The following is a 56,700-nucleotide window of genomic DNA, read 5'->3' as shown; positions in this document are numbered from 1 at the left end:
TTGCGGGGCGGCGGGAATTGCCGGACCCTGTAGGCTATTGGGATGGTGGGCATGCGAAACGTCGAGGGCGGGTATCACATTTTGCTGGTGGAGGACGATCTGGCCGATGCCGGATTGGTGCGCATCGCCTTGCGCAAAGGCCGTCATGCGGTCACCTTGCACCATGCTCGGGATTCCGCCGAGGCTTTTGGCTTTTTACGTCGGATCGGCGCCAATTTCACCGAATCGCCGCGACCGCATCTGATCTTGCTCGACCTTAATTTGCCCGGCCGTTCCGGGCACGAGATTTTGCAGGAACTCAAGAACGATCCGGCCCTGCGCGGTATTCCGGTGATCGTGCTGTCCACCTCGGAAGCCGAGCGCGATATCGTTCGCAGTTACAATCTTGGCGCCAACAGCTTTATCAGCAAACCCATGGATGCCGACGAATTCGCCCATCATATCCACACGATGGAAACCTATTGGTTCGACATCGTCCGGCTTCCCGCCTGACCATGGACGCCATCCGCGTCTTGCTGTTGGAAGACGATCCCGCCGATGCCCGGCTGGTCGATCTGATGTTGCGCAAGGCGCCGCGGACGGTGTTTTCGGTGGAAATCTGCTCGAAGCTGTCCCAGGCGGTGGAACGTATCGCCCAGGGCGGGTTCAACGTCGTGCTGGCCGATCTGTCGCTGCCCGATTCCTCTGGCCTGGATACCTTGCGGGCGCTGACCGACGCCGCCCCCGACATGGCGGTGGTGGTGCTGACCGGCAACGATGACGATTCCCAGGCGATCGAGGCGTTGAAGCACGGCGCCCAGGATTATCTGGTCAAGGGGCGCGACGACGGTTTCATTCTGTCGCGGGTGGTGCGTTATGCGGTGGAGCGCAAGAACGCCGAGCAGGCCCTGCGCGAGGCCCGTGACAAGGCGGAAGCGGCGGCACAAGCCAAATCCCTGTTCCTGGCTACGGTCGGTCACGAAATTCGGACGCCGTTGAACGGCATCTTGGGCATGGCCCGGCTGTTGCTGGACACCGCCTTGGACCAACGGCAAAAGGTGTTCGCCGAAACCGTGGTGTCGTCGGGTGAATTGCTGCTGGGGCTGGTCAACGACATCTTGGACTTTTCCCGCCTGGAAGCCGATGGCCTGACCCTGGAGACCGCCGCTTTCGATCTGCTGAACATGGTCGAGGATATCCGCCTGCTGATGGCCCCGCGCGCCGCCGACAAAGGGTTGACGCTGGGCTGTCGTTTCCCGCCCGAAGTCCCGCGTGAGGTGTTGGGCGACCCGCTGCGGCTGCGTCAGGTTTTGCTCAATCTTGTCGGCAACGCCATCAAATTCACCGATCATGGTCTGGTGATGATCGCGGTGGCGCCGGTCGAGCCGCAGGGGACCGTGCGCATCACCGTGTCCGATACCGGCATCGGTATCCCCGAGGAAGCCCGCGACATCTTGTTTCAGGAATTCAGCCAGGCCGATTCGTCGGTGGCGCGGCGCTATGGCGGGGCCGGTCTGGGACTGGCCATCTGCAAGCGTCTGGTCACCCTGATGGGCGGTGAAATCGGCTTTGACAGCCACCCCGGCAGCGGCACGCAATTTTGGTTCCAGATTCCCTTCGCCGATCCTCAGGGGCAGTCGATCGCAAAGCCGCCAGTGGAAATTCAGACCATGCTGCCGCAACTGGTGCTGCTGGTCGATGACAATGCCGTCAATTTGCAGGTCGCCTCGGGTTTGCTGGAACGTCACGGTCATCAGGCGGTTACCGCCGCCGATGGCCCCACCGCCCTGGAACTGGCCCGCCATCGCCGTTTCGACCTGATTTTGCTGGATAAGCACATGCCCGACATGGATGGGTTGGAAGTAGCGCGGCGGCTGCGCGCCCTTCCCGGCGCCGATCCGGCGCAGCATATCTGGCTCTTGACCGCCAATCCGGTGGAACAGGACGTGCGCGCCTGGCGCGAAGCCGGCATCGACGGCTGTCTGGCCAAACCGTTCCGGGTCGAAGAGGTCGCCGGCATCATGGCTGGCGGGACCGCGGCAGGCCAACGGCAATCAAGCAGTGGGCCGGCCCTGGTCAATCTGCCCGATTTGCTGGCCGATCTGCGCGACCTTGGCCATGAACGCATGCGCGGGCTGGTCGATCTGTTCGGGCGTTCCTCGGTTCAGGATCTGGAGGCGGCGTTGATCCGGGCCGCCGCCGACGATCTGGAGGGGTTGGCGTCGCCGGTGCATCGGTTGGCCTCGGCTGCCTCGAGCCTGCATCTGTTGGCCTTGGCCGCCCGCTGCCGGGCCATCGAGAACGCGGCCCGCGCCCGCGACGGCAGCGCCTTGGATCTGGCCAAGGATTTGAGCGAATTGTGGGACCGTTCGCTCAAGGCGCTTAACGAAGTGGTGGTTTAGGAGCTAAGCTCCAGCCAAGCGATAGCCGATACCGTGAACGGTGACGATGATCGCCGGGTGCTTGGGGTCGGCTTCGATCTTGCGGCGCAAGCGACCGACCAGCACGTCGATGGTGCGGTCGATCACCGCTTCGCCGTCATGCTGGGTCAGGTCCAACAACTGGTCGCGGGTCAAGGCCCGCCCGGCATTGCGGGCCAGCGCGGCCAGCACGTCGAATTCGCCGCGGGTCAGGCGTACCGCCTCGCCCTGGGCGGAAATCAGCTGGCGGGCGTCGCAATCAAGTTTCCAGCCGGAAAATGTATAGACGCCGCTGGCCTGACGCTCGGCCGCCATGGACGGGGCAACGCGGCGGATCAGGTTACGGACCCGTACCGCCAGTTCCCGCGCGTTGAACGGTTTGGTGATGTAATCATCGGCCCCCAATTCCAGGCCGACGATGCGGTCGGTTTCGTCCTGGCGGGCGGTCACCAAGATGATTCCGACCGATGATTTGGCCCGCAGATCGCGGGCCAGGATCAGGCCGCTTTCATCCGGCAAATTAATATCGAGCAAAACGACGTCGGGAACCGTGCGCGAAACGATGGCGCGCATGTCGCGGGCGTCGGCCGCCTCGCTGACCTGGAAGCCCTCGGAAATGAGGTGAGCGGCCAGCTTCGCACGGGTGACCGGTTCATCCTCGACGATCAGGACATGCGCTTTGGCTGGTCCGTTCACCGTTTTTCTCCCTCTCTACCGGCAGGTGTTTACACCTTGTTCACACCGTGTTTCACACGAATTCAAGCACACCCGATATTCCATTGAAAGGGGCGAGTTATAACTAGCCCCACGAATTGAGGAGGTCCAGCGTGACAATATCCACGCAACACGACCACAGAGCCGTTTCCCGGAACCTCGGGATGGCCGCCGCCGCACAGGGATGGGCGTTGGACTTGGACTTTAGTCCCAAGACCAAGGCGGCGGCCACACATTTGCGGGAAGGACGGCGATGATCGGCGCCGCCCCCGTCGGTGCGGTCAAGTTCCATGGCGCCCGTGCGGTTGCCGTGTTCGGTATCGTGCTGTTGCTGCTGGTCTGGATCGGCATCATCGCCAGCCTGAATTCCGAGCATCAGCGGGTCTTGGCCGATACGCGCGCCGATACCGCCAATCTGGCCCGCGCTTTCGACGAACATATCCAGCGGACCATCGCCGGGCTTGACCAGACGTTGCTTTATTTGCGCGCCGAGTTCCAGCAAGACCCCGTTCACTTCGACCTTAACCGCTCGGTGGCCAACAACGTCATCTTGAAGCGGGTTTCAGTCCAGATCGCCCGCATTGATGCCAAGGGGTGGCTGGCTGACAGCAATGTCCCTGGCTTTAAGCCGGTGGACCTGTCCGACCGTGAACATTTTCGCGTTCACCGCCAGGACAATAGCGATCAATTATTTGTCAGTAAGCCGGTTCTGGGCCGGACTTCGGGCAAATGGTCCATTCAGCTGACCCGTCGTCTGGATGACACCAACGGTAATTTCGCCGGGGTTTTGGTGATCTCCCTCGATCCCAATTATCTGGGCGAGATTTACGGCTCGATTAATGTCGGTGACAACGGCGTTATCGCGGTGATCGGCACCGATGGCGTGGCTCGGGTTGCCTCTAATGGCGGTGGCGCGTTTCTGGGGCGCAATTTGGACGGCGGCGCTGTCCTTGACGCGGTTCAGGCGCGTCAGGCGGTGACGGTGCAGGCTTTGGGGCCGTTGGATCGGACCGAACGTATCGTCAGCCTGCGTCCGTTGCCCAGCCTACCGCTCTCGGTGCTGGTCGGGCGGGCCAAATCCGAGGCTTTGGCCGTGTATGATCGGTCGCGGACGTGGCATCTGCTGATTGGCGGCATTGTCAGCTTCGCCTTGGGGGCGGCGCTGCTGGTGTTGTACCGAATGGTCAAGATGCAAGAATCCATCGCTGCCGATCTGGCGGTGAAAAAATCGGAATTGTTGGCCAGCCGGGTCCGTCTGCGCCGTTATGTGGCTGATCTTGAACGCATCGCCGAAGTGGCCGCGCATGATTTGCAAGAACCGCTGCGCCGGGTCGTCGCTTATGCCCAGCTCTTGTCCAGCCATGTGGCTTCGGCCCTGGATGACGAAGGCAGGGGCTATGTCGCCCATGTGGTCGATGGGGCGCAGCGCATGCGCAAGCTGGTCAAGGATCTTGAGGCGTTTGTCGCCGTCGATCAAATGCCCGAATCCGATGGCGAAGTGGCTGTCGGCGCGGCGATCGGCACCGCCATGGATCGTCTGGGCGAACAAATTCGGGCCGCCGGGGCCAGTATCTTGGTTGATCCCATGCCTTCGGCGGCGATCGACGAGCGGGCGTTGACGGAAATATTCACCCAATTGCTCGACAACGCCATTCGCTATCACGCCCATTCGCGCAAGCCGGTGATCCGGGTAAGCGTTGCCTGCGAAGGCGATCAACTGGTGTTTTCGGTGATCGATAACGGCGCCGGCATCGATCCCTATGATCGGGTCCGCCTGTTCGAGATTTTTCACCGGCTGGAAGGCATTGACGGCCATTCCGGCACCGGGATCGGCTTGGCCATCGTCCGCCGCATGGTCGAGCACATGGGCGGCCGGGTCTGTGTCGAGTCGCAATTGGGCGAAGGCAGTACCTTTAGTTTCTCGCTGCCGCGCCGCAAGCCGGTCCACCTCACTTTGGTTGGTCGCGAGGTGCAAGCCGCCTGACGTTATTCCCCTCGTTTGCTTTCGTCGTCCCCGAACCCTAAAGGCGAAAGCAAGCGTTCGAGAGAGGTTCCGCCCCAACGGAACCTCTCTCACACCTAACCGTAATGGGGTTTTCCGCCTCACGTCCCCGAACCCCAGTGCAGCGGAAAATCCCAGGAGGGAGAACGGCCCCCAAACGTTCTTCCTCCAGTCTTGTCGCCGCCGGAAACGTCCCCGAACCCCAGTGACCGGCGGTAGGCAAAGAAGGGGGGAGTGTCCCCAACACTCCCCCCTTCACCTTATTCATCCCGGTGGTCGGAACTCACCGGGATTTGCTGTCAGGGGCGTCGCGCCGCAACCGGATGTGCCGGATCAGGGCGGCGGCTTCGGCCGGTGGCGGCTGTTCCAGGCGCCGGTATTGCCGGCAATCTGGGGTGCGAGTGACAAGTCCCTGATCGAAAAGCGCGCGGCGCAACAGCGCATGATCGCCGAACAGGTGTTCGGCGGTCAGTCTTTCGTTGATTTGAGCCTCGGTGAGAACTTGAGCCGGTGGCACCACCGACCACAACACCCACAGACAGAGCAATCGTTGGTGCGCCTTTGGCGGCCAGCGGATCAGTTGTCCCGATGGGGTGAAGTGGCGGGCGGTGCGTTCGACCCGGCGGAAATCAACCACGGCCGGGGCGGGCAGGGCCGGTGGGTGATCCAGGCGGTCCTGGGCTTGGGCTTGGGCGCGGAAATGCTGGTAGTTCTGATAGCCGGCGGATCGGGCCAGCATGTTCAGCATTTGCACATGGCTTGGTTTTTGACTGAGCGCTTCAAGTTCGCGGCTCAGGCTGCGCGCCAGGATGGATACATCATGGGCGGCAAAAGGGAAGGTTGTTCTAGGCATCACTCATCCTCGACAATGTGCCGATCGTGAACGGATTGTCGCTGGTCGCTGCCTTACGACTCGGCACAGGATAAGTGTCTGTCGAATTGAATTTGGCAGGTTTAGCTTCCCTTTCGGGACAGCGACGCCTTGGTGAACTGCCGACCGGGGGCGAAACTATACCCTTGGGCCGTGAATTTCAAGTAATCCCGCATTCCGACAAAAATCCGGCGCCCCGGTTGCCCAGGACGCCGGTAGTTTTGGTCCCCCGTCGGCTCATGGGGACCGTCAGCCCATCAAGGACTTGCGGTCTTCCATGATCCGGCGAAGGATCGGGGTAAGGATCAATTCCATGGCCAAGCCCATCTTGCCGCCGGGGACGACGATGGTGTTGCGCCGGCTCATCCACGAATCCTTGATCATTTGCAGCAGGAACGGGAAGTCGACGCGGAAGCGGTCGGGCTTGCGGAAGCGAATGACCACCAAGCTTTCATCCGCCGACGGGATATCGCGGGCGATGATCGGGTCCGAGGTGTCGACGATGGGCACGCGCTGAAAGTTGATATCGGTCAGTTTGAATTGCGGCACGATGAAGTGAACATAATCGTGCATGCGGCGCAGGATGGTTTCCATCACCGCTTCTTCCGAATAGCCGCGCATATGGGTGTCGCGGTGGATTTTTTGAATCCATTCCAGATTGAGCACCGGCACCACGCCGATCTTCAGATCGGCATGCTGGGCGACGTTGTTTTCCTTGGTGACGATGCAGCCGTGCAGTCCTTCATAGAACAGCAAATCGGTGTTGTCGGCCATGTCCTCCCACGGGGTGAACTCGCCCGATTTGACGTTGTGCTGGGCGAAGCGGTGGGCTTCCTCGTCGTTATGGACATAGAAACGGCGGCGGCCGCGCCCGGTTTCGCCATAGCGCTGGAATAATTCCTCTAATTCACCGAACAGATTGGCCTCGGCGCCGAAATGGGAAAAGGTGCGATTGCCGGTTTTCTCGGCTTCGGCCATGGCCTTTTTCATGTCCACGCGGTTGAAGCGATGGAAGCTGTCACCTTCGATGATCGCCGGCTTGATGCCTTCGCGCCGGAACATGTGTTCGAACGATTCCTTGACCGTGGAAGTGCCGGCGCCGGACGAACCGGTGACGGCGATGATGGGATGCTTCCTCGACATGCTGGGCCTTCCTCTCTCTCCGAACCGGAGCAGGGGGCGGGCTTATTGGCCGCCCGCACTTCCCTTACTCCAATTTTTTTGACCACTCCACAAAGCAGTCTGTATTTAGCCCCTCCTTCGTTTGGGCGAAGGAGGGGCTAAACAGGGTCAGCGCACCTTCAACTTGTCGCGCCAGCCGGGATAAATCTTGTCGGCGTCGTCGGGGAAGCTTTCAAAGGCTCCCTTCAGTTCCGGGTGTTCCAGGGCGAAATCGACCAGATTGACGCCTCGGACCCAGGCTTCGTGCGCCAGATGCAGCGACTTGGCCCCCACCGTGCCGCCGTCCTTGTGGCCGAAAGCGCCACCGCCCGAGGTCTGAATGACGTTGGAATGGCCCAGGTTTTCAAAAAATCCAGGCAGCCGCAAGGCGTTCATCCCGCCCGAGATGATCGGCGTCGTCGCCTTCATGCCTTGCCAGTCCTGGCGGTAATACAGGCCATCGGCGAGGTCGCGTTCCAGCATGTAGGCGACCATCTTTTCGTCCTTGTCGCCCTCCATCTTGCCATAGCCCATGGTGCCGGTATGGATGCCCGACGCCCCTTGCAGGCGGGCCATCTTCATATGGGTCAGCACCGAATAGCCGCGCTTGGATTGCTTGGAGGTGACGGCGCCATGGCCGGCGCGATGATAATGCAGGAATTGGCCGGGGAAATAGCGCCGGGCCAAGGTGATGGCGGTCGGGCCGCCGACATAGCCGTCGACGAGAAAGGCCACGTGGTTGGCGTTTTCGCCGAAGGTTTCCAAGATCATTTCGCCGCGCTTGATCATCTCGAACGGATCGTCGGCGGTGATGTTGGCGGAAAACAGCTTGGCCGCACCGGTTGTATCTTGGGCGCGGCGCATGGCGTCGGCGACCAGCGGGATCACCTCGCGCATGGGGGCGAACACCTGATTGCCCTGGGGCTCGTCATTCTTGATGAAATCGCCGCCCAGCCAGAATTGGTGGCAGGCATCGGCGAACGGCTTGGGCCGCAGGCCCAGCTTGGGCTTGATGATGGTGCCGACCACCATGCCGCCGTTCACCTGTGGGCGTCCCAGCACCCGCCACATGTCGCCGATGTTCATGGCCGGGCCATCGAACAATTGCAACATGGCCGGCGGCACCCAGAAATCATGCATCTTGGCGTATTCGACGTCGCTCATGCCCTGATTGTTGCCGATGGACAGCGTCAGGAACGACACGATCATGGCGCGACCGTCGCTGATGTTGCGGTCGAACAAATCATTGGGATAGGCGATCTTCATCAGGAAGTCGCCGTCCGCCTGTTCGGTGACTTCATAGACCAGGGCATCGACGCCACGGGTGAAGTCGTCGGTGGTGCACACTTCCACATTGGTGCCGGTGGAGGATTCGGCGGCGAAATGGGCGGCGGTGGCCACCGGGTCATGGCCCGGCTTGGGCTTCATGATATAAGCGCACAGCACATGACGGCCTTGGGCCATCAACTCGGCTTCTTTCAGGCGCAGGTTACAATAGCGTTTCGACTGGTCCATCTTGTCGATCCCTCGCGTCTTTGTTGCTGGCTTTATTAACCGCAGCATGCCTGGGGACAAGAGCAACCGGAACACCCGGGCGGGGTGGATGGACAAATTACATGGGTGGGGCTTTTACCGCCCCAGTGGGGCGGCGCCGGGTGGGGGGCTACACCGCCTTGGAGTGGCGTTGTTCGCCTTTCTTCAAATATTTGTCGAAAATGGCGGCGGCGGCGCGCACCAAGGTGCGGCCTTCGTCGGTCATGACGATGTGGCGGCCGTTCAATCGGGCCAGGCCGTCTTCCATCATCGGCGCCAGCTTGATCAGATCGTCGTCGAATTGGGCTGGATTGGCGCCATGACGGGCGCAGACCGCGTCGACATCCAGTTCCAGGTCGCACATCAGGCTCATGATCAGGTCACGGCGCAGATGATCATCGGCATCCATGGCGACGCCGCGCGAGGTGGCCAATCGACCGGCGCGCATGGCGTCCAGATAATGATGGGTTTCGCCGACATTGGCGACATAGCCCTGGGGCAACGAGCCGATCCCCGATGAGCCCAGGCCGACCAGGACGTCGGCGCTGTCGGTGGTATAGCCCTGGAAATTGCGGTGCAGGCGCTTTTCCGCCAAGGCGATGGCCAGCGGGTCGTCAGGGGCGGCGAAATGGTCAAGGCCGATCTTGACGTAGCCCAAATCCTCCAATCGCTTGGTTCCCAACTCGTATTGGTCCCAGCGGGTATCGATGTCGGGCAGGGCGGCTTCGGGAATCAGGCGCTGGTGCTTCTTCATCCACGGCACATGGGCATAGCCGAACAGGGCGATGCGGCGCGGGCGGAAGCCATGGGCCTTGTCGATGGTGTCCAGCAGGCCGTCAACGGTCTGATAGGGCAGGCCATAGACCAGATCCATGTTGATTTCCGGCACCCCGTGCTTGCGCAGCCAGGCGATGACGTTGGCGGTGACGTCATAGGGCTGGATGCGGTTGATGGCTTCTTGCACCTTGGGGTCGAAATCCTGCACGCCGATGGAGGCGCGGGTGACGCCGACGCTGGCCATGGCTTGGACATAGGTTTCGTCGGCGGTGCGCGGGTCCAGCTCGACGGCGATTTCGGCGTCGGGCTTCAAGATGAAATGCTGGCGCAAGGTCTCGACGGTGCGGACGAAATCCTCGGGGGTCAGAATGGTCGGGCTGCCGCCGCCGAAATGGACGTGGCGCGCGGTCATCTTGGCCGGCAGATGCTTGGCCACCAGATCGACTTCGGTCAGCAGCGCTTCAAGATAGGTGGCGACCGGGGCGTATTTGCGGGTGATCTTGGTGTGGCAGCCGCAGAACCAGCACATTTCGGCGCAATAGGCGATATGCAGATACAGCGACAATTCGGTGGCCGGGTCCAATTGCCCCAGCCATTGGCCGTATTGGTCGGGGCCGATGCCGGGATGGAAATGCGGCGCCGTCGGGTACGAGGTGTAACGGGGAACACGCAGGTCGTACTTGGCCGAAAGGTCGCGTCGCATCAGGGTTCTTTCCAATAAAACTAAACGAGTGAGACCCTACCTCTCAAGGCAGGGCAATTTCAACAATCCGTCCTGTGGGGTTACTCGGCCGGTTGCGCCGGCAGCAGGCGGCTGGCGGGGAAATGCAAGGTAACGACGGTGCCTTGCCCCGGCGTGCTGGAGATGGCCAAGTGGCCGCCATGCATGTCCATGAAGCGGCGCGCCAGCGGCAATCCCAGACCAGCGCCATCGAAGCGGCGGGACAAACTTGACTCGGCTTGGCCGAAGGGGGCCATGATCTTGGTCATGTCGTCGGCATGAATGCCGATACCGCTGTCGCTGACGATGATATCCAGGCCGTTGTCAGCCGTCTGGACCGATATGGTGACCTTGCCGCCGGCGGCAGTGAACTTGACGGCATTGGCCAAGATATTGGCGATGGTCTGCTTGATGCGGCGTTCATCGCCATGCAGGCCGGGCAGATCGTCGGGGATGTGCTCGACGATGCGCAGGCCGGCGGCCTTGGCCCGCTCGCTGACCAATTGGACGCTGATGCGCACGGTCTGGGCCACGTCCATATCCATTTCCATCAGGGCGAAGCGGCCGACTTCCAGGCGGGCGACGTCCAAGATGTCGTTGATCAGCGTCAGCAAATGACGGCCGGATTCGTTGATGTCGTGGGCGTAATCCCGGTATAGCCTGGTTTCCAGCGGTCCCAGCAATTCGTTTTCGATGATTTCGGAAAAGCCGATGATGGCGTTGAGCGGCGTGCGCAGTTCGTGGCTCATGGTGGCCAGGAACTCGGTCTTGGCCCGGTTGGACAGTTCCGCCGCTTCTCGCGCCTCGGCCATGGCCATTTCGGCCAGCTTGCGGGTGGTGATGTCGTGCAGCGCCAACAAGGCGGAGGGCGCGCCCTGGGCGTTGTCGACCGGGGTTATGGTGATTTCATAGGTCTTGCCGTTGAGATCAGCCACCCATTCGCCTCGGGTCGGGGCGTTGTCATCTTCCAGATTGCCGATGGCGGGTTGGAAATAATCGCGGGCACGCAGGCCGATGACCGGGCCAAAGGTCTGTTCCAGGGCCGGATTGGCGTATTCGAAATGACCTTCGGCGTCGATCAGCGCGATCAGATCCTTGGTCGAGGCGAAGACCCGGCGCAGGTTGGCGTGTTCCAGTTCCAAGGTCAGACGCAAGGTGCGGATTTCGGTGACGTCTTCCTTGAAGGCGATGTAGCTGTCCACATGTCCGTCGCCATCCTTGACCGGGGCGACGGTCATGGATTCCCAATAGACCGAGCCATCCTTGCGCTGGTTGACGATTTCGCCGCGCCAATCCTGGCCGGCCTTGATGGCGGCCCACAATTCGGCGAACACTTCGGCCGGGGTCTGGTCCGAGCGCAGCATGCGCGGCGAATGTCCCAGAACTTCGTCGCGATGATAGCCGGTCATGGTGGTGAAGGCCGGGTTGACGTATTCGATCAGGCCTTGAGCGTCGCTGATCAGCACCGAAACCGGGCTTTGTTCGACGGCGCGGAACAGTTTGCGGGCTTCTTCTTCCCACAAGACGGCGCGCCGTTCCGACCGGCGCAGTGATTCCAAGCTCAGGCCAACCAGGATGATCACCCCCAGCACCACCAGGAAAAAGGTGAAGCGCGTGCTTTTCAGGTTTTCCTGGATCGCCTTTTCCATGTCGCTGGACATGTGGTCTTCGGCCCGGGTGTAAAGCTTGAGCAAGGCGACATGGGCATCGTCCCAGGCCTGGCGGTCCTTGTCGCCCAGCATGCCCGACAAAGCCTGATTGTGCAGTCGTTCGACCATGCCGACGATGGGGCCTTGGACGATGTCGTCGAACGATTTTATCTGTGGGGCCGAAGCATGGGTGCGGAAGGATTCCAGGAAAGCCCGCGCCTCGGCGTTGTTTTCGGCCAGGGATTGGCGGTTGAATTCGCCGTTTTGATTGGGGGTGGACAACAGCACGCGGGCCCGACCGATGCGGTCCTTCAGATTGCCCAGATCCATATAGGCCGAGATGATCCGCGACAGGTCGGCGGGGGCCATGGTGGTGGCCAAGGCGGTCAAGCCGGTGATGGCCCGGCTGTAGCCGGCGCTGGCGGCGCTGGCGGTGGCGTCAAGATCGACCGCCGCACGCAAGGTGCCCAATTGCGCCGGATTAAGGATGTTGGACCGATCGGGAACGCGGGCGGCGATTTCCGGCATCAGCAAGGCGGCCGACAACGTCTTTAGCCGCTCGTCGGTATTAAGGCGCTGTGCTTCCAGTTCATAGCGGGTCTGCAAGTCATCGCGATTGACGCTTCGCGCCGACAACACCCGTTCGCTTTCCAATTCCCGCGTCAGCGATTGCGCGGCGCGGGCGATCTGCGCCGCCACCAGCAAATCGGCGCTGTCGCGATAGGCATCCATCTTTTCTTCCACCACCCAGGCGGAAAATGTCACCAGCGCCAAAATGGGGGCGACGACGGCGATGATCAGTCGATAGCGGCCGAGGAGGGTGGATTGTTCGTAAGGGGTCGGGGGCGCGGTCATGACGGGAGTATCTCCCCAAAATCCGCATCACACAATCACGAGACTTTTTTTACGTCGCGTGGCCGCGGCGATGGATTTAACGTCGCGTGGCCGCGGCGATGGAGTGATACAGCGCCGCCGGCGTCAGCGGTCGCCCCAGCAGGCCCCGGCATCGTTCCAGACGCTCGATCCCAAGGGCCGGATCGGGATAGCCGATCAGCAAAAAGGGCGTGTGGGACAGGTGGGCGGCGTCGGCACAGGTGAAGCCATCGGCGGAAACCACCGCCAGATCAAAGGGGGCCTGGGTCGTGACCGCGCGGTCCGAGGCGGCGCGGGCGGAATCCGCATTGGCGACGCGGACGACGGCGGCGCCTTCTTGCTCGGTCAGGCGGGCGATCTGCGAACGTTCGCCGGTATCGGGCGACAGCACCAGCAAGCGCAATCCCATCAGATCGATGGCCGGCATTTGCCGTGGCGCGACGTCGGCGCTTTGGCGCAACGGCAGATCGACGGTGAAGGTGCTGCCGATGCCGACTTGGCTATGCACGCTCATGTCGCCATCCATCATGCGCACCAGCCGATAGGTGATGGACAACCCCAATCCGGTGCCGCCAAAACGCCGTGGGGTGGAAATGTCCGCTTGGGTGAAGGGCTGGAACAGCTGTTGCCGCGCCTCGTCGGCGATGCCGATGCCGGTATCGGTGACGATCAGGCGAACCCGCTGACACCCCAAGGATGCTTCGACATATTGCAAGAACACGGAAACGTGGCCCGATTGGGTGAATTTCACCGCATTGCCAATCAGGTTGTAAAGAATCTGGCGCAGCCGGGTCGGGTCGCCGCGCAGGCCGATGGGAATGGATGGATCGTGGAAGCCGTATAGCCGCACCCCCTTGTCGCGGGCCTGCGGCGTTTCCGCCATGATCACCCCTTCCAGCAGGTGGGGCAGGTCCAGCGAAACGCTTTCCAGCCGCAGCCGTCCGGCTTCGATGCGGGAAAAATCCAGCACGTCATCGACGATTTTCAGCAATGACAGGCCGGTTTCGCGGATGGTGGCGATCACGTGTTCCTGGTCCGGGGCCAAGGGCGATTGATGCAGGTCGCGCAGCATGTCCATGATGCCGTTCATGGGGGTGCGGATTTCATGGGTCATCGCCGCCAGAAACGACGATTTCGCCTGATTGGCGGTTTCCGCCTGTTCCTTGGCCTGGGTCAACTGATCCATGGCGATGGTTCGTTCGGTCGCGGTCAGTTGGAATTTATCTAGCACGCGGTTGAACACCTGGGCGATTTCCGCCGCCTCGGCACCTTCGGCTTCGGGGACCAGCAGTTTCGAGAAGGGCGCGCCTTGTTCATGCGCTTCCATCTGCTCGAGCAATTCATGCAAGGTGCGGCGTTTGGCTTCTTCGTGGTGGGCGCTGATTTTGGCGCGCTCTTCCTCGAGCCGGGCTTTATCAAGGGCATTGCGGCGAAACACGGCGATGGTTCGGGCCATCGCCGCCAATTCGTCGGGAAGGTTCGGGGCGTCGATATCTTGGGACCAATCGCCACGGGCGCCCGCTTCCATCACCGCGCGCAGACGCAGCAGCGGCTGGCGGATGGATTGACCGATCAGCCAACTGGCGATGACGCCCATGGTCAGCAAGATCACCCCCAGGCCGATGCCGGCCAGGGCGGTGCGTCGGGGCAGGGTGGAGGATTGGCTTTGCAGCGAGGCTTCGCGGTCGTGCCCGCGTGAGATCATGCGGTCGATGGCCGAGGCCATGATCGCTTGGTTGGCGTCGATATCGCGGGCCAAGATCCGGGCACGGTCGTCAAAGGCCCGCGCCATGGCCTCGATACCTTCATCCATGCGCACGGTGCGCCGGCCGATCACCGTCAGGGTCTCGCGCTGTAATTCGCTGGTGGCCCGCTGGGTCAGGTGCGGCACCGATTGAATAACCTGCCCCAGGGATTCGTGCGCGGCATCGGCCTTAAGCGGGGTGCCGCCGAAATAAAAGGTGTTGATGGCGATGATGGCGGCGATGAAGCTTTCGTGCGATTTGGCCAGGGCCGGGGCCAAGGGGGTGGCGCGGTCGTTGCGGATGGACGAGTTCAAGATGGCGTAAAGCCCCGACATTTCGCCGGCGGCCTGGACGATATCGGCCTCGTAGATGCGGGAGACTTCGGCGTTGATGGCCTTTAATTGCTGGAAACCGGTGATGAAACGCCGCGCAGCTTCGTTCAATTGCGAGATTTCCTCGCTTTCGCCGTTTTCGCGGGTGGCGGTGGACAGGGCGGCGAACAGATCCTCGGACCTGCGCGAAATTTCCTTCATCACCTCGTCGGTGGGGGCGTTCAGATATTGGCGGATCAGGCTTTGCAAGCGGTTGGCCTGGGCGTCGATATCCGACAATTGTCGGCCGCGTTCCTGGACCAGCCGCAATTCCTCGATGTCGTGGCTGACCAGCGAGGCGCTTTGCCATCCCAACAGGCCGACGGCCAGGGCGATGGCGGCGTTCATGGCCACGACCAGTGGTATACGCCATGCAATCGGTATGTGCCTGATCCACCGGCTGACGTGGCCGTCGCTCATGGCTGGTGGTATCGATGCCTTATCTGGCCCCACGAACTATCCCCCCCATGGGCTGTACCACCAAGACCATCCCCAATCCTGGCGTCCCGAGACAGCACTAGTTGTATCCGCCGCCGCCGCCGATGGAAAGGCGCTTTGTCCATCATCGCCATCGGCATGGGGGGCATGACGAAGCATGGCTTGACCCTTTATCGCAACCATTAGAAGATGCCACTTAACCTTAAGGATAATACGATCAATGCCATGCGTCTGACACTACACACCGACTATGCCTTGCGGGTTCTGGTTCATGTCGGCCTGCGTGGCGGCGAGCTGGTCACCATCAACGAAATCGCCGAAAGCCATGGCATTTCCAAAAATCACCTGACCAAGGTGGTGCACCAATTGGGCCGCGCCGGTTTCTTGGAAACCGTGCGGGGGAAATACGGCGGTATCCGCCTGCTGGTCGAACCGACGGCCTTGCGGCTGGGGGAATTCGTTCGTCGGGTCGAAGACGATTTCGCCCTGGCCCATTGCATGCGCGACAATGGCGACGATAAATGCCGGGTCAGTGCCAATTGTCTGGCCCGGCAAGCCTTTGGTCAGGGCATTTCGGCGTTTTTCGAGGCGTTGAATGCCCATACCCTGGCCGACATGATCGCGGCTGAACGCAATCTTGCTCCTTTGTCTGCCTGCGGTTGATTGTTGCGGGCTATTCCGTTTGCGCCGGAACTGGTGTATCGGTGAACGCACAATCTTGATAGGGGGAAGGGCATGTCAGCTTTCGATTCGGGCGATAACGAAAACGAACGCCGTGTCATCTCTGAATTCCTTGAGGAATTGCGCGATACCGCCAGTTCCTTGCAGGTTCTGGTTGGCAATATGCGCTCTCATAGCGTTTCGGCCGAAGATGGCTTGGCGACGCTCAAGCGCGAGGCCAGCAACCTGCGCAGCCACGCCCAGGCCTTGAATGTGCCGCTGATCAAGCTGGTGACCCATCGTCTGGACGAATATGTCGGCGAGTTGAAGGTGGCCGAGTCTGCCCAGCTTGATGAAATCCAGGTTTTCGTCGATCGCATCGAAAAGCTGGCCGATGGCGAACAGGTCACCGACAGCGATGTGCCGTCGGTCATGCGTTCGTTACCGGCCAAGCGTGCCGCTGACGTTGATTTCGGTCCGATCGAACAAAAAAACGTCGAAGTGCTGATGGTGGTGCCGGAAAAGGCCATGGCGCGTATCGTCGAACGCGAATTGGCCGCTTGCGGCTATCGCACCTCGGTGGTGCGCAATCCGTTCGAAGCGTTGGAAAACGTTGTTCACACACGCCCGGACATGGTCATCGCCTCGATGGAATTGGGGATCTTGACCGGCGTCGATCTGGGCTGCGCCCTGGCCGCCATGCCGGTGACCCAAGGCATTCCGTTCGCCGTGCTGACCAGCTATTCCTGGGGCCATCCCAAGCTGGCGGGGTTGCCGCCGCGGGCGGCGCTGATCCGCAAGGGGGCTCAGTTCGGCGACGATCTGGCCGAAAGCTTGTCGCGCTTCAACATCACCTGAGATTGCAGCGCCTCGCGGGTCAGCGCTCGCGGAAGGCTTCGTGCTTGAGCTTCATCACCGGCTTGAGCAGATATTGCATCACCGAGCGGTCGCCGGTATGGATTTCGACGCTGGCGACCATGCCCGGGGTGATGGTGCGCTTGTCCGCCTCGTTGCCCAGGTAAGCCTTGTCGGTATGCACCAGCACCCGATAAAACGGCAGATTATCGGGGCCGATGGTGGTGTCGGGGGCGACCAGCGACACGGTGCCGGCCAAGCCGCCATAGATGACGTAATCATAGGCGGAGAGCTTGACGGTGACGGCCTGACCCGGCAGCACATAGCCGCGATCCATGGGCGATAGCTTGGCTTCGATTTGCAGGCGTTCGTGCAGGGGCACGATTTCCATGATCGGGTCGCCGGGGCGGATGACGCCGCCGATGGTGTTGGCCCGCAGGTTCTTGATGATGCCGTCGGTGGGGCTGGTGATCTGGGTTCGTTGCTGCTGGTCCGATGCCTGGGTCAGCAATTCCCGCGTCCGCGCCAGATTCAGCTCGGCATCGCTGAGCTCGGCCTGGGTGGTGCGGACATAATTGGCCTGTTCTTGTTCCAGCCGGCTTTTCGCTTCGGCCTGGGCCGCCTGGGCGCGGGGAATGCTGGCGCGCACGGTGTCGAACTGCCCTTCCAGATCCTCGGTCTGGGCTTGCAGCTGTACATGCTCCATCTTGGCGGTCAGGCCCGATTTGACCAGATCGGTGGACATGGCCAGCCGCTGCCGCGCCAGTTTCAGATTGGCGCCGATGGCCCGGTGACGGGCTTCCAGTTCCTGCACTTCCAAGGCTTTTTGTCGGGCTTGATCGCCAAGAACCGCCATATTGCTTTTGTGCGATTGGCGGCGGGCGTCGAAATTGCGTTGTTCGGCCTGCACCAAAGCGGGCTGCCGGGACGATTCCTCGGCCGGGAACTTCAAGCTGGTGGCGCCAGAAAGTTCCGCTTGCAGCCGGGCGACCTGCAAGCTTAGGCCGTCAAGACGAACCTGCAATTCCTCGCGGTTCATGGACACCGCCGACAGGTCCAGTTGCAACAGCGGCGCCCCTTCCTTGACCTCGTCGCCTTCCGAGACATAAATCTCGCGGATGACGCCGCCTTCCAGGTGCTGGATGACCTTGACCTTGCCTTCCGGCACCACCTCGCCATCGGCGATGGCGACTTCGTCCAGCCGGGCGATGTTGGCCCAGACGATGAACAAGGCGATGGCGATCATCACCAGCCGGCCAACCGGCCGCCATGTGGGCAAGGGATAGGTCTCGACCAGGGTATGCAAGCGTCCGCTGCCGCCTGCTGCCGGGGCCGTGGGCGTGGGCAGGTTGCCGCCAGGCAGCAGGAACCGCCCAAGGCGTTCCAGGCGTTGCCGTGGCGTCAGCACCGGTTGCGCCGGATCAGGGCCAAGCCAGCGCAGCACGGCCACCGCCATTTTCAACGCCGGGGCGAAACGCTTGGGCGCTGGCGGCGGTGTTTGCGTCAATTCGGTCATGGCGCCGCTCCGATAGCAGGAGCAGGAGCAGGGGCCGGGGCCGGGGCCGGAACTGGGGCGGGGCGGGGGGCGAACAGGCGGGGCAGGATATCCGCGGCCAGGCCGCTGGCGGCGACCTTGCCTTTGTCGAGCACCACCACGTCGCGGCAGGCCGGCAACAGCACGGCGGAATGGGTGACGACCACGACCGTGCGGGTGCGGGCCATGGCTTGCAGGGCGGCTCTCAGGTCTTCCTCGGCTTGACGGTCCAGGCTGGCCGAGGGTTCGTCCAGCAACAAGATGGCCGGGTTGCCGGCCAGGGCGCGGGCGATGGCGATGCGCTGGCGTTGCCCCGCCGATAGCCGCGACCCGGCTTCGCCAATGGTGGTGGCATAGCCGTCGGGCATATCGACGATGGCGCTGTGCACGCCGGCGGCATGGGCGGCTTCCAAGATCGCCTGATCGGAACAGCCCGGCGCGCCATAGGCGATGTTGTCGCGGATGGTGGCGTTGAACAACAAGGTCTCTTGCGGCACATAGCCGATCCAGCCGGCCAATTCATGGCGGGTGAACTGAGCCATGTCGCCATCATCCAGCAACACCCGGCCGCTGAAGGGCGGGTAAAGCCCCATCAGCAATTTCAGCAAGGTGGTCTTGCCGCTACCGTTCTTGCCCAAGATGGCGGTCAGGCCGCCAGGACGAAAATCCAGGGCGGCAATGTCGATGGTGGCCGGGGCGTTGGTTTCGCCGCCATAGGTGAAGACGACGTTTTCCACCCGCAATACGCCGGCGGGGCGTTCGCGGGTGATGGTCGTCTCGACCCGGTCTTCGGCCATCTCGAAGGTTTCCCCCAGGCGGGCAACCGCCTGACGAAAGGCGCCAAAACCGCGCCAGGCCCCGACCAATTGGTTGATCGGGCCGTATAACCGCGCCGACAGCATGTTGCAGGCGATCAGCGCCCCCATGGACAGCTGATGGTCGATGATATAGACGGCGCCGACGGCGGTCACCATCACATTGGCCATCAGCGTCAGCATGCCGCCCAAATTGACGTAGCCATCGGCGATGGCGCCGCGCTGGATGGAATGTTCAATGGCGCCGGCCTGACGTTCTTCCCACAGCGGCCGCAGGGCCTTGTCCAGGGCCACCGCCTTGACCGTGCCGCGGCCGGCGATCATTTCCGAAATCAATGCGTCGCGATTGGCGGTGACGTTCTTTTCCGCTTTCGCCGATTGCCCCAGGCGCTGGCCGGATCGCCAGGCCAAGATGATGAAGGCGGCGAAGGTGATGACAAACACCAAGGCCAGCGGTTGGCCGATGACGTAGATGACGCCAAGGAAAATAAAAACGAAAGGCAAGTCGGTCAGCAACAGGGCGGTGCCGCCGGACAAGGTGTTGCGAACGGTATCGACGTCTTGGAACAATTGGCGCCAATGGGCCGCCGGCCTGGTTTCCAAGATCCGCAACGGCAGGCGGTTCATCTTGTCGAACAGACGCGTGCCGATATCAACGTCGATACGCAGCGCCACCATTTGCATGACGCGGCCCCGGGTCTGCTTGAGCACATAATCGAAGGCCAGCACCAAGGCGATGCCGATCAGCAAACCTTTCAGGGTTTCCATGCCGGAATGACCGATGACCCGGTCGTAAACCTGCATGACGAAAATGGGAACCGCCAGGGCCAGCAGGTTGACGAACAACGAGGTGACCAGCATCTCGCGTCCGACCGTCCGCAGCGGCGAGATCAGCTCACTCAACCAATCGGTCTTATCGGCGGAGCCGGAGGGGGGGGAGCCTGTCGGGGGGGGATTACTCATGGGCCTGAACAGGCCTTGATCATCGAGGCAAGGCGCTGAGGGTCGCCGGGCTGGTCAGCTGGTCAGCCGCGCCGGGATGGTTCGCCACCTGGGAAATATTCTCCAATTCCAGCTCGCCCATGGCCGATAGCAGCATATAGCCGGCCAGGATCATGTCGTAATAGGCATTGGCGTGCTTGATGCGGGCATCGTTGATGCGCATTTCTTCGTCCAGAACGTCGCGGACGGTGGCGTTGCCGCCTTCTTGACGTCTGCGGGCGTTATCCCACACCTCTTCCGCCATGATCGCGGCGTTTTCCAGCAAGATGGTCCGCTGGCGGGCGCTGCTGAGGGTGTGCCAGGCGATGCGGGCCATTTCCGAGGCGGCGCGGCCGGCATAATCGCGTCCATCGCGGGCGGCGGCCTGCTGATAACCGGCCTGGGCCACCTGTGCCTGAGTCTTGAAGCCGGAAAAAATTTCCCAAGTGGCCGTCAGCAACAGCGACCAGTCGCGTCGCACGCCCAAAGTGGCGTTTTTGTCGTTTTCGTAATTGGCGCGGCCGATCAAGTCGACATTGGGGTAATAGCCGGCTTCGGCGCCGCGGCGGCGTTCGTCGGCCAAGGCGACGCCCTTGCCCGACATCTCAACCATCGGATTATTGCGCTCGGCTTGGATCACCGCTTCGGTCAGTTCACCCGGCAGCAACGAGGCCGGCAGCGGCGGGTCGGAAAAGCCGCCGACAGTGGGGGCATGGCCGTATAATTGCTGATAGGTGGCGGTCCAGATGGAATATTGCCCTTCGAAATCGACGCGGGCTTCCTTGGCCATCTGCAAGCGCTGCTTGGCCGCCAGCACGTCGCCGGCAACGCCCGAGCCCTTGATGACCCGTTCGTCTTCCAGATGCATTTGGTCTTGCACCTTGCGCTCGTTCTCGCGGGCCAACTGGATCAGCCGATTAAAGCGCAACACGTTCAAATAGGCGCGGATGCCCGAGAGCAAGGTGCTTTGCCGGGTGCTGCGCAAATCAGAGGTGTAATAGGCTTCGGCCAATTTGGCCGATTCCACCGCCGAATCGGTGGCGTAGCCATCGAACAATCGCTGCGTCACCACCAGCCCCACGGTTTCGCGGCCCTTGAAAAAGGCCTCGCCCTCGGTGTTGCGGCGGGTTGGGCTGTTGACGTATTCGGGGCCGGCGTCGCCGGTCAGCTTGACCGTGGGCAGATAGCCGGCGCGGGCGGCGGCGATGGCCTCGGCGCTGCCGGCGACCACGTTGTTCTTGGCCTTGATCATTGGATGTGAATCGAGCAGTAGTTGCAACTCATCCGTCATGGACTGAGCCCTGGCGGCAGACGTCGTGCCAGCAAGCAACAGCAAACCTAATCCAACGGCCAATATTGACGAGTGCGAAACCTGCAACGCCCGTTCCCCCGAAACTTCCTGCGCGTCCCGCCCCCGCGGTCCAGCCTTGACTATTCCGCTCGCTTATACACTGCCTTTTGGGGCCATGTACATGGCTTTGCACGCTTTAAAACATCAATGGAGGTTCGGAATGATCGGACGAAAAGGATGGGTGCGTTCAGATTATTGAACAGGCGGCAGGGTAATTGCATACAATCTGCAATTACCAATTTCACGAAATAAACCCTTAATGTGTGGAGTTTTTAAAAAAACGACTACTCATGAGGGTGCTCTGGTGATAGAAATTCCCCATTCGTAAGGTGTCTAAGGTTTGCTTTCAACGATGATCCCCGCCTCGCCGAGCCCCGTTCATCCCAAGACGACCATGGCCGAAAGGGTGTGGTTGCAACTCGCCGCGGAAATAGTGTGCGGGGGCGTTGCGGGCGGTCGGCGGTTGGACGAAGTGGAACAATCGCAGCGCCTGGGGGTGTCGCGGACGCCGTTGCGCGAATCGCTGCGGCAATTGGCGGCATTGGGTTTGGTGGAAAATCGGCCCCATCGTGGCGTGGTGGTCGCCGATGGCGTCGGTCATTCCTTGTTCCAGGTTCTGGCGGAACTGGAAGCGGCGTGCGCCCGCACCGCCGCTGGCGTTCTTGACCCCGAACAACGGGCATTTCTTGCCCGGATGGACGCGAGCCATGATGTCGTGCTGCCATGGTTGCGGCGGTCGTGCGGCAATTCGGTGCTGCGCGGCCTGCTCAAGACCTTGTGGTTTCCCTTGCACGGCGCCGGGGCGGCCGACCTTGGCGCCGCCGGGAAACTTGCCCTGTCCCGGTTGCGTGACGCGGTGGCGGCCGGCGATGGCGACGGCGCCAGCCAAGCGGCGCGGGATTATGTCATGATGTGGTGCGATCACATGCTGGTTCCGACATCAACGCCGGCGGCGCGGGGCCAGTGACCTCGGCCGACAGGGGGGCGGTTAAATCAGGCCGATGACCTGATGAGAGCCATCCCAGATCATGGTCATGGCCACGTACAAGATGATCAGCAATCCGACATAGGCGATCCAGTGATGGCGCTTAAGCAAGGCGGCGACCGCATTGGCGGCCACCCCCATCAGCGCCACCGACAAGGCCAGGCCGATGATCAGGATGGATTCGTGTTCACGGGCGGCGCCAGCCACGGCCAACACGTTGTCCAGCGACATGGAGACATCGGCGACGACGATCTGAAGAACGGCGGCGGTGAAGCTTTTTTCTTTGACGCAAGAGGTTGGGCCGTCATCGCCCGCGGCTTCGTGGCATTTGATTTCGCGCCACAGCTTCCACGATACCCATAACAGCAACAGGCCGCCGGCCAGCAAAAGCCCGACGACTTTCAGCAATTCCAGCGTGAAAATGGCGAATGCGATGCGCAACAGCGCGGCGGCGGCAATGCCGATGATGATGGCGCGGCGCCGTTGGCTCAGCGGCAGGGCGGCGGCGGCCATGCCGACGACAATGGCGTTGTCGCCGGCCAAGGCCACGTCGATGGCGATGACTTGCAGCAGCGAGGACAGGGAATCAAACGTCAAGATGTCAAGCATGGGTCTGGGTAAATCTTTCCGGTGTCGTCGTCAAGAGATCAACAGCGCGCAGGCGGCGACCGCCGCCAACAAGCCGGCGACATCGGCGATCAGGCCGGCGGCCAGGGCGTGGCGCATGCGGCGAATGCCGACGGCGCCGAAATAGACGGCGATGACGTAAAAGGTCGTTTCGCTGGAACCATAGATGGTGCCGAGCAAGATGCCGGAGGGGGAATCGGGGCCGATGGCCGGATCGTTCATATAAGACGCCAGCAAGCCGAACGACCCCGAGCCTGACAAGGAGCGCATGCCGGCCATGGTCAAGGCTTCGGCGGGAATGCCCCATGGCGCGGTGAACCGGGCCAGCGGCCCCAGGATCAGATCCAAGGCGCCGGACTGGCGCAGCATGGCGATGGCCACCAAGATGGCCACCAGATAGGGAATGATGCGCACGGCGATGCTAAAGCCTTCGCGCGCGCCATCGACGAAGCATTCATAGATCCGTACCTGACGAATGAGGCCATAGCCCAACAGGCCGACCAGCAAGGCCGGCACGATCCAGTGCCCCAAGGCGGCCCCCTGAAACGCCATCACGGGGATGATCGCAACCAGGAAAGCCAAGGCCAGCCACGGCGCCCAGGGCGGCGGCGGCGGCAATGGTTCGCCGCTTTCTTCGTCGTTGTCGTTGGCGGCGGTATCGTCGTTTGCGTCGATGGCGGGCGCGGGGAGCGGAAACAATGGCGCCAGCAGGCGGGCGGCAAGCACCGCCACCACGGCTGAAATCAGGGTGGCGGCCAGGGTCGGGGCGATCACCGCCGATGGGTTGGTCGAGCCGGTGGCGGCGCGAAGGGCGATGACGCTGGTCGGCAAGATGGTGACCGAGGCGGTGTTGAGCGCCAAAAACAACGCCTGGGCATCGCTGGCAAAGCCCTTGTGGCGATTGAGCCGTTCCAGATGCTCCATGGCGCGGATCCCGAACGGGGTCGCGGCGTTGCCCAGGCCCAACAGGTTGGCGGCGACGTTCATGATCATCGCCCCCATGGCCGGATGAGCGGCGGGAACCTGGGGAAACAATCGTCGCATCAGCGGCGCCAGCAACCGGGCGGTGGCGCGCACCAATCCAGCTTCTTCCGCCACCTTCATCAGCCCCAAGAACAGCGCCATCACCCCGATCAGGCCCAAGGCCAGCGGCACCGCCCCTTCGGCGGCTTTCAACGCGGCATTGGACAGGTTTTCCATGGCGTCATGGCCGCCGTTCAACTCGGCCAGGGCGGCGACCAGGGTTGCCGCCGCAATCAGCAGGAAGAAAACCAGATTCACCGAATTTTCCCTTCATGCCGGTCGGCGTTTCGCCGTCATCGCGGCGGCGGTCAAGCTAACAGATCGCGGGGCCTCTTGTCGCCATCGGGGGGCGTTGCTAATGTCACGGTCTCGATAATGCTTTGGGATGAGGGCGATGAGCCTGTCTGGTTTGCGTTTTGCCGCCGCCTTTGCGCTGGTGTTGGTCTGTCCGCTGGTTTCCGCCGCCGCCGCCGATGACGTCCCGGCTCGTCTGGACAATGCCCGTGCCGCCTATCAAAAGGGCGACATCGCCCGCGCCGCCCGCGAGATCGAGGCGGCGCTCACCCAATTGCATGACCGGCTGGGCAAGATTTTTGCCGAGACTCTGCCCAATCTGGGCGGCCAGTGGAAGGCCGAGACGGTGGAAACCGAAAGCCTGGGCGAAATCGGCGGAGGTTTGTCGGTGTCGCGGGCCTTCACCCGCGGCGACGCCTCGCTGAATGTTTCCCTGTTGCTGGACAGCCCCGAAGTCGCCTCGGTTCAGGCCATGCTGAGCGGTAATTCCGCTCAACCCAACCTCAAAAAGGTCAAGGTCGGCGGCGAGGACGCCTTGCTGCGTTTCGACGCCGCCACCGGGACCGGTGAAATCACCATGGTGGTCGGGGGCCGGGTGGTGTTGGAAGTCCAAGGCGACAACATCAATAACACCGATCCGCTGCTGGAGGCGGCGGCGGGCTGGAACGTGGGCAAGATCAAGACCTTGCTGGCGAACTGATCACCCCATCAGCCATTTGACCAGCACCGGCGTCAGCAACGCCGTGGCGATGCCGTTCAAGCCCATGGCCAGACCAGAAAAGGCGCCGGTCACTTCGCCCATCTGCAAGGCCCGCGCGGTGCCGATTCCGTGTGCGGCGGTGCCCATGGCGACGCCGCGCGCCCGGTCGTCGTGAACGTGCAGACGGTCAAGCAGCCAACCGCCGCCAACGGCCCCGGCGATGCCGGTCAGGATGACCAGGACGGCGGTGAGTGACGGCAGGCCCCCGATTTGTTCGGCGATGCCCATGGCGATGGGCGAGGTCACCGATTTCGGCGCCAGCGACATGATGGTCTGGCGCGAGGCGCCCAGTCCCCAGCCCAAGGCCAACGAGGCGAGGATGGCGGCCACCGATCCCGCCAAAAGCCCCGCCGCCAATGCCCAGACCGAGCGCAGCAATTGCCCCAATTGCCGGTAAAGCGGGATGGCGAGCGCCACCGTTGCCGGCCCCAACAGGAAATGAAGCAAATGCGCGCCGGAAAAATAGCGGGCGTAGTCGATGCCGGTCAGGGTCAGGATGGCGGAAATGGTGGCGATGGACAGCAGAACCGGATTAAGCAACGGGTTCATCCGCCCCCGTCGCCACAGCCAGTGGGCGGCCTGATAGACCACCAGCGTCAACGTCAACCACGTCAGGGGATTGGCGGCAAGTTGTGGCCATACCGCGTTCATTGGCGGGACCCTTTCCGCAATTTCAGCAAGGCGGTCATGGTCAATCCGGTGACCGCGATGGTGATGGCGGTTCCCAGCACCAGGGCGGCGGAGATGGGCAGCCATTCCGACGCGATCAGTTTCGCGTGCACGACCACGCCGACCCCGGCGGGAATGAACAGGAGCGACAGCTGCGACAGCAAGAACGTCGCGGTTTTGTCCAGATCCGTCGGTAATCCGCGGCGGATGACCAAGCCGAGAAACAGCAGCACCATGCCGATCACCGGGCCGGGGACGGGCAGGGTGAAGACTTTGGCGATGGTCTCGCCGATAAGCTGGCAGACCAGCAAAACCGTGATAGAACCAAGGACGTTCATGGGGTTATTGTCCATCAAACATAAGGAACCGGCCGATCATGTCCGCGCTTGACGTTATCGGTTCCATTGCCGGCACTTTGACCACACTGGCGTTCGTCCCTCAGGTGGTCAAGACCCTGCGTACCCGCCAGACCCGCGATATTTCCACCGCCATGTGGCTGATGTTTTGCGCCGGCGTCGCGTTGTGGCTGGTTTACGGGCTGCTGTTGGCGGCTTGGCCGATCATCGTCGCCAATGCCCTGACCCTGGTTTTGGCGGGGGTGGTGCTGGGGGTCAAGCTGGCCAATCGCCGTCGCGACAAGGCTCAGGTCTGCGGGACCCGCACCAGCTTGAACCAGTAATTGCCCAGCTGATTGATGGCGTGGATGAATTGTTCCAGATCGACCGGCTTGGTCACATAGCCGGCGGCGCCCAGCTTGTACGAGGCGACGACGTCTTGTTCCACGTCCGAAGGCGTCAGGATCACCACCGGGATATCCGACAGGTTGGGGTCGGATTTCATGGCGGTCAGAAACTCGCGGCCGTTCATGCGCGGCATGTTCAGGTCCAGCAAGATCAAGTCGGGCCGGGGGCCGTCCTGATAGGTTTCGCCTTGCTGACGCAGATAGGCCAAGGCTTCGACGCCATCGGTGACGTGATGCATGGACACGGCAAAGCGGTTTTCTTCCAGGGCGGCACGGGTCAGGTGGGCGTCAACCTGGGAATCCTCGACCAGCAGGATATTGAAATGATTATCGAGCGGGCTGATCACAGGGTTTCTCCAGGTAAATCAATGACAATAAGGACACCACCAGCGGGTGAATCCTCAATCAGGATATGTCCGTCGCAGCTTTCGACGATACGGCGGACGACGGCCAATCCCAAGCCGGTGCCCGGCTGAGAATCGGCCTGGCTATGCAGATGCTCGAACACCTCAAGCACGCGGGTGCGGAATTCAAGCGGGATACCAGGGCCATTATCAGCGATACGCAGGATGGACCGGCCGTTTTGCATTTGGCCACTGATATGAATGCGCACGGGGGTTGCCGGTCTCGCATGGCGCAGACAATTGTCCAGCAATGCGGTCAAAAGGTAGCGCAGGCGCGGTGCGTCGATCAACACCGGAGGCAGCGGATCAATCTGAAAGGCCGTGTCGTGCTCGCTGAAGCGAGCCCGTTGATCGGCGCGAATTTGGTCGATGATGCGGGCGGGATCATTGGCGATCATCGGCCCCAGCGGCGAAGCGGCGGCCAGATAGACCTGAACATCGCGGACCAGGGCGTGCAGATAGCTGGCTTGTTCCTCGATGGTGGCCAAAGAAAACGCGATGTTTTCATTGGGGGGCGATCCCAGCAATTTTGCCAATCGCTGGGAAAACACCATCAATCGCCGCGTTGGTTCCTGCAAATGATGGGCGGCGATTTCGGCGAAGCGTTGCAGATCGGCATTGGCGACAGCCAGTTTTTCCTCGGCCCGGCGCCGGGTATGGGCTTCGTGTTCGACTTCCTTGACGGCGGCGTGGCGGCGGATGACCGCGATCACCAGGGCGACGATCAGGACGGTTTGCAGGGCCAACCCCAACGTCATCCAAAAACGCAGCCGGCTTTGCGCCTCGAGCGCCTCGGAGGTGCGCCGGGTCAGCAATTCCTCGAGGCGGGTGCGATAGGCGGCGAGTTCGCTGTCGGCGACGGTTTTGCCGGTGATGTCGTGGATGATCGACAACAACAGCGTATGGCCGCCGCCATCGTGCAACGGGGCGCTATAAACCTCGACGGTGCGTAATTCGCCACTGGCCAAACGGTGCGGGAAGATGAAGTAATTTCGCTTTTCCGCCTTGGCGCGGCGTCGTTCCGCGCCGACTTCGTCCGGCCCCAAGGTGTTGATGTCTTGGATGCGCATCAGGCGAAGCTGTGGCAGGGAATAGCCGTAAAAATGGCTGGCGGCGTCATTGGCGTCAAGGATGGCGCCGGTTTCCGGTTCGATCAGCAACATGATCGAGCTGTGGTTGTTCAAGGTGGTGGACAAGAGGGCGGTGACGTCGGCATCGGCCTTGGCCGGGGGCGTCATCCACAACAAGGCGGCCATCAGGCAGATCAGCAGGCGGCAAGGCCAAGCCAAGTCTATAACCCCAATCCAAAAAAAAGGCGGCCCGGAACGGGTCGCGTTGAGGTGCGCACCATAGCAGAGCGCAAGGACTTACAAAAGCCCATGGTAAGGAAAAGACCTTATATCAAGAGTGGCTATGCCTTTTGCCCGGTCAAGGTGTTGAGCCAGCGTTCCAGGGTCAGCACATGCTCGGCTTCCTCGCTGGCGAAATCGCGGGCCAGGGCGCGGGCGCCGGCATCGGCGGCGGTAATGGCGACGTGGTTGTAATATTCCCAGCCGCGCCGTTCATTGGCGATGGCATAGCCCAAGGCTTGGCTGACGCTCATGGCCGGGCTGGCCAAGGCGCGATCGCCCACTTCCGGCGGTTCGGGCGTGGTCCATTCGAACTGCCAGGGCTGGAGGACCGGCAGTGGCGCATGGTCTTGGGCGATGGTGTCGATCTCGCCGGCGTGCAGGCGGGAAAACTCGCTCATCTTGCCGAACAGGGCGGCGATTTCGGTGGCGCCGCTGTCGTCCATTTGCCGGGCCAGCTCTGCGTAACGTTCGCCGGCTTGGTTTTCCAAGGCCAAGGCATGAACCAGAAAATGGGCAAGTTCCGACATGGGCGAGGGTCTCCGACAAAGAAATATCAGTACATATGGGGCCAAGTGTGCGGGGTTGCAAATATGCCCCATGTGACGACAATGAGAAAAGATTTCAGGCGCTCCGGGGACCAGCATGGAACATGTGGAATTGTATCAACGCCTTGCCTTGTCCCTGTCCATCGGTTTGCTGATGGGGGTCGAGCGTGGGTGGGACAAACGTGAGGACCCTGATGGTCATCGCGCCGCTGGTATTCGCACTTTTTCCCTGATTGGCTTGTTTGGCGGCGTCGTTGGCTGGTTCACCCAAACGGTGGGGCCGCTGGCGTTGCTGGGGGGCTTTGTCGCCGTTGCCGCCATGGTGGTGTCGGGCTATGTCATGCGGGCGCGGGCCAGGCCGGAAGTGGGTTTCACCACCGAGATCGCCGAACTGACCGCTTTTGCCCTGGCGGCCCTGGCGGCCATGGGCGAAGGCCAGGCGGCGGCGGCCGGCGGCGTCGTCGCCACCGCCTTTCTTGGCGCCAAGGATGTCTTGCATGACTGGGTGCGGCGCTTGGATCGTCTGGAAATGCGGGCCGTCATCAAGCTGCTGCTGATTTCGGTGGTGATGTTGCCGGTGCTGCCCAATCAGGGCTATGGCCCCGGCGAGGTGCTTAATCCCTATAAGCTGTGGCTGCTGGTGGTGATGGTGGCCTTTATTTCGTTCCTGGGCTATTTCGCCATCAAGATCGCCGGACCGCGTATCGGCAGCTTGCTGACCGGGGTGTTTGGCGGCTTGGCGTCAAGTACGGCCCTGACCGTGTCGTTCGCCCGCATGGGCAAGGTCTCGCCCCTCATGCAGCCGGTTTTGGCGGCGGGCGTCACCGTCGCCAACGCCACCATGTATGTGCGCCTATGGGTGATCGTTTTTGTTCTCAATCAGCCGATTGGCCTGCGTTTGGCCTTGCCGTTGGGGGCCATGGCCCTGACCGGGTTCATTGGTTCATGGGTATTGTGGCGGGCGCGCGAAGACGAAACCAAGCCGGGCGCCACTGCGCTTTCCAATCCGTTCGAACTGGGGATGGCGATCAAATTCGCCATATTGCTGGCGGTGGTCATGCTGGCTTCGCAGGCCTTGCAACGGTGGGCCGGGGCGACGGGTCTGTATTTGCTGTCGGCACTGGCCGGTCTGGCCGATGTCGATGCCATCGCCTTGTCCATGGTTCAGATGGGCGGGCGCGAAGTGGCCTTGACGGTGGCGACCACCGGCATCACCATCGCCGCCTTCGTCAATACCGGCGTCAAGGTCGCCCTGGTCGGCGGCTTGTGCGGCGGGATGATGGTGCGGCGGGTCGGATGGGTGATGCTGGCGGTGCTTGTCGGCGGCGGCCTTGGCCTGCTGATCGGCCGCTTCAGTTTTTAGAATCGGACCCATGCAAATTCAGTGCATCAGAGGAAAGAATGAGCATTTTTGAGGTGGCTATGACCAGCTATTGGCGGTCTCCCGATGCGCAGGCCATGGTCGCGCTGTTCGTATCGCCGCAGGTGGGCGGGGATTGGCGGGCCGAAAACGTCCTGACCGTGCCGGTGTTTTTGGCGCATGTGCTGGATGCCGATCCAGAGGTGGCGGTGTTGTTGGTCGACGCGGTGCGCGGGGGCGACGCGGTCAAAGTCGAGATGGTCGCCCAAGCCCTGAATTACAGCCATATTTCGGCACGGGCTCGGTTGATGGAAAAATTGGTGGGGGAAGCGGCGGCTGCCTCCATGGACGAGAATGGCGCTGATTTCGCCACCTTTATCCCGACCCATCCGGTCCATGTGGATATGCTGTGGGCAGCGTTTTTCGCCACCGGCGCCGATGTCTATTTGGATCGCATCACCGCCTTGCTGGATGATTGGCTGGCGGAAACCCCGCTTCAAGTGTTGCTGGCCCGCGCCGCCGCCGAACCGCAGGTTCAGGCCCAAGCCTTGGCGGCGGTGTTGGCCAAGACGGCGCAGACGACCTTGGCGACACATGGCCGCGATTGTCCGCCGGTTCGTGCCGCCCTGGCCCGCCGTGCCGCTGCCATGGATGGTCTGGGCGCGGCGCTGGCGGCGCGGATCGGGGCCGGATTTCAGTCCTGACCGTCGGCGGGGGAGGGCTGGTGGTCCTGGCGCTGATCCAATTCGCCAAGATGCAGGCGCTTGCGTTCGGCGAGGATGCCGGCTTCGGCCCGGATTTCTTCGGTTTCCCCGATCGCTTGCAACATTTCCAGCATGTTCAGCATGGAATATTCCATGTCCAGGGCCAGTTCCAGCACCTGCCAGGATTCCAGGGCCAAGCCGTCGGGGGAGAAGGGCGTGGTCAATTGCGGCGGCGCGGAAGCGGGCAGGGTGCTGCCGGAAAAGGTTTTGGCCCGGCGGCGGGCGGCGGCGGCCAAGCTGCGCAAGGTGGTCGCCGCCTCGGGGGCGGTCATCGCTTCGGCGGCCAGCGCCAATTGCTCATAATGCCGGGCGGCGCCTTCCTCCATGCGGCGGACGGCGTCGTGAACGGCTTCGATCGTATCAATAACCCCTGTAACGGCAATCACCGGATAGCTCGCTCTCTTCCCACTGATTTTCTTTCTAGCCGTCCAGAGCCTTGGGCGCAATTATGGCATGCGTGTGTTGTGTTTAAGAAAGTGCTGAATGTCATTGTCAATGATAGCCTGGAATGGCTATACGCATGGTCAAAGCTTGCCGTCCCCAAGGGGGGATGCCCATGGGCGTCTTGGATGGCCGACAGGGGTTTGAAGGAGAGGAAATTATGTCGCTGAAGATCACCGAAGATTGCACCAGCTGCGATGCTTGTGTTTCGGTCTGTCCCAACACCGCCATTTCCGCCGGTGACGTGATCTATGTCATCGAAGAGGACCGCTGCACCGAGTGCGTCGGCGCCGAGGACAGCCCGCAATGTCAGCTGGTTTGCCCCGCCGATTGCATCGTCATCGGGACCGAGGAAACCCCCGACCAGTTGCAGGCCAAGTACGAAGCCCTGCACGGCTGAGTTTCCACGAGATGGAACGAAAAACCCCGGCGCCACCAGGCACCGGGGTTTTTTATGGCCAAGTCGCCAAAGGGAATTGATCTCGATACGATGTAAGGAGGGAGTCCGGCCCCCCGAGACTCCCTCCTATTCCCGCGCCCAATGGGGGTGTCGATTTATGGGGCGGGAATTCCGTCTGTCACACTCAGGCGGCTTGGCGATGACGGATATCGCCGAATTCGTCCCAATCGGTGCCGCGCAGATGCGACACCAGATGGCAGACCAGATTAAGCAACAAGACGCTGGCGACATCCTGGCCGTCGTTGAACAATTGGCGGATATGGGCCAGGACCGATAAAAAGCGGGCGTGTTCGTCCATGTGCTCGGCCAGATTGGCCGAATTCAACAGGCGCAGCAGGGCTTCTTCCTCGGCGAATTGTTGGCTCAGGCGGTGGTGCAGCACCGGCAGCAGGCCGGCGACCTCGCCGTCGCGATGGGCGCGGCTGGTGGCGACGTTCAATCTGTTGATGGCGTCGATGACCAGGGCGTGACCCTCGTCCACCACCTTGTATCCCAGACCGTAATCGTCATCCCACGTAACCAGCATGATTGTCACCTGATCCATCAATCTGCCCGTTTCCGAACGAAGCGAAGAATGGCTTGGATCACATGAGGTAACAATCAGGTGTGAACCCTAATACATCGAATTTTATTATTGATACTTTCTAAAATGCTAAGGTCTTTCCCCCATATCCAAAAGAGTAGAGGGGCTTTCGCCCCTCTGTTCAACCGGTCAAACGACCCGGAAATTCTTGAACTGCCATGGATCGCCATGGTCCAGATCCTCGGGGAACAATTCTTCTCGTCGTTCCAGCGGGGTCCAATCGGAATAAACCCCGAGTACCGGCCCCAGATAGGGGCGGGCGATTTCCAGGCACCGTTGGAAATCCATTTCGTCGGGTTCGGTCAGGCCGCGTTCGGGGTTTTCCAGCGCCCACACCATGCCGGCCAAAATGGTGGCGGTGACTTGCAAGCTGGTGGCGTTGTTGTGCGGGCACAATTCCCGCGCCTGGGCGATGGACAATTGCGAACCGTACCAATAAGCGCCCTTGGCATGGCCCATCAGCAGAACCCCCAATTCGTCCACGCCGGCGCTGATTTCGTTCATCATCAGCCGCTGCTTGGGCTGCTGCCGCCAGGTTTTGCCGGCCAGCTCGTGCAGGGACAGCACGGCGGCGTCGCACGGGTGATAGGCGTAATGCACGGTCGGGCGATAGCGCAGGGTATCGCCGTCCTTCAAGGTGAAGTAATCGGCGATGGAAATGGATTCGTTGTGGGTGATCAGGAAACCCTGGAACGCCCCCTCGGTCGGCGTCCACGTCCGCACCATGGTGCTGGCGCCGGGCCGCATCAGATAGATGGCGCAATCGCTGCCGAAATCGTGGCGGCGGCCATCGGCGGGGAAGTGGTTTTCATGGCTGCCCCAGCCCAATTCCGACGGCTGGCACCCTTCGCCGACAAAGCCGTCGATGGACCAGGTATTGACGAATTCACCCCTTTGCTTGGGCTGGGTGGCCGATACCTGGGTATCGCGCTCGGCCACATGGATGACCTTGACGCCCAGCTTTTGCGCCAGTTCCGCCCATTGCTGCCGGCTGGCCGGCACGGTGGTTTCCATGCCGGTGTCGCGGGCGATGTCAAGCAGCGCCTGTTTGGTGAAAAAACTGACCAGACCGGGATTGGCGCCATTGGTGATGATGGCGGTGGGTTGCTTGCCGGCCGCCTTCAGTTTCAGCGCCGCTTCGCGCAAGGCGTAATTGGTGCGCTGCGACGGGCTGAGGCCGGGGTCGGTATAGCCGCCGGCCCAAGGTTCGATGCAGGTGTCCAGGTAAAAGGCCCCGACGTCCCAGGCCAGTTCGATCAGCGCCAGCGATGACACGTCAACCGACACGTTGAGCAGGAAATCGCCCTTTTTCAGCAAAGGAATCAGGCGGTCGCGGTAATTTTCCGGGGTCAGCGGGTCGTTGATGAAGGTAACGCCGTATTTGTCGGCGATATCGTGACCCCGTTCCTCGGCGGTGATGATGGTCACCCGTGACGCATCCAGGTTGAAGTGGCGCAACAGCAGCGGCAGAACGCCGGGGCCCAAGCTGCCAAATCCGATGATGACGACGCGGCCGTCGAAGGAAACAAGGTTGCTCATACCAGAATACCTCCCCTGGTAATGTGAAACATCGCCGCCCGATCCATGGGCGGCGGCGGGGTCAGGCGGCGATAGCCATGGGGCCAAAGCCTGGGGTGGACAGCATGGGGGAATCATCGACTTCGACCGTCAATGACTGGTCAAAGCCGTTGAAGCCGGTGCGCAAGCTGGCGCCATAGGCTCCCAATTGTCCGATTTCGATCCAATCGCCCTCCTGGGCATCCGCCGGCAGGACAAAGGGGCCATCCATGCGGTCGGCGGAATCGCAGGTCGGGCCGAAAAAGACGAAAGGCTGGTCGGCGGCAATGGACGTGCCGTCAGCACGGATCAGCCGGCAGGGAAAGCGGAAGGCGGGAATGCCCGCATCCGACAGGCTGCCGTAGATGCCGTCATTGATGAACAGATGATCGCCGCGGCGGCCGTCGATGCGGACCACCAGCGACTGTCCCGGCGCCACCAGGGCGCGACCGGGTTCGCACCACAATTGGGTGGTGGCGGGCAGGCCCAGGCGGGCGAAGCCGGTGGCGATGGCGGCGAAAAACGCCGTTAGCGGCGGCGGGGTGATATCGGGATAGCTGACCGGAAAGCCGCCGCCGACATCAATGATATCCACCGGCTGGCCGAAACCGGCGAGAACATCGGCGGTCAGCGCCAGGGCGCGGCTCCAGGCCGAGGGATCGGCGCACTGGCTGCCGACATGGAAGCTGAGGCCGATGCGGCCGGCGCAGGCGGCGGCCATGCGCAGCAAGCCGATCGCTTCGTCCACGCTGGCGCCGAACTTGCCCGACAGGTCATAGCGGGCGCCGCCCTTGGGCAGGGCCAGACGGACGACGATGCCCAGACGGCCGGGACGGTGGCGGGTTTCCTCGATGATCTTGCTCAGTTCGGCGGCGCTGTCGACGACGAAATCGCGCACGTCGTGCCGTTCCCAGGCTTCGCGGATGGCGCCGCGGGCTTTGATCGGATGCATGAAGTGAATTTGGGCGCGGGGCAGGGTGCGGCGAACCAACGCCACTTCGCCGGCCGAGGCGCAATCGAAATGACGGACGCCGCCATCCCACAAAGCGCGCAAGACCGCCGCGTCAGGGTTGCACTTGACCGCGTACAAGGTGGTGCCGGGAAAGCCGGCGACAAAGGTCCGGGCGGCGGCGCGCAAGGTCGCCGGGCGCAGGCAATGCATCGGCACGTCGGGGCGGCGCGCCCGCACCACGTCATCGACGAAAACGCTGTGGTGGGATTGAAGGCTGCGGCGCAGCGGGGCGATGGTGAAACGGGAACGGATGTGGCTCATAACGCAATCCTCCTCGCGGCAGGGCGAGAAAACGGCGACATCGCGTCGGAATGCTGCCATTCCAACGCGGGTGCGGCGGATGTCACGGCAATGCCAGTTGAAGCGCTAAAACCGCGCTCCGGCACCGCCGTCACATACTGGATTTGCGTGAAAGGATCTGAGGCCTTCCGCAGGTCGGAACAACCATGTCCACCTCCCTTAAGGGGCTGTCGGCCCACAATGACCGACTCTCCGCCAAAAAGGACGCGTCCGTCGTTGCTGACCCAAGCGGATGGGCCGTGTGCACGTGCGTTATGCGTCTAATCCGAGCTTATAACGGTATCGACTATGTCAATCAAGTGACAATTGACAAATAGTGCCAAGCCACCGTCGCCGCCGCCAGGGCGGTGATTTCGGCGACGTCGCAGGCCGGCAGCACCTCGACCACGTCCATGCCGCGCCAATCCAGCCCGTGCAGTCGCTTCAAGATGCCCATGGCCTGCCAACTGGCCAATCCCCCCACTTCCGGGGTGCCGGTGCCGGGGGCGAAGGCCGGGTCCAGCGCATCGATGTCGAAGGACAGATAGGCCGGGTGGTCGCCGATGACGGCGCGGATGCGGTCGGCCACCGCCGCCGGGGTGGATAAATGCACGTCCTCGGCCGAGATCACGGTGATGCCTTGGTCGATGCCCCAATCATAGATGGGGCGGGCAACCGGGGAGCGGATGCCGATCTGCACCATGCGGGTGGGATCGACCAGTCCTTCGACGATGGCGTGATAGAACACCGAGCCATGGGCGATGCTTTGGCCGAAATTGTCCGGCCATGTATCCACATGGGCATCGAAATGGACCAGGGCCAGCGGTCCGCCCAATCGCTTCGACACGGCGCGCAGCAGGGGCAGGGCGATGGTGTGGTCGCCGCCCAGGGAAATCAGGTGTGAACAGGCCGCCGCCTGCGTCTCGATCAAGGCCAGCGAGCCGGCGATGTCGCCCAGCGCCAGGGCGAAATTGCCGATATCGGCGATGCCGGCCAGGGCCGGGTCGCGCCATGTCGCCGGGTTGTCGCCGTCGACCAACATCCGGCTGGCGGCGCGGATCGCCGCCGGTCCCTGGCGGGCGCCGCTGCGGTTGGTCACCCCCAGGTCAAAGGGAATGCCGGCGATCTGGAAGCGCTGGCCGGGATCGGTGCAGTTGGTGCCCAAAAAGGTGGCGGGCAGGGCGAAGGTGGGGGTGATGGCCATAATGTGTCCACGTTGTCCAGAAGCATTGCCATTGTGATCGGCGGTGTTCATATTACGAAGGTTGGACGTCAAAGGACAATGAACCTTGCGGATCTGGCTGTTGGCAATGTTGGTCTTGTTCACCGTGCTGGTCACGGCCGAGACCGCGCGTGCCGATGACGGCGTCCACAATCATCATCACGTCCAACAAAATCAGCCGGCCGATGATTCGGCCGCCGCTGATGCCGGTGATGTGACCATGCCGACGGCTGATGCCGGTGGCGGCTGTCACTGCATGTTCACCGGCTGCGTTCCGGTTTTGCCGTCTGGCGAACTCAGTCTCGGCGTTACCGTCGTTCCGTTCCGTCATCCCGGTTTGCCGGTGTTGTCGGCGTGGTCCGGCCTGGGCTCGCCGCCGCCTTCCGAACCCCCCAGAGCCTGAATCCGTTCATCCCTTGGTCCCCGCCGCCAGTGTTGCCGCGGGGCTGTTCGGCATAACTGATTTCAGGATAATTCCATGTTCCGATCCTTTTTGGCCGGGGCGGCTGTCGCCGCCGTGATCCTGGCCCATGCCCTGCCGGCTTATGCCCATGGCGGCGAAGATCACGGCGCCCCGCCGGCCTTGCCCCCCATTGTGGTTCAGCCCGGCAATGGTGGCGAAACCGACTTGTTCCAGGTGGTGTTGCAGCCGGACGCAAGCGGCGGCACCGTGCTTTATCTGGCGGATAGCCACAGCAACGCCCCCATCGCCAATGCCGACATCACCATCGAGGCCGGCAGCTGGCGGGGGCGGCCGCAACCGACGGCGCAGCCGGGGGTGTATCGCCTGGACTGGCAGCCGCTGACGGCGGTTGACGTCATGGTGACGGTCTCGGCCCAAGGGCGCGACGATTTGCTGCTGCTGAGCGGTATTGGCCCGGCCGCGCCCGCGTCGCCAGTCGCCGCCGCCGCCGCTCCGATCCCGTGGCCGGTTTGGGCCGGCGCTGCCCTGCTGGTATTGGTCTTGGCGGTGATGATCGCAAGGGCGCGACGGCGCCATCTGGGGGCGACCGCCTTGCAGGTGCTGTTGCTGCTGGCCTGGGCGGCGCCGGCCTTGGCCCATTCCGGCCATGACCATGGTGGCGACAATGCCGCTCCGGTGCCGCCAGCGCCGGGGCAAATCATCACCGTGCCCAAGGCGGCGCAATTCCTGATTGGGGTGCTGACCGAACCGGTGGCGGCGCGGCAATCGGCGGACAATGTGCGGGTCCCCGGCCGGGTCATCCCCGATCCCCAGGGCTTCGCCCGCATTCAGCCGTCACAGGCCGGGCGCGTCGTCGGTGATCCGGCCTTTGCGTTACCGGTGCCGGGGCAAAGGGTCAAGCGCGGCGACGTGCTGGTGGTGTTGGAACCGGTGTTGTCCGGGCTGGAACGCAGCGGCCAGCGCGGCGCCTTGTATCGGATGGAAAGCGAGATCGCATTGCAGGAACGCGAACTCGCCCGCCAAGAAGCCCTGGGCGGGGTGGTGACCGCCAAGGCGTTGGAAACCAGCCGCATCCGGCTGGGGCAAATGCGGCGTGAACGGGCGCAGATCGCCGGCACCGCCTTGGGACGGGAATTGGTTACCGCGCCGATGGATGGCGTCATCGCCGATTTGCACGTCATGCCGGGCGAGGTCATCGCCCCCGACAAGGTAATGGTGGAAATCGTTGATCCCGCCCGTCTGCGCATCGAGGCGGTTATCCACGATCTGGCGCTGGCCGATACGGTGACGGCGGCCAGCGCCACCAGTCGGTTGTTGCCCGATATGGTGTATGGCTTGGATTTGTTGGGCATAAGCCCCCGCGTCGATCTGGTCGACCAGGGAATCCACGCTATTTTCGCCCCCAGCGGCGGGCAGGCCCAGGGCCTGCGCATCGGCATGCCGGTGGATGTTCACCTGTCGGTGGGGGCCATGCGGCTGAAGCTGGCGGTACCGCGCCAAGCGGTGGTCGATCATGGCGGGGCCAAGGTGGTGTTCCTCCGCACCGGGCCGGAAAGCTTTGAAATCCGCCCGGTCAAGCTGCTGCGGTCGCTGGGCGCTTGGGCTGAAATCGACGGCGTCGCCGTCGGTGACAAGGTGGTGGTTCAGGGCATGGACCAGCTGCGGGGAGCGCGCTGATCATGTTCGACCACATCATCGCCTTCAGCCTGCGCCAGCGCTTGCTGGTGCTGGCTTTCGCCGTCCTGTTGCTGGGGTGGGGGCTGAACGTCGCCGTCCATCTGCCGGTGGATGTTTTCCCGGATCTCAACCGTCCCACCGTCACCATCATGACCGAGGCCGCGGGCCTGGCCCCCGAGGAAACCGAATCCCTGGTTACCCGGCCGATCGAAACCGCCATGAATGGCGCCCCCGGCGTTGCCCGCGTGCGCTCCAGTTCGGCCGTCGGCCTGTCCATCGTTTATGTGGAATTCCAGTGGGGCAGCGACATCTATCGCAACCGTCAACTGGTGTCCGAGCGTCTGTCCGCCGTGGCCGAACAATTGCCCGCCGGGATCGCCCCGTCCATGGGGCCGATTTCGTCGATCATGGGGGAAATTCTGCTGGTCGGCATGCAGGCCAAGGATGGCGCCGCCACCGCCATGGAGGTGCGCACCATCGCCGATTGGGTGGTGCGTCAGCGCCTGATGTCCATTCCCGGCATCGCCCAAGTCATCCCCATCGGCGGTGCGGTCAAGCAATATCAGGTGCTGGCCTCGCCATCGCGGCTGGCGGCGCTGGGGCTGACCTATCAACAGCTTGAAACCGCCTTGGCCGGTTTTTCCCGCAATACCACCGGCGGCTTTTTGGAACAGCGGCAATCGGAATATCTGATCCGCAATCTCGGCCAGACCACCGACGTGGCCGATCTGGCCGAGACGGTGGTCGCCTGGCAAAATGGCGCCAGCATCACTGTCGGCCAAGTGGCCGAAGTGCGGTTGGGGGCGGCGACCAAGCGCGGCGATGCCTCGGTCGATGGCCGACCGGCGGTGATCTTGGCGGTGCAAAAGCAGCCAGGGGCCGATACGGTGGAACTGACCCGCAAGGTCGAAGCGGCGCTGGCGGAACTGGCGAAATCGCTGCCCCCCGGCATTTCCGCCGACCGCATCTTGTTCCGTCAGGCCGATTTCATCGAGCGCGCCATCGCCAATGTCGAGGAAGCCCTGCGCGATGGCGCCATTTTGGTGACCATCGTGTTGTTCGCCTTCTTGATGAACATGCGCACCACCTTCATCAGCCTGACCGCCATCCCTCTCTCCATGGTGGTGACCATCCTGGTGTTCCATTTCATGGGCTTGTCCATCAACACCATGACCTTGGGCGGTCTGGCGGTGGCCATCGGCGAATTGGTCGATGACGCGGTCGTCGATGTGGAAAACATCTTGCGGCGGTTGCGGGAAAATGCCGGCCTGGCTCAGCCGCGACCGGCCCTTGACGTCGTGTTCCGGGCGTCGTCGGAAGTGCGCAATTCCATCGTCTACGCCACCGTCATCGTCGTCTTGGTGTTTCTGCCGCTGTTTGCCTTGTCGGGCATCGAAGGGCGGCTGTTCGCGCCGTTGGGGATCGCCTATGTGACCTCGATCGCGGCGTCGTTGCTGGTCTCGCTGACCGTGACTCCGGCTTTGGCCTTGACGTTGTTGCCGGCGGCCAAGGTGGTCGGCCATGGTGATTCTTGGCTGGTGCGTCATCTGAAACGCGGGGATCGGCGCGTGTTGCACTGGTCGTTCTCCCATCCGCGCCTTGTTCTGGCGGTGCCGGTGCTGCTGGTGATGGCGGCGGCGGCCTCGGTGCCGTTGATGGGACGGGCCTTCCTGCCGGCTTTCAACGAAGGCACGGTGACCGTCAATGTCTTGCTGGCTCCCGGTGCGTCGCTGTCGGAATCCAATCGCATCGGCACCATCGCCGAGGATTTGATCCGTCGGGTTCCAGAGGTCCTGTCCACCGGCCGGCGCACGGGGCGGGCCGAATTGGACGAACACGCCGAAGGGGTCCATTACAGCGAGATCGATGTGGATTTGCGCGATAATGGTCGCGCTCGTGACCAGATTTTGGCCGATCTGCGGGCCAATTTGGCTTTGTTGCCCGGTGTCGTGGTCAATATCGGCCAACCCATTTCCCACCGTCTCGACCATCTGCTGTCGGGAGTGCGGGCGGAAATTGCCGTCAAGATCTATGGCGACGATCTGGCCCAGTTGCGGGGGCTGGCCGAACAAGCCCGTGCCTTGATGACCGGAATCGACGGGCTGGCTGATTTGCAGGTGGAAAAGCAGGTGCTGATTCCGCAGGTGCAGATCCGTCTGGACCGGGGCGAAGCGCGCAAATACGGGCTGACGCTTGACCGGTTGACCGAAACCCTGGAAGCGGCCTTGAACGGCAAGGTGGTCGCCAGCGTCCGCGACGGTCAGCAAAGCTTTGATGTCGTCGTGCGTCTGGCCCAGGACTGGCGGGCACAATCCGACGATTTCCGTCAGATCTTGGTTGATACCCCGGCCGGCCCCGTGCCGTTGGCCTTGCTGGCCGAGGTGGTGGAAAGCGTCGGCCCCAACGTGGTCCAGCGCGATGACATGCGCCGGCGGATCGTCGTTTTGGCCAATGCCCATGGCCGCGACATCGGCTCGGTGGTCGCCGATGTGCAAGCCCGATTGGCGGCGCTGAAACTGCCGCCCGGCGCCTATATCGCCTATGAGGGGCAGTTCCAAAGCCAGCAACAGGCCGCGCGCCTGATCGGCCTGTTGGCGCTGCTCTCCTTGGTCGGCATCTTCTTGGTGCTGTTCGTGCATTTCCGCTCGGCGGTGCTGGCCGCCATCATCATGGCCAATGTGCCCATGGCGTTGATTGGCGCGGTGGTGGCGCTGTGGCTGGGGGATCGCACCTTGTCGGTGGCGTCGATGGTCGGGTTCGTCACTCTTACCGGCATTGCCGCCCGCAACGGCATCATGAAGATTTCCCATTACCGCCACCTGATGCGTGACGAAGGCATGGCCTTTGGTCCCGAGATGATCGTGCGCGGTTCACTGGAACGGCTTGCGCCGGTGCTGATGACCGCCTTGGTGGCGGCCTTGGCCCTGTTGCCGTTGGTTCTGGCCAGCGGCGCGCCGGGCAAGGAAATCCTGCATCCGGTGGCCGTGGTCATTTTCGGCGGCCTGTTGTCGTCAACCCTGCTCGACACCATCGTCACCCCCGTCTTGTTTCTGTTGTTCGGCGCCAACGGCGTCAAAGGAGAAAAGCAATGAAGATCCGTTTCGTTCTTGCCACCACCGTCCTGATCGCCTTGGCCGCCCCCGCCTGGGGACATGGCGCGGCGGTTCCGTTCTTTGGCGGTCAGGTTGCCGCCAGCGGCGAACTGCATGTGGAACTGGCCATCCGCGATGGCGGGATCCGGGTCTGGGTCCGCGACCATGCGGACAAGCCGGTGGCGGCCACCGGCAAGGCGGTGCTGTTGATCAACGGCGTCAAGACCGAGTTGCCGTTGCGGGCCGAGGCCGAGCGGCTGACCGCCGAAGCGGCGGTGAAAACCGCCGATAAGGTGGTGGCGGTGCTGTCGTTGGACGCGGCGGGAAAGCCGGTGTCGGTGCGCTTTGCCCAAGATGCGGTGGTGGTGCCGACGCTCGACGCCCAGGCCAGCGCCGGGCAGGGTTTGTTCCAAACCGTCTGCGCCACCTGTCACGGGCCATCCCTGCGCGGCAGCGATCAGGGGCCGCCGCTGCTGCATCCGTGGTACGCCGCCGGCGCCGGACACGACGATAATCAAGTCCTGAGCGTGATCGGCAACGGCACCGCCGGTCATATGTGGAAGTTCGGCGACATGCCCAAGCCGGAGGGAGTCAAACCGGGCCAGGAAAAGGACGTATTGGCCTATATCCGCGCCATGCAGGCGGCCAACGGCATCGGTTCGATGCCGGCGACCACCATGCCGGCCATGCCGGCGATGCCGGGAATGACCGATCATGGCGGACATGGGGGGCATGCTGGGCATTGACGGCGGACGGGGAAGCAGCCAATGTCTTGATCATGGTCAAAGCCATTGATCCTGCTTCCCCTTATTCTCATCATGCAGGAGGAGTGTGACGTGAAGCCTTGGCGTAACCAGTTTCTAAGCCTGTTCAGAGGACGCGGCCCGCTCCGCGACCTGGGCGCGCTGCTGGCTTTGCTGGGCTTTTTGTTCACCGCCACCACGCCCGGTCTGGCCCTGGTATCGGGGTCTGGCCCAGGATTCGGCGTTGCCGGTCCGCTGGGCGTTTATGTCTGCCATGTCAGGGGTGGAATCGGCATCGCCATTCCCCCCGGCGAGGATGTTCCTTATCAAGACGACGGTTGCTGCCTGATCTGTCAGTCGGCGCAATTGGCCAACGGCGCGGTACTGCCCCAACACTTCACTCTCCCCACCGAGAGCGCGGTCCGGGTTCGCTCGCCCATTGACGCCCGATCGTTTGTCCCCGATGGAACGTTCCGCACGGCCCAGGCCCGCGCCCCGCCTGCGGCCTGAATTCCCAATTTCTTTTCCCACCTGATCCAAACCTTCGCTTTACCCCTGTGACCTGTTGTCACTGGGCTGGTGTGTCATTGTCCGCATAAAGGATTCTCCCATGAAGAAGTTCCTGTTGACCGCTGCTGCCCTGGCGTTCGCCTTTCCCGCCCTGGCGGCGGATCTGGAAGTCAGCGGCGCCTTTCTCCGCGCTCCGCCCAAGGCCGCCAATGGCGCCGGCTTTCTGACCATCACCAATTCGGGCAAGCAGGATGATAAACTGATCGCCGCCTCGGCCAGCGTGTCAAAGGCCGTCGAACTGCACACCCACATCAAGGATGGCGAGATCATGCGCATGCGCAAGGTCGATTCCATCGCTGTTCCGGCCGGCGGCAAGGCGGAACTCAAGCCTGGCGGCGATCACGTCATGTTCATCGACCTGACTGCGCCGCTGAAGGAAGGCGATAAGGTTACGTTGACCTTAACGTTTGAAAAGGCTGGCGACGTCAAGGTCGAGATGCCGGTGGCCAGTGTCGGGGCGATGACCGCGCCGATGGCGCCGATGGATCACTCCCAGCACATGAAGCACTGATCGACCCTGCGGCCCGCCAGCACGAGATTGTGTGGTGGCGGGCCGCTGATCACCGCAACCTTAAGGTTGTCACAATTCGCGCATTGAGTGTTTTTGGTCATAGCCTGATTATCCCTATCTACCTAAGCGGGATTTTTGGAGGGGATTTATGGCTACTTTAGCTCCTGTGTGGACCGATAGCATGTCCGGTGCCGGTAACGGCATCACCAACACCTTGAGCGTGGGATCGAAAGTGATCGCCACCTGCAACGGCTATGCGTTCTTTTACGATTTCGGTATGGCGAATGATCCGATCCGAAACGATCTGACCGGTGTCGGCAAGGGCGAGGTGCGGATTGCCTATGATAGCGGCCGTATGGTCGCCTATTTCGGCTGCAACGGCCACATTCAAGCCGTTAACATCAGTAATTTCACCACGTGTCTGTGGAGCACCCCGATCACCCTGCCCAACGCCCTCAACACCGTGACCTCGGTGGTGGCTTCCAGTCAGGGGTATGTCTATGCCGGGGCCAATGGTTATGTCTACAAAGTCAATACTGAAGGCCAGGTCCTCTATTCCAACCCGTTGACCGGCACCGGTAACAACGAAGTGCGGCTGGCATTGTCGCCTGACCAGAAAACGTTGTTCGTCGGCACCAACGGCCAGATGTGGGCACTGTCGGCGGATAAGATGACCGAATTGTGGAAGGTGACGTTGCCGGGATGGGATTGGGGCAGCAGTGCCAGCAACACGGTGTCGTTGTTGAGTTTTCTGAACCAGTCCTCCCCCGGTAGCGGCAGGATTCTGCCTTGGTTGTTCGCCGGCTGCAACGGGTGGATTTATTCCTTTGACCTGTCGCTGGCCAAGCCCCAGGTGACGGCCATGACCCAATCGTTGCAAGCCAGTCTGGGGGCGGGCGATACCCGGTTGGCTTGCGATCTGGCCTCCGGTTTGTTGTATGTGGGATTGTCTGGCTGCGGCGCCTGTCTGGATATGTCGTTGCGGCAGCCGGTGAAATGGACCTATGAGTTCTACAAATCGGCGGGGCGGGTTGCCAATGTGGCTGTGACGCCGACACAGATTTTCGTCGGCACCAATGGCCAATTGGCGCTGATCGAAGGTGGGAATTGCAAGAGCAATGGCCAGGTTCCCGACGGCGGCACCGATCAGGTATCGCTTGCCACCGGCCCGGCTTCCTTCGATCCGGCCAGCATCGACAGCGGTATTTCCGTCGAGCTGATCGCCGGTGTCAATGGTTACGTGTCGGCCTATTTGGTCGGCACAGCCTAGCGCATTTTCACGCGAAGCATGCAATAGCGATCATGGATTGGCGGTGGGCCTGACCAAGGGCGGGCTCATCGCCGTTTCCAGCTTTTTGCCGGCGATCAGGGCGCGCAGCAATGTCAGCGATTCCGGCCCGTCCCAGGCGGCGCCGCCGACAAAGCGCGCCACTTCCTCGGCTTTTTCGTTCAGCAGCAAGGTGGTGGGCAGGACGGCGACGCCGAAGGCTTCGCCGGCTTGGCGCTGGTGATCCACATGCACGGCTAGATTTCTGATGCCCAGACGGGCATAGGAATTAACGGCGCCGACGGCGCCGCTGCGATCCAGGCACAAGGCGATCACCCGCAGTCCTTCTGCTTCGATGATCGGCTTCAGCCGGTCCAGCGCCGGCAATTCGGCGACGCAGGGCAGGCACCAACTGGCCCACAGATTAACCAGGGCCGGCTTGCCGCGCCAGCTTTCGATACCGGCCGGTTGGCCTTGATTGTCGCGGATATCGACGTTTGTCAGCGGCTTGGGCGTCTCGGCGATGAACAGGCCTTGCGCCACCTTGCCGGCCACGGCCGGCCACGGCAGGGCGCTGGCCAGGGCGGCGGCGATGAAGCTGCGGCGATCGAGCATTATTTCTTTTCCCCATCCATGACCTGGCGCAACCTTTCGGCCACTTCGTTGGCGTCGGCCATATAGCCCAGCTTGGCGGCAAAGCTGCCATCGCGGTTCATGATGAAGATCCCGGCGGAATGATCGACGACATAATGGTTGGGATCGCCATCCTCGGGCGGGTGGATTTCATAGCGGACGCGAAACGCCTTGGCGGCCGCGTCGGTCATCTGCACGGTCCCGGTCAGGCCGATGAAGCGGGGACCAAAGGCCGCCATATAATCCTTGAGCTGGGCCGGGGTATCGCGCTTGGGGTCGACGGTGACGAACAGCGGCACCACCTGATTGGCCTTGGTCCCCAGCAGATCGAGGGCCGAAGCCATGGTCGACAGCGCCGTTGGACAGACGTCGGGGCAATAGGTGTAGCCGAACGCCATCAGCCGGATCCTGCCGGCGAAGCTTTCGTCGTTGACCCGCTTGCCGTCATGGGTTTCCAGCAGGAAACGGCCGGTGAATTCCGAGGCCAGGGCGGGCGTGGGGCCGAACGGCAGCGCCGGCAGGGCGCCAAATCCGATCGCGACGGCCAGCATCATGGAACGCAGCATCATCACCTTCACTCCGCATTGGATCTGTGTTGTCCACAGTCAAACAGATATCGGGACGTCAGGACTTGACCAAGGTCACGGCTTCATCATGAGCAAGCGCGCATCTTTGTCGGCGAAGTGTTTGGGTATCTCTGTCCCCTTTTAACAGAAATAAGGTGGGGAAAATGAATCGTAGCATGAAGTTGGCGAGCCTGCTCGCCACGGTGTCCTTTGGCGTGCTGACTGCCAGCCAGGCCATGGGCGCTGAATCCCTGCAGGACGTGATGAAGCGTCGCGGTCTGAACGAAAAAGACGTTCTCGCCGCCGCCAAGACCTATACGCCCACCGGCAAGCGCGACGAATTCCTCGTCTTCTCCTCCGGCGGTCAAAGCGGTCAGGTGATCGTGTACGGCATCCCGTCCATGCGTATCTTGAAGTATATCGGCGTCTTTACCCCCGAGCCTTGGCAGGGCTATGGCTATGACGACGAATCCAAGAAGATCTTGGATGAAGGCTCGAACATTGATGGCCGTCAGGTCAAGTTCGGCGATACCCACCATCCGGCTCTGTCGGAAACCAACGGCGATTATGACGGCCAGTACTTGTTCATCAATGACAAGAACTTCCCCCGTCTGGCGGTCATCGATCTCAAGGATTTCGAGACCAAGCAGATCGTCAAGAACCCGATCATGATGTCGGAACACGGCGGCGCCTTCGTTTCGCCCAATACCGATTACATCATCGAAGCCTCGCAATATGCCGCCCCCTTGGGCGGTGGATTCGTTCCGTTGGAGCAGTTCAACGAGAAGTATCGCGGCGCGGTGACCTATTGGAAGTTCAACCGCGAAAAGGGTCGGATCGAGCCGGAGAATTCGTTCTCGCTGGAATTGCCGCCCTATAGCCAGGATCTGTCCGATTTCGGCAAAGGCCCGTCGGATGGCTGGTCGTTCACCAATTCCTTCTGTTCCGAACGCTATGTCGGCGGTATCGAAAGCGGTCGTCCGCCGTTCGAAGCCGGTTGCTCGGCCAAGGATACCGACTTCCTGCACGTCGTGAACTGGAAGAAGGGCGAGGAACTGTTCAAGGCCGGCAAGACCAAGCAGATCAATGGTCATGCGGTCATCGAGATGGCCACCGCCATCAAGGAAGGCATGCTGTTCCTGATCCCGGAACCGAAGTCGCCGCACGGCGTCGACGTCACCCCGGATGGCAAGCTGCTGACCGTGTCGGGCAAGTTGGATAGCCACGTCACCGTCTATTCGTTCGAGAAAATCCAGGCGGCCATCAAGGCCGGCAAGTTCTCGGGCAAGGACGAATACGGCGTGCCGATCATCGACATGAAGGACGTCATCCACAAGCAGGTGGAACTGGGCCTCGGCCCGCTTCATACCCAGTATGACGCCAAGCCCTGCGTGGCTTACACCTCGCTGTACGTCGATTCGATGCTGGCCAAGTGGGATTTCTGCGAAGGCAAGGTCATCGACAAGATCTCGATCCACTACAACATCGGTCACTTGATGGCGATGGAAGGCGATACCGCCCATCCGGCCGGCAAGTACGTGGTGGCGCTGAACAAGCTGGCCATCGACCGCTTCAACCCGGTCGGCCCGCTGCATCCGCAAAACCATCAGCTGATCGACGCGTCCAACGACAAGATGCAGCTTTTGTATGACATGCCGCTGCCCTTGGGCGAACCCCACTACGCCGTGGCCATCGCCGCCGACAAGCTGAAGCCGCATGTGCGTTATCCGCACGGCACCGACTCGCGCACCGAGGAAAAGCATCCCGCCTCCGTTCGTGCCGGTAAGGAACGCATCGAACGCACCCCCGGTAAGGTGGAAGTGTTCGGTTCGGTCATCCGCTCGCACATCACGCCTGAAATCATGGAAGTGACCGAGGGCGATGAAGTCACCGTGCATCTGACCAACCTGGAACGTGCCGAGGACGAAACCCATGGTTTCGCCATCTCCAAGCACAACGTCAACCTGTCGCTGGAACCGGGCAAGACCGCTTCGGCCAGCTTCAAGGCCAACAAGGCCGGCGTCTATCCGTACTACTGCACCGAGTTCTGCTCGGCTCTGCACTTGGAAATGCAGGGTTATCTGATCGTGCAGCCGGCCGGTTACAAGGCGACCGACGTCAAGGCCAAGGAAGGCGTGACCTACGGCAAGGCGGATTATGACGCTCGCGTCAAGACCAACGTCGAAACCCAAAAGGTTATCGACAGCGTCGTCGGCTACATCACCAGCGTCAACTACAAGGACTTCGCTCCCGTGGTTGCCCTGGTCGAAGACGCCACCGACCAGTTGAACTTTGCCGCCGGCGCCAAGGCCAAGTCGGAAGATTATGCCGCCAAGGGCGACTTCCACAACGCCTTCCTGTGGGCCGAGCAGTGGTTCCAGTACCAGGTCAAGACCGCCGATATCGGTTTGCGGGCCAAGACCTTCCTTGAGCAGGGCGGGGCCAAAAAGGTCAAGTAAGCTCAAGACTGATCCACGTTTTCGTACAGTCTGGGGGGCGGAGAAATCCGCCCCCTTTGACTAAGCGGCAAAGGAGAGATTGATGATTGTCACAAAAACCAGATCCCTGGCGGTCTTGACGGTTCTGGCCGCGCTGGCCGCATCGCCGGCCGTGGCCGCCGATGGCAAGGCGCTGTTCACCGACAAGGGCTGCAATGCCTGTCATGGCGAAGACGCCAAGACGCCGCTGGAACCGGGATACCCGCATCTGGCCGGCCAGAATGCCGATTACATGTTCAACCAGATGAAGGACATCAAGGCCGGCGCCCGCGCCAATGGTCTGTCGGTGGACACCATGAAGCCGATTTTGGACGACGTCAGCGAGGACGAGATGCGGGCTTTGGCCGATTATCTGGCCTCGCTTGGTCCGATCACCGGCAAGGGCGACAGCGCCCTGCCGGGCAAGAAGCTGTACATGACCAAGACCTGCATCGCCTGTCACGGCAAGGACGGCGCCAAGCCGATCATGAAGACCTATCCGTTCCTGGCTGGCCAGGACAAGGATTACCTGATCCGTCAGGCCAACGACATCAAGAACAGTGTGCGCAAGAATGGCGGCACCAACACCATGCAACCGGTGATGCATCTGGTGAGCGACGAAGAGTTGACCGCCATCTCGGATTTCTTAGCCAACGTCAAGTAAGAGCCGTACCGGGGGGTATAAGCTTTGTCTAAAGAATTGAACATTGGAGAGCGCGATATGAAGACCCTTTTCAAGGCCATGGCCCTAACGCTCGTCGCCACGGCCGCCATCGGCACCGCCGCTTGGGCCGGCCCCGGCGAGAAGCCGACCCAGGGCAAGTTGCTGGGCGACAAGGATTACCATTGGAACGCCAATGGCGGCGAAAAAGACGAGGCCGAGCATCTCAAGCCCGACGTCAAGAATGGCCGCGACGTCTATGAAGTCTGTGCCGCTTGCCATCTGCCGGAAGGCTGGGGCCAGACCGATGGGACCTTCCCGCAATTGGCCGGTCAGCACCCCAAGGTGATCATCAAGCAATTGGCCGACATTCGCGCCCTTAACCGCGACAACCCGACCATGTATCCCTTCGCGCTGCCCGACCAGATCGGCGGTCCGCAATCCATCGCCGACGTTGCCGCCTATATCCAAAAGCTGAAGATGAACCCGGAACCGGGCCTCGGTGATGGTAAAGATTTGGAACACGGCAAAAAGCTGTATAAGGAAAACTGTGTCCGCTGCCATGGCGAACACGGCGAAGGCGACAACGACAAGTATTATCCGCGTTTGGAAGGTCAGCATTACAACTATCTGATGCGTCAGTATCAGTGGATCAAGGAAGGTAAGCGCCGCAATGCTAATCCGGATATGATCAAGCAGATCCAGACCTTTACCGAACGGGATACCAAGGCCGTGCTGGATTATGTCTCGCGCATCAAGCCGCCGGCGGACAAGATCGGGGTCAAGGGTTGGCAGAACCCGGATTTCGAATAAATTTCATCGCCTCCGTGGCCATCTTCGCGCAGGTAAAGATGGCCACGGAGCTTTTCTCGTCTGAGTGCTCTGTGCTTGAACTCCCGCCGATGTGGGAATGACGGCGGGGGGACAAAACCAAGAGGTTGCCATGCAGACCCACGACAAGAACAAGCTTATCCTGGCTTTCCGGGCGTTGACGCTGATCGCCGGATTGCTGATTGTCGGGGCGTATTACTCGCCCATCTGGTGGGTGTCGCTCAAGGCGCCGAATTACCCGGAACAGACCTTCCCCGATGGCGTGCGCATTCATTTCCACGTCAACGGCGTGTTCAATGGCTGCCAGATGCGATCGGAAGACGCCGACGTCTACGAGGAAGAAGCCCTGGATTGCGTGCACGAAATGAACGTCATCAACCACTTCATCGGCATGGAACCGATCGAGAAGGGGGCGACGCTGGAAATTGCCGCCGCGCCCTATCTGTTTTCGTTGGTCGGTGTGATGTTGGTGGCCTTCTTGTTCTATACCGGGCCGTTTTGGTGGGTCTTGCCGTTGTCGGGCGTGGTCATTCCGGTGGCCTTTGTCGTCGATTATTCGGCTTGGCTGTGGTGGTTCGGCCATAGCTTGCGCCCGTGGGGAGCTTTCACCGTCAAGCCGTTCATGCCGACCGTGTTCGGTCAAGGCAAGGTGGCGCAGTTCTATACCTATTCCTATCCCCATTACGGTTACGGCCTGTTGCTGGCCGCTGCCGCCTGCCTGGTTCTGGCCGCTTTGTTGCGGCGGAAATCCCTGCGTTAGGAGCAGGATATGAATGCGAGCAGGGACGGCGCACTTTTTTCCTCGTGGCGCTGCCGCATCCTCGCCGCCGCTGCCGTGCCGATGGCCCTGTGGGGGTGGGGCGCGGTGGCGGCCGGCCCAGCCCCCAGCCGCATCCCCATGGCCGAAATCCAAGCACGGATCGACGCGGCCGACGATGGGGCGGTGATCGCCGTGCCACCCGGCCATTACCTGGGTAAATTGCTGGTGGAGAAATCCATCACCCTGGATGGCGGCGGCAAGGTCATCCTTGACGCCGGCGGCGTCGGGACGGTCTTGGTGGTCAAGGCCAACAACGCCACCATCAAGGGCTTTCACCTGACCGGCACCGGCTCGGATCACAATTCCGAGGATTCGGGCATCCAGATTCGGGGCAACAACAACGTCATCAAGGACAATCTGATCGACGACGCGTTGTTCGGCATCGATTTGCAGCAATCTTATTTCAACGTCATCCGCCGCAACCACATCACCTCGAAACCGCTGGAACTGGGGTTGCGCGGCGATTCCATCCGTCTGTGGTATTCGGACGACAATGTGGTGGAAGAAAACGTGGTCAAGGACAGCCGCGATTTCGTTTTGTGGTATTCCAAGCGCAACCACGTCAAAGGCAATTACGCCAGTGGCGGGCGCTATGGCATGCATTTCATGTTCGCCGCCGACAATCTGATCGAAAACAACACCTTCACCAATAATTCCGTTGGTATTTCCGCCATGTACGATAGTGGGGATATCATTCGCGGCAATGTCATCTCGCATTCGGTCGGCGCGACCGGCACCTGTATTTCCATGAAGGAAGCCAGCGCCGTCACCATCGAGAACAACGAGATCATCTATTGCGCCAACGGCATCTTTCTTGATGTCTCGCCGTTTCAGCCCGATACCGTCAACATCATCACCGGCAACCGCATCGCCTTTAACGACATCGCCATCTCGTTCCTGAACGACTGGCATGACAACGAATTCCGCCGCAACACGCTGACCGCCAACATGACCGAGGTGGCGGTGTTCGGCGGCGGTTCGGCCAAGCGCAATACCTGGGACGGCAATAGCTGGGACAGTTACGAAGGCTTTGACCGTGACGGCGACGGCATCGGCGATACCCCGCATCGGGTGATGAATTATGCCGGGCGGGTGTGGATGGACGTTCCCAATACGCGTTTCTTCAAGGGCGCGCCGGTATTGGAGGTTCTGGATTTCCTTGATCGCCTGGCCCCGTTCAGCGAGCCGGAACTGATGTTGGAAGACGAGCATCCCCGGATGGCGGCAAAAATGGAGACCAAGCCATGAGCCAGATTCCCAAACGTCCGCCGCCGCCCGCCCATGTGCAACAAGAGGCGCGGCGCCGCTTTTTGCGTTCGCTGCTGCTGGGGGGGGCCGCGGTGGGGGCGGCCATGGCCGGCTGGTTGCCGGTTCTTGGCGCCCAGGCCCATCGCCTTCGTCCGCCGGGCGCCATCGGCGAGGATGACTTTCTGGCCGCCTGCATCAAATGCGGTCAATGCGTGCAGGTCTGCCCGGTGGAAGCCATCGTTCTCAGCGATATCACTGACGGATTTGGCGTGGGCGTTCCCCATATCGCCGCCCGTGACCAAGCCTGCGATTTTTCCTGCGACGCGGTGCAATGCATCTTGGCCTGTCCGACAGGGGCGTTGACGCACGATTTGTCGAAAAAGGAAGAAGTGCGCATGGGCGTTGCCCGGCTGGACAAGCCGGAGATCTGTCTGGCGCACCAAGGCTTGGGGTTCAAGGGCCAGGCGCGTGGCGCCGATTACGCCGGCCTGCATCGCTACGAGGCGGTTGATCGCTGGAAACCCATTCCCATCGCCGACCATCCCTATGACTTGGAATTGTGCGATCTGTGCGTGCGCGAATGTCCGATCGAAGGGGCCATCGCCTTGGTCCCCCTTAGCAGTGATGCCGCCGACAAGCGCCGGATTCCGGAAATTCGGCAAAGTTGTGTGGGCTGCGGCATGTGCGAAATGATCTGCCCGACCGAACCGGCGGCGATCGTAATCGATTCCCGCGCGCAATGGAGGCCGGCATGAGCCTGATCCAATCCCTGGCCATCATGCTGGGACGCGAGCCGACCAAGCCGCGGCCCGAGGAATACAGCCCCGAGGCCCAAGCCCTGCACGAGGCCAAGCGCGCCAGCAAACTGACGCCGGAACAGCGGGCCGAGATCAACCGGCAGACCCACGATGCCCACAAGGTTCATACCTGGCGCAATCGGCGGTGGCTGACGCTGTTGGTCGTCAATTTGTTGTTCGTGCTGTCGTATCACTTCGATGTCCAATTGATCGAAGGGGCGTTGACCGCGTCCCGCGTCATCGGTTTCCACTTCGCCGATTTGAATTCGGCCTTGCAGGTCACCTTGGCCTTCAAGACCATCTTGATCAATCTGGTCATCGGCACCACCACGGTGCTGCTGCTGTGGTGGCTGCTGGGCGGCCGCAGTTTCTGTTCCTGGGTCTGTCCCTATCATCTGCTGGCCGAATGGGCGGAAGCGCTGCATGTGAAGCTGGCGGCGAAAAAGCTGATCAAGGATCACCAATTGCACCGCCGTACCCGCGTGGTGCTGTACGTGATTTTCGCCGTTGCGGCCCTGGCTTCGGGCTACACGGTGTTCGAAACCATTTCGCCCACCGGCATCTTGTCGCGGGCCATGATTTACGGACCGACCTGGGCCTTGACCATCGTCGTGTTCCTCTTGCTCTTGGAAGTGTTCTATTCTCGGCGGATGTGGTGCCGCTATATGTGTCCGATCGGCATTACCTATGCGGTGGTCGGCGCCATCAGTCCGGTGCGGGTGGTTTTCCGCCCGGTCAACTGTCATCACGAAGGCGAGTGCCGCAAGGTCTGTCTGGTGCCGCATGTGCTGGACGTAACCAAGAAAGGGTTCGCGACGCAGATGCATTCGGGCATCGGCGCCGACTGCACCCGGTGCGGATTATGCGTGGACGTCTGTCCCACCGGATCGCTGAAATTCGAGGTCAAGGGCCTCGACAAGTTGCTGTAAGGGAGGGCGCCCGCCCATGATTTCTTTCGTCAATGTGGTCAAGACCTTCAAACGGTCGCGCGTGCTGGGCGGGGTCAGCCTGGAGATGGCCAAGGGGGATCGCATCGCCTTGGTCGGCTCGAACGGTGCCGGCAAGACCACTTTGATCCGCTGCTTGCTGGGCGAATACACCCATGATGGCCACGTGCTGGTCGATGGTCTGAGCCCGCGTGCCAATCGTGGCGCCGTGCTGGCCCGCATGGGCTTCGTGCCGCAAATTCCGCCGCCCTTGAAGATGCCGGTGGGGGAATTGATCGGTTTCGCCGCCGCGGTGTGCAAGTCCAATCCCAAGGAGATGGTGCGGGTGATCGGCGAATTGGGGTTGGATTTCGACCGCATCCGCAAGCTTCCCTTCGTCAAGCTGTCGGGCGGCATGAAGCAAAAGACCCTGATCGGCATCGCCTTGGGGCGGCCCAGCGACATCTTGATCATGGATGAGCCGGCGGCCAATCTGGACCCTGAGGCCCGGCACATCTTCTTTCGCCTGTTGGCGGCGCGCCAGGATGACGGCGTCATGCTGATCACCAGCCATCGCCTGGACGAGGTCGCCGCCCTGGTCAATCGGGTGATCGAGATGGATATGGGCACGGTGGCCCTGGATGATCGGGTGGCCGATTCCGTGGATATGACCAGCCGCTTAGCCTGTGTCTTGAACATGAGCCGCGCCGATGCCGCGTTTGCCCGCGCGCTCAGCGAATGGGGCTTTATCGGTGCCGGCACGCAATGGACCGGCATGATCAACGGGCCGGATCGTTTGCGTTTTCTTGGCATGCTGTCGCGTTACACCGGAATTATCGCCGGCCTGGAATTGAAGGAGAGCGAAAAATGTGTGGCATGAACCGCCGCCAGGCTCTGGCTTTGCTTCCCGCCGCCCTTGCCGCCGCGTCGTTGGGCGCTTGCGCCGACAGCGGCACCGGGCCGGCTCCGGTGCGCTGGGGCAAGGAAAACTGCGCCTATTGCGGCATGATCGTCGATGATCCGCGCTTTGCCGCCCAAGTGCGTGGCGGCCCCAAGGGCAAGGTCTACAAGTTCGATGATCTTGGCGACGCCATTTTGTGGATGGCCAAGCAAAGCTTCAGCGATGATCCGGCCACCGAGTTCTGGGTCGGCGATTCCGATGCCGGCGCCACCCCCGGTAAGGCCGGCGGCTGGCTTGACGGCCGCAAGGCGTGGTATCTGTCGGGGCGCAAATCGCCCATGGCCCACAATTTCGGCGCCGTGTCCGACCAGCGCGACGGCAGCATTGATTTCGCCGAACTGAGAAAGACCATCATCGCCCGCGGTTCGCCGACACAATGCGCTACCCCGGCCGAGGGGAGTTCCTGACATGCACGCCTTTTTCCGCGCCGCCCGCCTGGATATTTTCGAATCGCTGCGGGCGCGCTGGTTTGCCTTTTACGCGCTGGTGTTCGGCGGCATCGTCGTGCTGCTGTTCGTGTTCGGGCTGACCGAATCGCGTATTTTGGGCTTTACCGGTCTGTCGCGTCTTTTGGTCACTTACATTCAATTATGCGTGGCCATTCTGCCCATTTTCGTGCTGATCACCACCGTACGCTCGGTCGCCGGCGATCGCGAGGCCGGGGTGTTCGAATACATGCTGTCGCTGCCGGTGGGGCTGGCGGCGTGGTATTGGGGCAAGATGGTCGGCCGCTTCACCGTGGTTTTCCTGCCGGTGTTCCTGGCCATGGCCGGCGCCGGAATTTGGTCTGAATTCAGCGAAATTGGCGTCCCTTGGGATCTGTTCGCCGTCTATACCGGCTTGCTGATTTCGTTGACGTGGTCGTTTCTGGGCTTCGGCATGCTGATTTCCGCCGCCGCCCGTTCGTCCGACGTCGCCCAGACCGGGGCCTTCTTGCTGTGGCTGGTGTTGCTGCTGTTCCTGGACCTGATCCTGCTGGGGGTCATGGTGCGGGAGCAATTGCCGCTGGAAGCGGTGGTGGCTATCGCCTTGGCCAATCCGCTGCAATCTTTCCGCACCGCCGCCATCTTGTTGTTCGATCCGCAATTGGTGGTTCTGGGGCCGGCGGCCTATGTCATTCTTGATGATCTGGGGCGGACCGGGTATCTGGCTTTTGCCTTGGTGTGGCCGGTGGCGTTGGGAACGGCGGCGGCGGGGCTGGGCTATCATCTTTTCCGCCGGGGCGATTTGCCGTGACAGACCCGCTGTCGGGCAGCTTTGGCCGCGATACGGTCAGTGCGGCGGAACGGGAACGGCGCATTCGCTCGGTTTTCCAGGCGGTGGCGGGGCGCTACGACCTGATGAACGACATCATGTCCATGGGCATTCACCGGCTATGGAAACGATCCCTGGCGGCGCGGGCGGCACCCCGGCCGGGGGAATTCATCGTCGACCTGGCCGGCGGGACCGGCGATGTCGCCCGTCTGCTGGCCGCGCCTGACCGCCAGGTGGTGGTGTGCGACCCCAGTCCGGCGATGATGGCGGTGGGGCGCGGGCGCTGCCCTGATGGGATCGACTTTGTCGACGGCACGGCCGAGGCCATGCCGTTCGCCACCGATTCGGTCGATTGCCTGACCATTTCCTTCGGCTTGCGCAATGTCACCAGCCTGGGGGCGGCGTTGGCGGAAATCCATCGGGTGCTTAAACCCGGCGGCCGCTTTTTGTGTCTGGAATTCTCGCGCCCCTGGGCGTTGATCCGGCCTTCTTATGATGCGTGGTCGCGCTGGGTGATTCCGCGCCTGGGGGCGTGGGTGGCGGGCGAGCCGGCGGCCTATGAATATCTGATCGAATCCATCCGCCGATTCCCCGATCAGCGAGAATTGGCACAAGCCATGCGCGATGGCGGGTTTACCGAGGTGGGCTGGCGGAACTACTCTGGCGGTATCGCCTGCCTGCATCGGGGAACCAAGGCATGAATGTCGAGTCCG

General features: G+C 61.9%; 54 protein-coding genes (1 of these 54 cut by a window edge). 30 read left to right on the top strand and 24 right to left on the bottom strand.

Translation table 11 applies throughout. From position 1 onward, the window contains the following. The first annotated feature begins 51 nt into the window (after positions 1–51). On the top strand, positions 52–492 hold the full coding sequence (locus KEC16_RS08215; RefSeq protein WP_211547710.1) for a response regulator: 441 nt from the start codon (positions 52–54) through the stop codon (positions 490–492). Further along, positions 462–2,381: a response regulator gene (locus KEC16_RS08210; protein ID WP_249208938.1), complete on the top strand. Its 1,920-nt coding sequence runs from the start codon at positions 462–464 to the stop codon at positions 2,379–2,381. The genes KEC16_RS08215 and KEC16_RS08210 overlap by 31 nt, the downstream gene beginning before the upstream one ends. A gap of 3 nt (positions 2,382–2,384) precedes the next feature. Here KEC16_RS08210 and KEC16_RS08205 read toward each other — a convergent pair whose 3' ends face one another. Then, complete coding sequence (locus tag KEC16_RS08205) at positions 2,385–3,095, bottom strand: response regulator (protein WP_211547708.1); 711 nt, start codon at positions 3,093–3,095, stop codon at positions 2,385–2,387. A 271-nt stretch (positions 3,096–3,366) separates the two neighbouring features. On the opposite strand from KEC16_RS08205, the gene KEC16_RS08200 reads away from it, so the two are divergent. Continuing rightward, on the top strand, positions 3,367–5,097 hold the full coding sequence (locus tag KEC16_RS08200) for a sensor histidine kinase (RefSeq protein ID WP_211547706.1): 1,731 nt from the start codon (positions 3,367–3,369) through the stop codon (positions 5,095–5,097). A 301-nt stretch (positions 5,098–5,398) separates the two neighbouring features. Here the strand turns inward: KEC16_RS08200 and KEC16_RS08195 are convergent, their stop codons facing one another. From KEC16_RS08195 to KEC16_RS08170, 6 genes are all read right to left on the bottom strand, one after another. Then, positions 5,399–5,968: a DUF2087 domain-containing protein gene (locus KEC16_RS08195; RefSeq protein WP_211547704.1), complete on the bottom strand. Its 570-nt coding sequence runs from the start codon at positions 5,966–5,968 to the stop codon at positions 5,399–5,401. Between the two features lie 267 nt (positions 5,969–6,235). Then, positions 6,236–7,129 (bottom strand): phosphoribulokinase, encoded by an 894-nt coding sequence (locus KEC16_RS08190; protein ID WP_211547702.1) that lies wholly within the window; start codon positions 7,127–7,129, stop codon positions 6,236–6,238. A 147-nt stretch (positions 7,130–7,276) separates the two neighbouring features. Further along, positions 7,277–8,662, bottom strand: coding sequence for a ribulose-bisphosphate carboxylase (locus KEC16_RS08185; RefSeq protein ID WP_211547700.1), 1,386 nt, complete (start codon positions 8,660–8,662; stop codon positions 7,277–7,279). Between the two features lie 148 nt (positions 8,663–8,810). Next, positions 8,811–10,160, bottom strand: a complete 1,350-nt coding sequence (gene hemN / locus KEC16_RS08180; protein ID WP_211547698.1) for an oxygen-independent coproporphyrinogen III oxidase — start codon at positions 10,158–10,160, stop codon at positions 8,811–8,813. 80 nt (positions 10,161–10,240) lie between these two features. Beyond that, on the bottom strand, positions 10,241–12,682 hold the full coding sequence (locus KEC16_RS08175) for a PAS domain S-box protein (protein WP_211547696.1): 2,442 nt from the start codon (positions 12,680–12,682) through the stop codon (positions 10,241–10,243). 76 nt (positions 12,683–12,758) lie between these two features. Further along, positions 12,759–15,164, bottom strand: a complete 2,406-nt coding sequence (locus tag KEC16_RS08170; protein WP_211547694.1) for an ATP-binding protein — start codon at positions 15,162–15,164, stop codon at positions 12,759–12,761. A gap of 315 nt (positions 15,165–15,479) precedes the next feature. On the opposite strand from KEC16_RS08170, the gene KEC16_RS08165 reads away from it, so the two are divergent. Both KEC16_RS08165 and KEC16_RS08160 read left to right on the top strand, forming a co-directional pair. Further along, the gene (locus KEC16_RS08165) at positions 15,480–15,917 is read left to right on the top strand and encodes an RrF2 family transcriptional regulator (RefSeq protein WP_211547692.1); all 438 of its coding nucleotides are present in this window, start codon (positions 15,480–15,482) and stop codon (positions 15,915–15,917) included. Between the two features lie 72 nt (positions 15,918–15,989). Further along, positions 15,990–16,772, top strand: coding sequence for a response regulator (locus tag KEC16_RS08160; protein ID WP_211547690.1), 783 nt, complete (start codon positions 15,990–15,992; stop codon positions 16,770–16,772). Between the two features lie 19 nt (positions 16,773–16,791). Here KEC16_RS08160 and KEC16_RS08155 read toward each other — a convergent pair whose 3' ends face one another. The 3 genes from KEC16_RS08155 to KEC16_RS08145 form a co-directional block, all read right to left on the bottom strand. Continuing rightward, positions 16,792–18,285 carry an HlyD family type I secretion periplasmic adaptor subunit gene (locus KEC16_RS08155; RefSeq protein ID WP_211547688.1) on the bottom strand — a complete coding sequence of 498 codons (1,494 nt, stop codon included), beginning with the start codon at positions 18,283–18,285 and terminating at the stop codon, positions 16,792–16,794. After that, on the bottom strand, positions 18,282–20,021 hold the full coding sequence (locus KEC16_RS08150) for a peptidase domain-containing ABC transporter (protein WP_249208936.1): 1,740 nt from the start codon (positions 20,019–20,021) through the stop codon (positions 18,282–18,284). Before KEC16_RS08150 ends, KEC16_RS08155 begins: the two co-directional genes overlap by 4 nt. Before the next feature lie 79 nt (positions 20,022–20,100). Next, positions 20,101–21,390 carry a TolC family protein gene (locus KEC16_RS08145; protein ID WP_283091891.1) on the bottom strand — a complete coding sequence of 430 codons (1,290 nt, stop codon included), beginning with the start codon at positions 21,388–21,390 and terminating at the stop codon, positions 20,101–20,103. 454 nt (positions 21,391–21,844) lie between these two features. Here KEC16_RS08145 and KEC16_RS08140 point away from each other — a divergent pair, with 454 nt between their 5' ends. Beyond that, on the top strand, positions 21,845–22,417 hold the full coding sequence (locus KEC16_RS08140) for a GntR family transcriptional regulator (protein ID WP_211547682.1): 573 nt from the start codon (positions 21,845–21,847) through the stop codon (positions 22,415–22,417). Positions 22,418–22,438: 21 nt separating this feature from the next. On the opposite strand, the gene KEC16_RS08135 is transcribed toward KEC16_RS08140, so the two are convergent. Then, on the bottom strand, positions 22,439–23,044 hold the full coding sequence (locus tag KEC16_RS08135) for a YjbE family putative metal transport protein (RefSeq protein ID WP_211547680.1): 606 nt from the start codon (positions 23,042–23,044) through the stop codon (positions 22,439–22,441). A 30-nt stretch (positions 23,045–23,074) separates the two neighbouring features. After that, positions 23,075–24,343 carry a nucleoside recognition domain-containing protein gene (locus tag KEC16_RS08130; RefSeq protein WP_211547679.1) on the bottom strand — a complete coding sequence of 423 codons (1,269 nt, stop codon included), beginning with the start codon at positions 24,341–24,343 and terminating at the stop codon, positions 23,075–23,077. A gap of 136 nt (positions 24,344–24,479) precedes the next feature. On the opposite strand from KEC16_RS08130, the gene KEC16_RS08125 reads away from it, so the two are divergent. Continuing rightward, complete coding sequence (locus KEC16_RS08125; protein WP_211547677.1) at positions 24,480–25,079, top strand: hypothetical protein; 600 nt, start codon at positions 24,480–24,482, stop codon at positions 25,077–25,079. Here the strand turns inward: KEC16_RS08125 and KEC16_RS08120 are convergent, their stop codons facing one another. Beyond that, positions 25,080–25,790, bottom strand: a complete 711-nt coding sequence (locus tag KEC16_RS08120) for an LrgB family protein (protein WP_211547675.1) — start codon at positions 25,788–25,790, stop codon at positions 25,080–25,082. After that, positions 25,787–26,146 carry a CidA/LrgA family protein gene (locus KEC16_RS08115; RefSeq protein WP_211547673.1) on the bottom strand — a complete coding sequence of 120 codons (360 nt, stop codon included), beginning with the start codon at positions 26,144–26,146 and terminating at the stop codon, positions 25,787–25,789. The genes KEC16_RS08120 and KEC16_RS08115 overlap by 4 nt, the downstream gene beginning before the upstream one ends. Positions 26,147–26,184: 38 nt before the next feature. Between KEC16_RS08115 and KEC16_RS08110 the strand changes: the two genes are divergently transcribed. Further along, on the top strand, positions 26,185–26,487 hold the full coding sequence (locus KEC16_RS08110) for a SemiSWEET transporter (RefSeq protein ID WP_211547671.1): 303 nt from the start codon (positions 26,185–26,187) through the stop codon (positions 26,485–26,487). Here the strand turns inward: KEC16_RS08110 and KEC16_RS08105 are convergent. From KEC16_RS08105 to KEC16_RS08095, 3 genes are all read right to left on the bottom strand, one after another. Continuing rightward, positions 26,451–26,897, bottom strand: coding sequence for a response regulator (locus tag KEC16_RS08105; protein WP_346344053.1), 447 nt, complete (start codon positions 26,895–26,897; stop codon positions 26,451–26,453). The genes KEC16_RS08110 and KEC16_RS08105 overlap by 37 nt on opposite strands. Then, positions 26,894–28,243 carry a sensor histidine kinase gene (locus tag KEC16_RS08100; protein ID WP_211547669.1) on the bottom strand — a complete coding sequence of 450 codons (1,350 nt, stop codon included), beginning with the start codon at positions 28,241–28,243 and terminating at the stop codon, positions 26,894–26,896. The genes KEC16_RS08105 and KEC16_RS08100 overlap by 4 nt, the downstream gene beginning before the upstream one ends. A 122-nt stretch (positions 28,244–28,365) precedes the next feature. Continuing rightward, positions 28,366–28,833 carry a ferritin-like domain-containing protein gene (locus KEC16_RS08095; protein WP_211547667.1) on the bottom strand — a complete coding sequence of 156 codons (468 nt, stop codon included), beginning with the start codon at positions 28,831–28,833 and terminating at the stop codon, positions 28,366–28,368. A 115-nt stretch (positions 28,834–28,948) separates the two neighbouring features. Here KEC16_RS08095 and KEC16_RS08090 point away from each other — a divergent pair, with 115 nt between their 5' ends. Further along, entirely contained in the window at positions 28,949–30,214 is a 1,266-nt protein-coding gene (locus KEC16_RS08090; protein WP_211547665.1) for an MgtC/SapB family protein, read from the top strand. Between the two features lie 38 nt (positions 30,215–30,252). Beyond that, a complete protein-coding gene (locus KEC16_RS08085) occupies positions 30,253–30,915 on the top strand; it encodes a hypothetical protein (protein WP_211547663.1) in 663 nt (220 codons plus the stop codon). On the opposite strand, the gene KEC16_RS08080 is transcribed toward KEC16_RS08085, so the two are convergent. Then, entirely contained in the window at positions 30,906–31,361 is a 456-nt protein-coding gene (locus KEC16_RS08080) for a ferritin family protein (protein ID WP_211547661.1), read from the bottom strand. The two genes, KEC16_RS08085 and KEC16_RS08080, sit on opposite strands and share 10 nt — an antisense overlap. Before the next feature lie 215 nt (positions 31,362–31,576). On the opposite strand from KEC16_RS08080, the gene KEC16_RS08075 reads away from it, so the two are divergent. Further along, positions 31,577–31,816, top strand: coding sequence for a YfhL family 4Fe-4S dicluster ferredoxin (locus tag KEC16_RS08075; RefSeq protein WP_211547659.1), 240 nt, complete (start codon positions 31,577–31,579; stop codon positions 31,814–31,816). Between the two features lie 184 nt (positions 31,817–32,000). Here KEC16_RS08075 and KEC16_RS08070 read toward each other — a convergent pair whose 3' ends face one another. From KEC16_RS08070 to speB, 4 genes are all read right to left on the bottom strand, one after another. Further along, entirely contained in the window at positions 32,001–32,420 is a 420-nt protein-coding gene (locus tag KEC16_RS08070) for a bacteriohemerythrin (protein WP_211547657.1), read from the bottom strand. 168 nt (positions 32,421–32,588) lie between these two features. Beyond that, positions 32,589–33,998 (bottom strand): homospermidine synthase, encoded by a 1,410-nt coding sequence (locus tag KEC16_RS08065; RefSeq protein WP_211547655.1) that lies wholly within the window; start codon positions 33,996–33,998, stop codon positions 32,589–32,591. A 61-nt stretch (positions 33,999–34,059) separates the two neighbouring features. Beyond that, positions 34,060–35,289, bottom strand: a complete 1,230-nt coding sequence (locus KEC16_RS08060; RefSeq protein ID WP_211547653.1) for a type III PLP-dependent enzyme — start codon at positions 35,287–35,289, stop codon at positions 34,060–34,062. 334 nt (positions 35,290–35,623) lie between these two features. Beyond that, a complete protein-coding gene (gene speB / locus KEC16_RS08055; RefSeq protein WP_211547651.1) occupies positions 35,624–36,511 on the bottom strand; it encodes an agmatinase in 888 nt (295 codons plus the stop codon). An 85-nt stretch (positions 36,512–36,596) separates the two neighbouring features. On the opposite strand from speB, the gene KEC16_RS08050 reads away from it, so the two are divergent. The 7 genes from KEC16_RS08050 (at position 36,597) to KEC16_RS08020 (ending at position 44,816) form a co-directional block, all read left to right on the top strand. After that, the gene (locus KEC16_RS08050; RefSeq protein WP_211547649.1) at positions 36,597–36,932 is read left to right on the top strand and encodes a hypothetical protein; all 336 of its coding nucleotides are present in this window, start codon (positions 36,597–36,599) and stop codon (positions 36,930–36,932) included. A 75-nt stretch (positions 36,933–37,007) separates the two neighbouring features. Next, positions 37,008–38,630, top strand: a complete 1,623-nt coding sequence (locus KEC16_RS08045; protein WP_211547647.1) for an efflux RND transporter periplasmic adaptor subunit — start codon at positions 37,008–37,010, stop codon at positions 38,628–38,630. A gap of 2 nt (positions 38,631–38,632) precedes the next feature. Then, positions 38,633–41,722 carry an efflux RND transporter permease subunit gene (locus KEC16_RS08040; RefSeq protein WP_211547645.1) on the top strand — a complete coding sequence of 1,030 codons (3,090 nt, stop codon included), beginning with the start codon at positions 38,633–38,635 and terminating at the stop codon, positions 41,720–41,722. Continuing rightward, on the top strand, positions 41,719–42,468 hold the full coding sequence (locus KEC16_RS08035) for a c-type cytochrome (RefSeq protein WP_211547643.1): 750 nt from the start codon (positions 41,719–41,721) through the stop codon (positions 42,466–42,468). Before KEC16_RS08040 ends, KEC16_RS08035 begins: the two co-directional genes overlap by 4 nt. Positions 42,469–42,558: 90 nt before the next feature. After that, the gene (locus tag KEC16_RS08030; protein WP_211547641.1) at positions 42,559–42,975 is read left to right on the top strand and encodes a DUF2946 family protein; all 417 of its coding nucleotides are present in this window, start codon (positions 42,559–42,561) and stop codon (positions 42,973–42,975) included. Positions 42,976–43,075: 100 nt separating this feature from the next. Beyond that, a complete protein-coding gene (locus KEC16_RS08025; protein WP_211547639.1) occupies positions 43,076–43,546 on the top strand; it encodes a copper chaperone PCu(A)C in 471 nt (156 codons plus the stop codon). Positions 43,547–43,727: 181 nt separating this feature from the next. Then, the gene (locus tag KEC16_RS08020; RefSeq protein WP_211547637.1) at positions 43,728–44,816 is read left to right on the top strand and encodes a PQQ-binding-like beta-propeller repeat protein; all 1,089 of its coding nucleotides are present in this window, start codon (positions 43,728–43,730) and stop codon (positions 44,814–44,816) included. 30 nt (positions 44,817–44,846) lie between these two features. On the opposite strand, the gene KEC16_RS08015 is transcribed toward KEC16_RS08020, so the two are convergent. Beyond that, a complete protein-coding gene (locus tag KEC16_RS08015; protein WP_211547636.1) occupies positions 44,847–45,428 on the bottom strand; it encodes a TlpA family protein disulfide reductase in 582 nt (193 codons plus the stop codon). Then, a complete protein-coding gene (locus tag KEC16_RS08010) occupies positions 45,428–46,015 on the bottom strand; it encodes an SCO family protein (RefSeq protein ID WP_211547634.1) in 588 nt (195 codons plus the stop codon). The genes KEC16_RS08015 and KEC16_RS08010 overlap by 1 nt, the downstream gene beginning before the upstream one ends. Before the next feature lie 173 nt (positions 46,016–46,188). On the opposite strand from KEC16_RS08010, the gene nosZ reads away from it, so the two are divergent. The 12 genes from nosZ to KEC16_RS07950 form a co-directional block, all read left to right on the top strand. Continuing rightward, positions 46,189–48,471 (top strand): Sec-dependent nitrous-oxide reductase, encoded by a 2,283-nt coding sequence (gene nosZ, locus KEC16_RS08005; protein ID WP_249208934.1) that lies wholly within the window; start codon positions 46,189–46,191, stop codon positions 48,469–48,471. A gap of 82 nt (positions 48,472–48,553) precedes the next feature. Then, positions 48,554–49,153 carry a c-type cytochrome gene (locus KEC16_RS08000; RefSeq protein ID WP_211547630.1) on the top strand — a complete coding sequence of 200 codons (600 nt, stop codon included), beginning with the start codon at positions 48,554–48,556 and terminating at the stop codon, positions 49,151–49,153. A gap of 57 nt (positions 49,154–49,210) precedes the next feature. Then, positions 49,211–49,963 (top strand): c-type cytochrome, encoded by a 753-nt coding sequence (locus KEC16_RS07995; protein ID WP_211547628.1) that lies wholly within the window; start codon positions 49,211–49,213, stop codon positions 49,961–49,963. Positions 49,964–50,093: 130 nt separating this feature from the next. After that, positions 50,094–50,741 carry a hypothetical protein gene (locus KEC16_RS07990; RefSeq protein ID WP_211547626.1) on the top strand — a complete coding sequence of 216 codons (648 nt, stop codon included), beginning with the start codon at positions 50,094–50,096 and terminating at the stop codon, positions 50,739–50,741. A gap of 9 nt (positions 50,742–50,750) precedes the next feature. After that, positions 50,751–52,049: a nitrous oxide reductase family maturation protein NosD gene (gene nosD, locus KEC16_RS07985; protein ID WP_211547624.1), complete on the top strand. Its 1,299-nt coding sequence runs from the start codon at positions 50,751–50,753 to the stop codon at positions 52,047–52,049. Next, positions 52,046–52,804, top strand: a complete 759-nt coding sequence (locus KEC16_RS07980; protein ID WP_211547622.1) for a 4Fe-4S dicluster domain-containing protein — start codon at positions 52,046–52,048, stop codon at positions 52,802–52,804. The genes nosD and KEC16_RS07980 overlap by 4 nt, the downstream gene beginning before the upstream one ends. After that, positions 52,801–53,775 carry a NapH/MauN family ferredoxin-type protein gene (locus KEC16_RS07975; RefSeq protein ID WP_211547620.1) on the top strand — a complete coding sequence of 325 codons (975 nt, stop codon included), beginning with the start codon at positions 52,801–52,803 and terminating at the stop codon, positions 53,773–53,775. The genes KEC16_RS07980 and KEC16_RS07975 overlap by 4 nt, the downstream gene beginning before the upstream one ends. A gap of 16 nt (positions 53,776–53,791) precedes the next feature. After that, positions 53,792–54,652, top strand: a complete 861-nt coding sequence (locus tag KEC16_RS07970; RefSeq protein ID WP_211547618.1) for an ATP-binding cassette domain-containing protein — start codon at positions 53,792–53,794, stop codon at positions 54,650–54,652. Beyond that, the gene (locus KEC16_RS07965) at positions 54,640–55,140 is read left to right on the top strand and encodes a nitrous oxide reductase accessory protein NosL (protein ID WP_249208932.1); all 501 of its coding nucleotides are present in this window, start codon (positions 54,640–54,642) and stop codon (positions 55,138–55,140) included. Before KEC16_RS07970 ends, KEC16_RS07965 begins: the two co-directional genes overlap by 13 nt. A 1-nt stretch (position 55,141) precedes the next feature. Beyond that, complete coding sequence (locus KEC16_RS07960) at positions 55,142–55,969, top strand: ABC transporter permease (protein WP_211547616.1); 828 nt, start codon at positions 55,142–55,144, stop codon at positions 55,967–55,969. Continuing rightward, positions 55,966–56,688, top strand: a complete 723-nt coding sequence (locus KEC16_RS07955) for a class I SAM-dependent methyltransferase (protein WP_211547614.1) — start codon at positions 55,966–55,968, stop codon at positions 56,686–56,688. Before KEC16_RS07960 ends, KEC16_RS07955 begins: the two co-directional genes overlap by 4 nt. After that, positions 56,685–56,700 carry the start of a 1,4-dihydroxy-2-naphthoate polyprenyltransferase gene (locus KEC16_RS07950; protein ID WP_211547613.1) on the top strand. The gene runs 935 nt beyond the window's last position, so the window shows 16 of its 951 coding nt (coding positions 1–16); the start codon lies at positions 56,685–56,687; its stop codon lies off the right edge, out of view. Before KEC16_RS07955 ends, KEC16_RS07950 begins: the two co-directional genes overlap by 4 nt.

Source organism: Magnetospirillum sulfuroxidans (assembly GCF_018224925.1).
Taxonomy (GTDB): domain Bacteria; phylum Pseudomonadota; class Alphaproteobacteria; order Rhodospirillales; family Magnetospirillaceae; genus Magnetospirillum; species Magnetospirillum sulfuroxidans.
Note: the sequence above shows the minus strand (reverse complement) of the source record. Positions and strands in the feature narration are given on the sequence as shown.

Excerpts from the sequence above, each read along its gene's own strand:
- KEC16_RS08165 (WP_211547692.1), top strand. The coding sequence starts at position 15,480 with ATGCGTCTGACACTACACACCGACTATGCCTTGCGGGTTCTGGTTCAT.
- KEC16_RS07990 (WP_211547626.1), top strand. The coding sequence starts at position 50,094 with ATGCAGACCCACGACAAGAACAAGCTTATCCTGGCTTTCCGGGCGTTG.
- KEC16_RS08190 (WP_211547702.1), bottom strand. The coding sequence starts at position 7,129 with ATGTCGAGGAAGCATCCCATCATCGCCGTCACCGGTTCGTCCGGCGCC.
- KEC16_RS08065 (WP_211547655.1), bottom strand. The coding sequence starts at position 33,998 with ATGAGCAACCTTGTTTCCTTCGACGGCCGCGTCGTCATCATCGGATTT.
- KEC16_RS08070 (WP_211547657.1), bottom strand. The coding sequence starts at position 32,420 with ATGGATCAGGTGACAATCATGCTGGTTACGTGGGATGACGATTACGGT.
- KEC16_RS07975 (WP_211547620.1), top strand. The coding sequence starts at position 52,801 with ATGAGCCTGATCCAATCCCTGGCCATCATGCTGGGACGCGAGCCGACC.
- KEC16_RS08035 (WP_211547643.1), top strand. The coding sequence starts at position 41,719 with ATGAAGATCCGTTTCGTTCTTGCCACCACCGTCCTGATCGCCTTGGCC.
- KEC16_RS07995 (WP_211547628.1), top strand. The coding sequence starts at position 49,211 with ATGAAGACCCTTTTCAAGGCCATGGCCCTAACGCTCGTCGCCACGGCC.
- KEC16_RS08140 (WP_211547682.1), top strand. The coding sequence starts at position 21,845 with ATGGCCGAAAGGGTGTGGTTGCAACTCGCCGCGGAAATAGTGTGCGGG.
- KEC16_RS08195 (WP_211547704.1), bottom strand. The coding sequence starts at position 5,968 with ATGCCTAGAACAACCTTCCCTTTTGCCGCCCATGATGTATCCATCCTG.
- KEC16_RS08010 (WP_211547634.1), bottom strand. The coding sequence starts at position 46,015 with ATGATGCTGCGTTCCATGATGCTGGCCGTCGCGATCGGATTTGGCGCC.
- nosD (WP_211547624.1), top strand. The coding sequence starts at position 50,751 with ATGAATGCGAGCAGGGACGGCGCACTTTTTTCCTCGTGGCGCTGCCGC.
- KEC16_RS07960 (WP_211547616.1), top strand. The coding sequence starts at position 55,142 with ATGCACGCCTTTTTCCGCGCCGCCCGCCTGGATATTTTCGAATCGCTG.
- KEC16_RS08170 (WP_211547694.1), bottom strand. The coding sequence starts at position 15,164 with ATGAACGCCGCCATCGCCCTGGCCGTCGGCCTGTTGGGATGGCAAAGC.
- hemN (WP_211547698.1), bottom strand. The coding sequence starts at position 10,160 with ATGCGACGCGACCTTTCGGCCAAGTACGACCTGCGTGTTCCCCGTTAC.
- KEC16_RS08115 (WP_211547673.1), bottom strand. The coding sequence starts at position 26,146 with ATGAACGTCCTTGGTTCTATCACGGTTTTGCTGGTCTGCCAGCTTATC.
- KEC16_RS08085 (WP_211547663.1), top strand. The coding sequence starts at position 30,253 with ATGAGCATTTTTGAGGTGGCTATGACCAGCTATTGGCGGTCTCCCGAT.
- KEC16_RS08110 (WP_211547671.1), top strand. The coding sequence starts at position 26,185 with ATGTCCGCGCTTGACGTTATCGGTTCCATTGCCGGCACTTTGACCACA.
- KEC16_RS08075 (WP_211547659.1), top strand. The coding sequence starts at position 31,577 with ATGTCGCTGAAGATCACCGAAGATTGCACCAGCTGCGATGCTTGTGTT.
- KEC16_RS08095 (WP_211547667.1), bottom strand. The coding sequence starts at position 28,833 with ATGTCGGAACTTGCCCATTTTCTGGTTCATGCCTTGGCCTTGGAAAAC.
- KEC16_RS08200 (WP_211547706.1), top strand. The coding sequence starts at position 3,367 with ATGATCGGCGCCGCCCCCGTCGGTGCGGTCAAGTTCCATGGCGCCCGT.
- KEC16_RS08020 (WP_211547637.1), top strand. The coding sequence starts at position 43,728 with ATGTCCGGTGCCGGTAACGGCATCACCAACACCTTGAGCGTGGGATCG.
- KEC16_RS08120 (WP_211547675.1), bottom strand. The coding sequence starts at position 25,790 with ATGAACGCGGTATGGCCACAACTTGCCGCCAATCCCCTGACGTGGTTG.
- KEC16_RS08125 (WP_211547677.1), top strand. The coding sequence starts at position 24,480 with ATGAGCCTGTCTGGTTTGCGTTTTGCCGCCGCCTTTGCGCTGGTGTTG.
- nosZ (WP_249208934.1), top strand. The coding sequence starts at position 46,189 with ATGAAGTTGGCGAGCCTGCTCGCCACGGTGTCCTTTGGCGTGCTGACT.
- KEC16_RS08175 (WP_211547696.1), bottom strand. The coding sequence starts at position 12,682 with ATGACCGCGCCCCCGACCCCTTACGAACAATCCACCCTCCTCGGCCGC.
- KEC16_RS08000 (WP_211547630.1), top strand. The coding sequence starts at position 48,554 with ATGATTGTCACAAAAACCAGATCCCTGGCGGTCTTGACGGTTCTGGCC.
- KEC16_RS08060 (WP_211547653.1), bottom strand. The coding sequence starts at position 35,289 with ATGAGCCACATCCGTTCCCGTTTCACCATCGCCCCGCTGCGCCGCAGC.
- KEC16_RS08160 (WP_211547690.1), top strand. The coding sequence starts at position 15,990 with ATGTCAGCTTTCGATTCGGGCGATAACGAAAACGAACGCCGTGTCATC.
- speB (WP_211547651.1), bottom strand. The coding sequence starts at position 36,511 with ATGGCCATCACCCCCACCTTCGCCCTGCCCGCCACCTTTTTGGGCACC.
- KEC16_RS07970 (WP_211547618.1), top strand. The coding sequence starts at position 53,792 with ATGATTTCTTTCGTCAATGTGGTCAAGACCTTCAAACGGTCGCGCGTG.
- KEC16_RS08185 (WP_211547700.1), bottom strand. The coding sequence starts at position 8,662 with ATGGACCAGTCGAAACGCTATTGTAACCTGCGCCTGAAAGAAGCCGAG.
- KEC16_RS08145 (WP_283091891.1), bottom strand. The coding sequence starts at position 21,390 with ATGACGGATGAGTTGCAACTACTGCTCGATTCACATCCAATGATCAAG.
- KEC16_RS08015 (WP_211547636.1), bottom strand. The coding sequence starts at position 45,428 with ATGCTCGATCGCCGCAGCTTCATCGCCGCCGCCCTGGCCAGCGCCCTG.
- KEC16_RS08040 (WP_211547645.1), top strand. The coding sequence starts at position 38,633 with ATGTTCGACCACATCATCGCCTTCAGCCTGCGCCAGCGCTTGCTGGTG.
- KEC16_RS08090 (WP_211547665.1), top strand. The coding sequence starts at position 28,949 with ATGGAACATGTGGAATTGTATCAACGCCTTGCCTTGTCCCTGTCCATC.
- KEC16_RS07980 (WP_211547622.1), top strand. The coding sequence starts at position 52,046 with ATGAGCCAGATTCCCAAACGTCCGCCGCCGCCCGCCCATGTGCAACAA.
- KEC16_RS08135 (WP_211547680.1), bottom strand. The coding sequence starts at position 23,044 with ATGCTTGACATCTTGACGTTTGATTCCCTGTCCTCGCTGCTGCAAGTC.
- KEC16_RS08215 (WP_211547710.1), top strand. The coding sequence starts at position 52 with ATGCGAAACGTCGAGGGCGGGTATCACATTTTGCTGGTGGAGGACGAT.
- KEC16_RS08045 (WP_211547647.1), top strand. The coding sequence starts at position 37,008 with ATGTTCCGATCCTTTTTGGCCGGGGCGGCTGTCGCCGCCGTGATCCTG.
- KEC16_RS08025 (WP_211547639.1), top strand. The coding sequence starts at position 43,076 with ATGAAGAAGTTCCTGTTGACCGCTGCTGCCCTGGCGTTCGCCTTTCCC.
- KEC16_RS08155 (WP_211547688.1), bottom strand. The coding sequence starts at position 18,285 with ATGACCGAATTGACGCAAACACCGCCGCCAGCGCCCAAGCGTTTCGCC.
- KEC16_RS07965 (WP_249208932.1), top strand. The coding sequence starts at position 54,640 with ATGTGTGGCATGAACCGCCGCCAGGCTCTGGCTTTGCTTCCCGCCGCC.